At 69.7% G+C, this 54,781-nt stretch carries 59 protein-coding genes and 1 tRNA gene (2 of these 60 only partly in view); 33 read left to right on the top strand and 27 right to left on the bottom strand.

Annotation, left to right across the window (positions count from 1 at the left end; all coding sequences use genetic code 11):
• On the bottom strand, positions 1-296 hold the beginning of the coding sequence (locus NDI79_RS09570; protein WP_310928243.1) for a S26 family signal peptidase. The gene continues 418 nt to the left of window position 1, outside the view; 296 of the gene's 714 nt are visible here — the first part of the coding sequence; its start codon is at positions 294-296; its stop codon lies off the left edge, out of view.
• Between the two features lie 93 nt (positions 297-389).
• Between NDI79_RS09570 and NDI79_RS09575 the strand changes: the two genes are divergently transcribed.
• A complete protein-coding gene (locus tag NDI79_RS09575; RefSeq protein WP_310928244.1) occupies positions 390-833 on the top strand; it encodes a GNAT family N-acetyltransferase in 444 nt (147 codons plus the stop codon).
• 106 nt (positions 834-939) lie between these two features.
• Positions 940-1,893 (top strand): alpha/beta hydrolase, encoded by a 954-nt coding sequence (locus tag NDI79_RS09580; protein ID WP_310928245.1) that lies wholly within the window; start codon positions 940-942, stop codon positions 1,891-1,893.
• 12 nt (positions 1,894-1,905) lie between these two features.
• Here the strand turns inward: NDI79_RS09580 and NDI79_RS23575 are convergent, their stop codons facing one another.
• Both NDI79_RS23575 and NDI79_RS09590 read right to left on the bottom strand, forming a co-directional pair.
• Positions 1,906-2,271, bottom strand: coding sequence for a histidine kinase dimerization/phospho-acceptor domain-containing protein (locus NDI79_RS23575; protein WP_425499592.1), 366 nt, complete (start codon positions 2,269-2,271; stop codon positions 1,906-1,908).
• A gap of 99 nt (positions 2,272-2,370) precedes the next feature.
• Complete coding sequence (locus NDI79_RS09590) at positions 2,371-3,642, bottom strand: tRNA (N(6)-L-threonylcarbamoyladenosine(37)-C(2))-methylthiotransferase (protein ID WP_310928246.1); 1,272 nt, start codon at positions 3,640-3,642, stop codon at positions 2,371-2,373.
• 107 nt (positions 3,643-3,749) lie between these two features.
• Between NDI79_RS09590 and NDI79_RS09595 the strand changes: the two genes are divergently transcribed.
• Positions 3,750-4,982, top strand: coding sequence for an outer membrane protein assembly factor BamB family protein (locus NDI79_RS09595; RefSeq protein WP_310928247.1), 1,233 nt, complete (start codon positions 3,750-3,752; stop codon positions 4,980-4,982).
• Between the two features lie 31 nt (positions 4,983-5,013).
• On the opposite strand, the gene deoC is transcribed toward NDI79_RS09595, so the two are convergent.
• A complete protein-coding gene (gene deoC / locus NDI79_RS09600) occupies positions 5,014-5,652 on the bottom strand; it encodes a deoxyribose-phosphate aldolase (protein WP_310928248.1) in 639 nt (212 codons plus the stop codon).
• Between the two features lie 133 nt (positions 5,653-5,785).
• Between deoC and NDI79_RS09605 the strand changes: the two genes are divergently transcribed.
• A complete protein-coding gene (locus NDI79_RS09605; RefSeq protein WP_310928249.1) occupies positions 5,786-6,604 on the top strand; it encodes a DUF63 family protein in 819 nt (272 codons plus the stop codon).
• A 10-nt stretch (positions 6,605-6,614) separates the two neighbouring features.
• Here the strand turns inward: NDI79_RS09605 and NDI79_RS09610 are convergent, their stop codons facing one another.
• Positions 6,615-6,995 carry a hypothetical protein gene (locus NDI79_RS09610; RefSeq protein WP_310928250.1) on the bottom strand — a complete coding sequence of 127 codons (381 nt, stop codon included), beginning with the start codon at positions 6,993-6,995 and terminating at the stop codon, positions 6,615-6,617.
• Between the two features lie 161 nt (positions 6,996-7,156).
• Between NDI79_RS09610 and NDI79_RS09615 the strand changes: the two genes are divergently transcribed.
• Positions 7,157-7,669, top strand: a complete 513-nt coding sequence (locus NDI79_RS09615) for a hypothetical protein (RefSeq protein ID WP_310928251.1) — start codon at positions 7,157-7,159, stop codon at positions 7,667-7,669.
• Positions 7,670-7,710: 41 nt separating this feature from the next.
• Here the strand turns inward: NDI79_RS09615 and NDI79_RS09620 are convergent, their stop codons facing one another.
• On the bottom strand, positions 7,711-8,205 hold the full coding sequence (locus NDI79_RS09620; RefSeq protein ID WP_310928252.1) for a DUF2238 domain-containing protein: 495 nt from the start codon (positions 8,203-8,205) through the stop codon (positions 7,711-7,713).
• 311 nt (positions 8,206-8,516) lie between these two features.
• On the opposite strand from NDI79_RS09620, the gene NDI79_RS09625 reads away from it, so the two are divergent.
• Both NDI79_RS09625 and NDI79_RS09630 read left to right on the top strand, forming a co-directional pair.
• Entirely contained in the window at positions 8,517-9,245 is a 729-nt protein-coding gene (locus tag NDI79_RS09625) for a guanosine phosphorylase (RefSeq protein ID WP_310928253.1), read from the top strand.
• Positions 9,246-9,248: 3 nt separating this feature from the next.
• Positions 9,249-10,715 carry a universal stress protein gene (locus NDI79_RS09630; protein WP_310928254.1) on the top strand — a complete coding sequence of 489 codons (1,467 nt, stop codon included), beginning with the start codon at positions 9,249-9,251 and terminating at the stop codon, positions 10,713-10,715.
• A gap of 20 nt (positions 10,716-10,735) precedes the next feature.
• On the opposite strand, the gene NDI79_RS09635 is transcribed toward NDI79_RS09630, so the two are convergent.
• On the bottom strand, positions 10,736-12,007 hold the full coding sequence (locus tag NDI79_RS09635; protein WP_310928255.1) for an NAD-binding protein: 1,272 nt from the start codon (positions 12,005-12,007) through the stop codon (positions 10,736-10,738).
• 71 nt (positions 12,008-12,078) lie between these two features.
• The gene (locus tag NDI79_RS09640; RefSeq protein WP_310928256.1) at positions 12,079-12,498 is read right to left on the bottom strand and encodes a cupin domain-containing protein; all 420 of its coding nucleotides are present in this window, start codon (positions 12,496-12,498) and stop codon (positions 12,079-12,081) included.
• Between the two features lie 63 nt (positions 12,499-12,561).
• Here NDI79_RS09640 and NDI79_RS09645 point away from each other — a divergent pair, with 63 nt between their 5' ends.
• Genes NDI79_RS09645 through NDI79_RS09655 form a run of 3 tightly spaced genes read left to right on the top strand, consistent with a single transcriptional unit; the run spans position 12,562 to position 15,415 of the window.
• On the top strand, positions 12,562-13,857 hold the full coding sequence (locus NDI79_RS09645) for a potassium channel family protein (RefSeq protein WP_310928257.1): 1,296 nt from the start codon (positions 12,562-12,564) through the stop codon (positions 13,855-13,857).
• Positions 13,854-15,092: a cation:proton antiporter regulatory subunit gene (locus NDI79_RS09650; RefSeq protein ID WP_310928258.1), complete on the top strand. Its 1,239-nt coding sequence runs from the start codon at positions 13,854-13,856 to the stop codon at positions 15,090-15,092. The genes NDI79_RS09645 and NDI79_RS09650 overlap by 4 nt, the downstream gene beginning before the upstream one ends.
• Positions 15,093-15,145: 53 nt before the next feature.
• Positions 15,146-15,415: a ubiquitin-like small modifier protein 1 gene (locus NDI79_RS09655; RefSeq protein WP_310928259.1), complete on the top strand. Its 270-nt coding sequence runs from the start codon at positions 15,146-15,148 to the stop codon at positions 15,413-15,415.
• A 125-nt stretch (positions 15,416-15,540) separates the two neighbouring features.
• Here NDI79_RS09655 and NDI79_RS09660 read toward each other — a convergent pair whose 3' ends face one another.
• Positions 15,541-16,383, bottom strand: coding sequence for a ubiquinol-cytochrome c reductase iron-sulfur subunit (locus NDI79_RS09660; protein ID WP_310928260.1), 843 nt, complete (start codon positions 16,381-16,383; stop codon positions 15,541-15,543).
• 113 nt (positions 16,384-16,496) lie between these two features.
• Positions 16,497-16,691, bottom strand: a complete 195-nt coding sequence (locus NDI79_RS09665) for a hypothetical protein (RefSeq protein ID WP_310928261.1) — start codon at positions 16,689-16,691, stop codon at positions 16,497-16,499.
• Between the two features lie 163 nt (positions 16,692-16,854).
• Here NDI79_RS09665 and ppc point away from each other — a divergent pair, with 163 nt between their 5' ends.
• On the top strand, positions 16,855-19,548 hold the full coding sequence (ppc, locus tag NDI79_RS09670) for a phosphoenolpyruvate carboxylase (RefSeq protein ID WP_310928262.1): 2,694 nt from the start codon (positions 16,855-16,857) through the stop codon (positions 19,546-19,548).
• 373 nt (positions 19,549-19,921) lie between these two features.
• On the opposite strand, the gene NDI79_RS09675 is transcribed toward ppc, so the two are convergent.
• The gene (locus NDI79_RS09675) at positions 19,922-20,722 is read right to left on the bottom strand and encodes an aldo/keto reductase (protein WP_310928263.1); all 801 of its coding nucleotides are present in this window, start codon (positions 20,720-20,722) and stop codon (positions 19,922-19,924) included.
• Between the two features lie 121 nt (positions 20,723-20,843).
• Here NDI79_RS09675 and NDI79_RS09680 point away from each other — a divergent pair, with 121 nt between their 5' ends.
• Positions 20,844-22,187, top strand: coding sequence for a saccharopine dehydrogenase family protein (locus tag NDI79_RS09680; RefSeq protein ID WP_310928264.1), 1,344 nt, complete (start codon positions 20,844-20,846; stop codon positions 22,185-22,187).
• Between the two features lie 37 nt (positions 22,188-22,224).
• Here the strand turns inward: NDI79_RS09680 and NDI79_RS09685 are convergent, their stop codons facing one another.
• Positions 22,225-22,995, bottom strand: coding sequence for a PHP domain-containing protein (locus NDI79_RS09685; protein ID WP_310928265.1), 771 nt, complete (start codon positions 22,993-22,995; stop codon positions 22,225-22,227).
• 195 nt (positions 22,996-23,190) lie between these two features.
• Here NDI79_RS09685 and pyrG point away from each other — a divergent pair, with 195 nt between their 5' ends.
• The 5 genes from pyrG (at position 23,191) to NDI79_RS09710 (ending at position 28,831) form a co-directional block, all read left to right on the top strand.
• On the top strand, positions 23,191-24,852 hold the full coding sequence (gene pyrG, locus NDI79_RS09690; RefSeq protein WP_310928266.1) for a glutamine hydrolyzing CTP synthase: 1,662 nt from the start codon (positions 23,191-23,193) through the stop codon (positions 24,850-24,852).
• A complete protein-coding gene (guaA, locus tag NDI79_RS09695; RefSeq protein WP_310928267.1) occupies positions 24,852-25,769 on the top strand; it encodes a glutamine-hydrolyzing GMP synthase in 918 nt (305 codons plus the stop codon). The genes pyrG and guaA overlap by 1 nt, the downstream gene beginning before the upstream one ends.
• A complete protein-coding gene (locus NDI79_RS09700; RefSeq protein ID WP_310928268.1) occupies positions 25,766-26,089 on the top strand; it encodes a DUF7126 family protein in 324 nt (107 codons plus the stop codon). The genes guaA and NDI79_RS09700 overlap by 4 nt, the downstream gene beginning before the upstream one ends.
• 882 nt (positions 26,090-26,971) lie before the next feature.
• Positions 26,972-27,946 (top strand): beta-ribofuranosylaminobenzene 5'-phosphate synthase family protein, encoded by a 975-nt coding sequence (locus NDI79_RS09705; RefSeq protein WP_310928269.1) that lies wholly within the window; start codon positions 26,972-26,974, stop codon positions 27,944-27,946.
• Between the two features lie 48 nt (positions 27,947-27,994).
• Positions 27,995-28,831: an RAD55 family ATPase gene (locus NDI79_RS09710; RefSeq protein WP_310928270.1), complete on the top strand. Its 837-nt coding sequence runs from the start codon at positions 27,995-27,997 to the stop codon at positions 28,829-28,831.
• A 28-nt stretch (positions 28,832-28,859) separates the two neighbouring features.
• Here the strand turns inward: NDI79_RS09710 and NDI79_RS09715 are convergent, their stop codons facing one another.
• Complete coding sequence (locus NDI79_RS09715; protein WP_310928271.1) at positions 28,860-29,669, bottom strand: SDR family NAD(P)-dependent oxidoreductase; 810 nt, start codon at positions 29,667-29,669, stop codon at positions 28,860-28,862.
• 107 nt (positions 29,670-29,776) lie between these two features.
• Here NDI79_RS09715 and NDI79_RS09720 point away from each other — a divergent pair, with 107 nt between their 5' ends.
• Genes NDI79_RS09720 through NDI79_RS09730 form a run of 3 tightly spaced genes read left to right on the top strand, consistent with a single transcriptional unit; the run spans position 29,777 to position 31,605 of the window.
• A complete protein-coding gene (locus NDI79_RS09720) occupies positions 29,777-30,760 on the top strand; it encodes a CopG family transcriptional regulator (protein WP_310928272.1) in 984 nt (327 codons plus the stop codon).
• Between the two features lie 3 nt (positions 30,761-30,763).
• Positions 30,764-31,225 (top strand): DUF8135 domain-containing protein, encoded by a 462-nt coding sequence (locus NDI79_RS09725; protein ID WP_310928273.1) that lies wholly within the window; start codon positions 30,764-30,766, stop codon positions 31,223-31,225.
• A gap of 56 nt (positions 31,226-31,281) precedes the next feature.
• Positions 31,282-31,605, top strand: a complete 324-nt coding sequence (locus NDI79_RS09730) for a transcription factor S (protein WP_310928274.1) — start codon at positions 31,282-31,284, stop codon at positions 31,603-31,605.
• Between the two features lie 7 nt (positions 31,606-31,612).
• Here the strand turns inward: NDI79_RS09730 and NDI79_RS09735 are convergent, their stop codons facing one another.
• Positions 31,613-32,815, bottom strand: a complete 1,203-nt coding sequence (locus tag NDI79_RS09735; RefSeq protein ID WP_310928275.1) for a glycoside hydrolase 5 family protein — start codon at positions 32,813-32,815, stop codon at positions 31,613-31,615.
• Positions 32,816-33,126: 311 nt separating this feature from the next.
• Here NDI79_RS09735 and NDI79_RS09740 point away from each other — a divergent pair, with 311 nt between their 5' ends.
• Both NDI79_RS09740 and NDI79_RS09745 read left to right on the top strand, forming a co-directional pair.
• Positions 33,127-33,459 carry a hypothetical protein gene (locus NDI79_RS09740; RefSeq protein WP_310928276.1) on the top strand — a complete coding sequence of 111 codons (333 nt, stop codon included), beginning with the start codon at positions 33,127-33,129 and terminating at the stop codon, positions 33,457-33,459.
• Positions 33,460-33,534: 75 nt separating this feature from the next.
• Positions 33,535-33,936 carry a hypothetical protein gene (locus tag NDI79_RS09745; protein ID WP_310928277.1) on the top strand — a complete coding sequence of 134 codons (402 nt, stop codon included), beginning with the start codon at positions 33,535-33,537 and terminating at the stop codon, positions 33,934-33,936.
• On the opposite strand, the gene NDI79_RS09750 is transcribed toward NDI79_RS09745, so the two are convergent.
• Positions 33,915-34,535, bottom strand: coding sequence for an alpha/beta hydrolase (locus NDI79_RS09750; RefSeq protein WP_310928278.1), 621 nt, complete (start codon positions 34,533-34,535; stop codon positions 33,915-33,917). The genes NDI79_RS09745 and NDI79_RS09750 overlap by 22 nt on opposite strands.
• 52 nt (positions 34,536-34,587) lie before the next feature.
• On the opposite strand from NDI79_RS09750, the gene NDI79_RS09755 reads away from it, so the two are divergent.
• Together NDI79_RS09755 and NDI79_RS09760 are read left to right on the top strand one after the other, a co-directional pair.
• Positions 34,588-35,439 (top strand): PspA/IM30 family protein, encoded by an 852-nt coding sequence (locus NDI79_RS09755; RefSeq protein ID WP_310928279.1) that lies wholly within the window; start codon positions 34,588-34,590, stop codon positions 35,437-35,439.
• A 95-nt stretch (positions 35,440-35,534) separates the two neighbouring features.
• Positions 35,535-36,764: a DUF7972 family membrane protein gene (locus NDI79_RS09760; protein WP_484494542.1), complete on the top strand. Its 1,230-nt coding sequence runs from the start codon at positions 35,535-35,537 to the stop codon at positions 36,762-36,764.
• A 40-nt stretch (positions 36,765-36,804) separates the two neighbouring features.
• Here NDI79_RS09760 and NDI79_RS09765 read toward each other — a convergent pair whose 3' ends face one another.
• On the bottom strand, positions 36,805-37,845 hold the full coding sequence (locus NDI79_RS09765; protein ID WP_310928719.1) for a dipeptide epimerase: 1,041 nt from the start codon (positions 37,843-37,845) through the stop codon (positions 36,805-36,807).
• A gap of 4 nt (positions 37,846-37,849) precedes the next feature.
• Positions 37,850-38,896 carry an N-acetyltransferase DgcN family protein gene (locus tag NDI79_RS09770; RefSeq protein ID WP_310928280.1) on the bottom strand — a complete coding sequence of 349 codons (1,047 nt, stop codon included), beginning with the start codon at positions 38,894-38,896 and terminating at the stop codon, positions 37,850-37,852.
• A 293-nt stretch (positions 38,897-39,189) separates the two neighbouring features.
• On the opposite strand from NDI79_RS09770, the gene NDI79_RS09775 reads away from it, so the two are divergent.
• On the top strand, positions 39,190-39,423 hold the full coding sequence (locus tag NDI79_RS09775) for a hypothetical protein (protein ID WP_310928281.1): 234 nt from the start codon (positions 39,190-39,192) through the stop codon (positions 39,421-39,423).
• 4 nt (positions 39,424-39,427) lie between these two features.
• On the opposite strand, the gene NDI79_RS09780 is transcribed toward NDI79_RS09775, so the two are convergent.
• The 5 genes from NDI79_RS09780 to NDI79_RS09800 all read right to left on the bottom strand — a co-directional run bounded on the left by NDI79_RS09780 (position 39,428) and on the right by NDI79_RS09800 (position 43,014).
• Positions 39,428-40,324 carry a Vms1/Ankzf1 family peptidyl-tRNA hydrolase gene (locus tag NDI79_RS09780; protein WP_310928282.1) on the bottom strand — a complete coding sequence of 299 codons (897 nt, stop codon included), beginning with the start codon at positions 40,322-40,324 and terminating at the stop codon, positions 39,428-39,430.
• Between the two features lie 213 nt (positions 40,325-40,537).
• Complete coding sequence (locus NDI79_RS09785; RefSeq protein ID WP_310928283.1) at positions 40,538-41,134, bottom strand: putative glycolipid-binding domain-containing protein; 597 nt, start codon at positions 41,132-41,134, stop codon at positions 40,538-40,540.
• 80 nt (positions 41,135-41,214) lie between these two features.
• A complete protein-coding gene (locus tag NDI79_RS09790; protein WP_310928720.1) occupies positions 41,215-41,565 on the bottom strand; it encodes a DUF5802 family protein in 351 nt (116 codons plus the stop codon).
• A 110-nt stretch (positions 41,566-41,675) separates the two neighbouring features.
• Entirely contained in the window at positions 41,676-41,984 is a 309-nt protein-coding gene (locus NDI79_RS09795) for a DUF7977 family protein (protein WP_310928284.1), read from the bottom strand.
• On the bottom strand, positions 41,974-43,014 hold the full coding sequence (locus tag NDI79_RS09800) for a zinc-binding dehydrogenase (RefSeq protein WP_310928285.1): 1,041 nt from the start codon (positions 43,012-43,014) through the stop codon (positions 41,974-41,976). The genes NDI79_RS09795 and NDI79_RS09800 overlap by 11 nt, the downstream gene beginning before the upstream one ends.
• Positions 43,015-43,206: 192 nt before the next feature.
• On the opposite strand from NDI79_RS09800, the gene NDI79_RS09805 reads away from it, so the two are divergent.
• Together NDI79_RS09805 and NDI79_RS09810 are read left to right on the top strand one after the other, a co-directional pair.
• Positions 43,207-43,995 (top strand): helix-turn-helix transcriptional regulator, encoded by a 789-nt coding sequence (locus tag NDI79_RS09805; protein WP_310928286.1) that lies wholly within the window; start codon positions 43,207-43,209, stop codon positions 43,993-43,995.
• Between the two features lie 41 nt (positions 43,996-44,036).
• Entirely contained in the window at positions 44,037-44,699 is a 663-nt protein-coding gene (locus NDI79_RS09810; protein WP_310928287.1) for a MogA/MoaB family molybdenum cofactor biosynthesis protein, read from the top strand.
• A gap of 34 nt (positions 44,700-44,733) precedes the next feature.
• Here the strand turns inward: NDI79_RS09810 and NDI79_RS09815 are convergent, their stop codons facing one another.
• Entirely contained in the window at positions 44,734-46,845 is a 2,112-nt protein-coding gene (locus NDI79_RS09815) for a S9 family peptidase (RefSeq protein ID WP_310928288.1), read from the bottom strand.
• A gap of 145 nt (positions 46,846-46,990) precedes the next feature.
• On the opposite strand from NDI79_RS09815, the gene ilvD reads away from it, so the two are divergent.
• The 6 genes from ilvD to NDI79_RS09845 all read left to right on the top strand — a co-directional run bounded on the left by ilvD (position 46,991) and on the right by NDI79_RS09845 (position 52,912).
• Positions 46,991-48,739: a dihydroxy-acid dehydratase gene (gene ilvD / locus NDI79_RS09820; RefSeq protein WP_310928289.1), complete on the top strand. Its 1,749-nt coding sequence runs from the start codon at positions 46,991-46,993 to the stop codon at positions 48,737-48,739.
• 476 nt (positions 48,740-49,215) lie between these two features.
• On the top strand, positions 49,216-49,665 hold the full coding sequence (locus NDI79_RS09825) for a DUF4212 domain-containing protein (protein ID WP_310928290.1): 450 nt from the start codon (positions 49,216-49,218) through the stop codon (positions 49,663-49,665).
• Positions 49,662-51,365, top strand: coding sequence for a sodium:solute symporter family transporter (locus NDI79_RS09830; RefSeq protein WP_310928291.1), 1,704 nt, complete (start codon positions 49,662-49,664; stop codon positions 51,363-51,365). The genes NDI79_RS09825 and NDI79_RS09830 overlap by 4 nt, the downstream gene beginning before the upstream one ends.
• A gap of 6 nt (positions 51,366-51,371) precedes the next feature.
• Positions 51,372-51,845: a universal stress protein gene (locus NDI79_RS09835; RefSeq protein ID WP_310928292.1), complete on the top strand. Its 474-nt coding sequence runs from the start codon at positions 51,372-51,374 to the stop codon at positions 51,843-51,845.
• Complete coding sequence (locus NDI79_RS09840; protein WP_310928739.1) at positions 51,842-52,066, top strand: DUF8119 family protein; 225 nt, start codon at positions 51,842-51,844, stop codon at positions 52,064-52,066. The genes NDI79_RS09835 and NDI79_RS09840 overlap by 4 nt, the downstream gene beginning before the upstream one ends.
• A 189-nt stretch (positions 52,067-52,255) precedes the next feature.
• Positions 52,256-52,912, top strand: coding sequence for a dihydrofolate reductase family protein (locus NDI79_RS09845; RefSeq protein ID WP_310928293.1), 657 nt, complete (start codon positions 52,256-52,258; stop codon positions 52,910-52,912).
• A gap of 71 nt (positions 52,913-52,983) precedes the next feature.
• Here the strand turns inward: NDI79_RS09845 and NDI79_RS09850 are convergent.
• From NDI79_RS09850 to NDI79_RS09865, 4 genes are all read right to left on the bottom strand, one after another.
• Positions 52,984-53,054 (bottom strand) — tRNA-Pro (locus tag NDI79_RS09850).
• Between the two features lie 94 nt (positions 53,055-53,148).
• Positions 53,149-54,243: a succinylglutamate desuccinylase/aspartoacylase family protein gene (locus NDI79_RS09855; RefSeq protein ID WP_310928294.1), complete on the bottom strand. Its 1,095-nt coding sequence runs from the start codon at positions 54,241-54,243 to the stop codon at positions 53,149-53,151.
• Positions 54,244-54,316: 73 nt separating this feature from the next.
• Positions 54,317-54,523 carry a hypothetical protein gene (locus NDI79_RS09860; protein ID WP_310928295.1) on the bottom strand — a complete coding sequence of 69 codons (207 nt, stop codon included), beginning with the start codon at positions 54,521-54,523 and terminating at the stop codon, positions 54,317-54,319.
• A gap of 37 nt (positions 54,524-54,560) precedes the next feature.
• Positions 54,561-54,781, bottom strand: the 3' portion of a protein-coding gene (locus tag NDI79_RS09865) for an RNA-guided pseudouridylation complex pseudouridine synthase subunit Cbf5 (protein WP_310928296.1). The gene runs 652 nt beyond the window's last position; 221 of the gene's 873 nt are visible here — the last part of the coding sequence; its start codon lies off the right edge, out of view; its stop codon occupies positions 54,561-54,563.

Below are 54,781 nucleotides of genomic sequence, written 5' to 3' on the forward strand. Positions count from 1 at the left end.
ACGTCCGAGACGACGACCATGTCGCCGGTGTCGATGTGCGGTTCCATGCTGGGGCTCTCGACGGCGACCATCGGCGGCCAGATGCCCGTCAGCGCGAACAGGAGGACGCCGACGAGGACGACGGCGCCGAGCGTCTGGAGCACGTCGCGGACGTAGCGCGGGACGCGAGGGCGGGGGTGGGGTCGGGGGTCCGGACCCGACCCGGGACCGGAATCGGAACCGGTGCCGGAATCGGGGCCCGACCCGGAGCGAGGGCGGGGAGGGTCGCGGCGGGGGGGACCGGAGTCGTCGGCCATCGACCGAACGTGGGGAACGACGAGCAAAAGCGCGGCGGTTCCGCACCCCCTCGGATGCCAAGCGATTTCTCCCCGTTCGCCGTCCGTCCGCGCATGGACGACGACTACGAACTCGTTCGCGGGACGCCCGACCCCGAGACGTTCTGCGCCCTCCGGGAGGCGGCCGGCCTCTCGGCTCGCAGCCTCGAAGGCGCCCGACGGGGACTGCCGAACACGCTGTTCGGCGTCCGCGCGGAGCGTCGGGGTGAGGTGGTCGGCATGGCCCGCGTCGTCGGCGACGGCGGGACCGTCTACGAAATCGTCGACGTGGCCGTCGACCCCGCCCACCAGGGCCGCGGACTCGGCTCCGCGATGGTCGAGGAACTGGTCGGCTACCTGGACCGCGAAGCGCCGCCGCGGGCGTACGTGAGCCTCCTCGCGGACGTCGAGGGGTTCTACGAGCGATGGGGGTTCGAGCGGACCGCACCGGGGTCGCGGGGGATGTTCCGCCGCGTCGACGCCGATGGACGGTTCAGTGACGGCGGTTCGGAGTCGTGAACGCCTCGGTTCGCGCGCGTCCGAGCGCGGACGGGCGAGCGGCGCGGCCGCCGAAACCGCCGCACCGCGCCGCCGCGCTTTTCTGACAACGGGCCGAACGGTCACCGTGCAAGCAGACGAGATTCACCCGCAGGCGAGGGAGGCGATGGCGGCGCAGTCGGACCTCTCGCGGCTCAGACGCTTCGGTCCGAAACCGCTGCGGTTGTTGGAGCGAGCGGCCAACTGGTGGGAGAACCGGAACCCGCCGGCGGTGGGCGCCGTCGACGACCGGACGGTTCCCGGCCCGGCGGGCGAGATTCCGGTCCGCGTCTACCGCCCGCGCGGCGGCGGCCCGTCCCCGACGGTGGTGTTCTTCCACGGCGGCGGGTTCGTCCTCGGGAGTCTGGAGGGCCACGATATCCTCTGTCGTCGACTCGTTCGGGAGAGCGACTGTACCGTGGTGTCCGTCGACTACCGTCTCGCGCCCGAGCACCCGTTCCCCGCGGCCGTCGAAGACGCCTACGCGGCGACCGAGTGGGCGGCCGAAAATCCGGACTCCCTCGACGCCGACGGCGGACTGGCCGTCGCGGGCGACAGCGCCGGAGGGACGCTCGCGGCCGTCGTCTCGCTGATGGCCGCCGACAGAGGTGGTCCCGATATCGACTACCAGGCGCTGGTCTACCCCGCCGTGGGCACCGGCGAGCGACGCGAGTCCGTCGAGCGACACGCCGGAACCGTGCTGTCGGAGGCGGACCTGACGTGGTTCCGCGACTGCTACTACGAGAGCGACGTCGACGAGCGGAACCCGTACGCCGACCCGATGCACGCCCGCGACTGCTCGGGCGTCGCGCCGGCGACGGTGGTCACCGCCGGCTTCGACCCGCTACGCGACGGCGGGGCGGCCTACGCCGAGCGACTGGTGCGCGAGGGCGTCTCGGTCCGCTTCGAGAACTACGAGGACATGGTCCACGGGTTCGCCGCGATGTACGAGGTGAACCGCTCGCGCGAACTCGTCGCCGACGTGGCCGCCGACCTGCGCGGGGCGTTCGGGTCGGATACCGCCGTCGGCGACGACGCGTAGGTCCCGTCGCCGCTACGAGCGGCGTTCGACGCCGCCGATTTCGACCCGCGCGGCCCGGTCCCTCGCGTCGAAATGCCGCTCGTCACCTGTCTCCCGCGCCAGGACGAGGTGCCCCTGTACGATGTTCAGGGGGTTGCGCAGGTCGTGGCTGACGACGCTTGCGAAGTCCTCCAGTCGCTCGTTCGTCTCCCGGAGTTCGCGCACCGTCTCCTGCACGTTCGTGTAGTAGTGCCCGATGAGCGCGGTGAACGTCGCGATGGCCGAGACGGCGTTCGCGTGGACGACGACCAGGTCGACCGACGGCCGGAGGTTCACGGACGACAGGAGGGAGAAGAACCACTCGTTCAGCAGGAGTCCGACCGCGACTCCCGAGAGCACCCAGAGCGCGAAGGTGTCGTTGTACCGCGACCCCCGTCGGCGCCACGACGCCGCGACGAGTCCGGCGCCGACCAGCCGCCGGGTACGCTTCGGGAGCGACTACGGTTTCGGCGCCGCGCGAACCGGCTTCCCGAACGCGTACACCGTCTGGTGGCTCGTCACCTCGACGTCGAGGAAGTCGCCGGGTTCGATTCCGTGCTCCGTCGCGTTCTGCACGACGACCTGTCGGTAGGCCTCGTCGCGGCACTTCACCGAGTCGCCGGTGCCCTCCTCGACGACCATCACCTCGCGCGTCTCCCCGACCATCTCCTCGTACGCCTCGGCGACGACGTCCATCTTCAACTCGGACATCGCCTTCGAGCGCTCCTTCTTCACCGTCCCGCCGAGGCCCTTCATCTCGGCGGCGTCGGTGCCGGGGCGCTTCGAGAAGCGCGTGACGTTCACCTTCTCGGGGCGGACCTCCCTGAACAGGTCCATGCTGCGCTCGTGGTCGGCCTCCGTCTCGGTGGGGAAGCCGACGATGAAGTCCGTCGAGAGCGTCCAGTAGTCGAGCGTCTCGTCGAATGTTTCGACTATCTCGCGGAACTTCGCCACCCGGTGCTGGCGGCGCATCTCCTCCAACACGTCGTCGGAACCAGACTGCACGGGGAGGTGGATGAAGTTGTACAGCTTCTCCTGCTCACGGAACACCTCGGCTAGCTCCTCGTGGATGCCGTGAATCCCGCCGGGGTTGGCCATCCCGAGGCGGACGCGGAACTCCCCGTCTATCTCGGTGCAGATGCGGTCGAGCAGTTCGGGGAGCTTTCTGTCGCCCTCGTCCCAGCCGTAGACGCCGGTGTCCTGCCCGGTGATGCGGACCTCCTTCGCGCCCGCGTGGACGAGCGCGCGGGCCTTCTCGACGTTCTCCTCCACGGAGGGGGAGTCCACGCGCCCGGTGGCGAACTTCGTGATGCAGTACGAGCAGTTCGACATGCAGCCGCGAGCGATGGGCAGGATTCCGACGACGCCGTCGAGGACGGGTTCGACGCCCGGCCCCGGCGTCGGGCACTCGCCGTTCGTGACGGCCGAGGGAACGTCGTCCCAGTGGAGAATCTGGGCGTCCACCTCCTCGTCGCGGAACTCCTCGCCCTGCGCGAGCGCCATACAGCCCGTGATGATGAGGTCCGCCGTCTCCTCCTCCAACTCTTTGGCCCGTCGGAGCATGTTGCGCTCCGTCTTCTCGACGACCGTACAGGTGTTCATGATGGCGACGTCGGCTTCGTCGGGTCCCTCCACGCGGTAGTGGCCGGCATCGCGGAGCGCGCTCTCGATGGCTCGGCTCTCGCCGCGGTTGGAGGTGCAGCCGTACGTCTCGATGTGGTATCGGGCCATTCGGTCGTTCTGAGGTCTCTTCCGCGCGGCCAAAAGGCCGACGGTTGGGGTCGGTTCCGGGCGACCGACAGAAACGCTCATGGCACGTGAACGTCACACCGAGACGAATGCCCTCCATCACGACCAGACGGCGGTTCCTCGCTGCGGCCGGCGCGGCGGCGACGGCGTCGCTCGCGGGCTGTTTCGATTCGGTCGGAGAGATAGACGGCGACCTCGGTGACGGAGCGCCGGTTCCCGACGACGCGACGACCGACTGGCCCCTGCCGCACTTCGACGCCGGAGCGACGAGCTACAACCCGAACCCCGTCGGCCCCGCCGAGCGACCCGAGGTGCGGTGGTCCGTCGAGGGCGAGTGGCCCACGGGCCGCATCGCCGTCGTCGGCGACACCGCCTACGTCCCCACGGCCGACGCCCTCCTCGCACTCGACGCGGCCTCCGGCGAGGAGCGCTGGCGCGCAGGGCCGCGAGAGGATACGGACGAAAACTACGGCTCCCCCCGGTTCACCTCCCCCGCAGTAATCGACGGTACGGTCTACGTCGGCACGTCCGACCGCCGCGGCCTCCTCGCACTCGATACGGACACCGGCGAGGAGCGCTGGCGGTGGAACGCCGGCGGACCCGGCGCCGACGTGCGTGCGCCGCCGGTGCCGACGTCGGACCGGGAGGAGATAGCCGTCGGGAACGACGAGGGCCTCGTCGCCCTGTTGGACTCCGAAACGGGCGAGGAGCGCTGGCGAGTCGAGGTGTTCGGTGCGGTGTCGAAACTCGCGCACGCGTTCACGACGCTGGTCGTCGGAACGACCGGTGGCGAGGTGTACAGCCTCTACGACGGCCGCGGCTTCTGGCGGCGGAAAGTCGGCGGTTCGGTGGAGGCGCTGGCGGTCGACGGGGGCTCCGGGGCCTACGTCGGGACGTTCGGCGGCGGCGTCTACCGACTCGCCGGCGGCGCACACGCCGGCCAGACGCGGTGGCGCGCGAGGCGGGGGCCGACGGCCCACGACGCCCTCGCCCTCGCGGACGGAATCGTCGTCGGGACGGACCTCTCGGGGGCGAGCGGCCTCCACCACCGGACCGGAGAGGTTCGCTGGGAGATAGACGGAACGTTCGGGGCCCCGCCGGCCGCGTCCGGGTCGCTCGCGTACCTCGCGGGCGAGGGCGAAGTGGTCGCGGTGGCGCTCGACGGCGGGTACGGATTCGGAGACGCTCGAATCGACGCGACCCGGTGGCGCGTTCCCGTCGAGGGCGTTCCGACGCACGGCGTGAGCGTCGCGAACGGCGCGCTGTTCCTCGCGACGAGGGGTCGAGACGGGTCGTCGCCGCGGGTCTACGCGCTGGCGTAGCCGTCCCCGCGTTCCGCCGGCGTGGTGTCCGCTACTCCTCGGGGAATCCGGACACGATGTCCACACCCGACGACGCGCCGATGCGCTCCGCGCCGGCGTCGAACATCGCCGTCGCCTCCTCGTAGGAGCCGACGCCGCCGGACGCCTTCACGGGCAGGTACTCCGCCATCAGTTCGACGTCCGCGACGGTCGCGCCGCCCTCGGCGAACCCGGTGGAGGTCTTCACGAAGTCGGCGTCGGCTTCCACCGCGGCCTCGCAGGCGCGGCGCTTCTCCTCCTCCGACAGGAGCGCCGTCTCGATGATGACCTTCACCGGAACCGGCACGGCGGCGACCACCTCGGCGACGTCCTCCTCGACGGCGTCGTCGTCGCCGGCCTTCAGGCGGCCGATATTGATGACCATGTCCAGTTCGTCGGCGTCGTTCTCCCAGGCGTCGACGGCCTCCTCGCGCTTGGCGGCCGTCGAGTGCTGGCCGTGCGGGAAACCGACGACGGTGGCGACGGTCACGTCCGGGGCGTAGTCGGCCGCCTCGGCGACGTAGCACGGCGGGATGCAGGCGTTCATTCCGTACTCGGCCGCCTCGTCCAAGACGCTCTCCACGTCCGAGAGCGTCGTCTCCGGCCCGAGGACGGTGTGGTCGATGCGCGCGGCGAACTCCGTGCGGTCCATGCGGGAGAGAGACGGCGACCGCGCGTAAAAGCGACTCGAACGGGCGGACGCGCCGCCCCAGTTCGAGAAACGGACTCGAATCGGGCGAGGCGGCTTCCGTAAGGCTTTCACGGCCGCCAGACACCCACACCGCATGGCGATACTCCCCGAAGGGTTCTCGGTGCCGCCGCTTCCGTATCTCGCCGTCCTCCTCGTCGCCGTCGCCGCCGTCGCCGCCGCGGCGGTCCGCCGCCGCCCCGCGGTCACCCCGCGGCGCGTCCTCGCGTTCGTCCCGTGGATGGTGTTCGGGTCGGCCGCCCACGTCCTCTACGTCGTCGACGCCCTCCCGCCGCTTCTCAGACCGCTCGGCGGCACGGCGGCCGTCTACCTCGCCGTCGGCGCCCTCGGCGTCGGGACGTTCGTCCTCGCGGACGCGCGGGCCGGGGACGCCGCCGCCCTCGTCGTCGCGGGCCTCGGAAGCCTCCTCGCCGCCGTCGCCGTCGCCGACGCCCTGTTCGTCGGCGCGGTCAGGGGAACCGTCGCCCCCCTCGTCCCCGCCGCGGGCCTCGTCGCCGCCGCCGTCGTCGCCGCCGCCGCGTGGGCCGTCCTCGTCCGCGTCCGCCCGGCGGCGCGCGTCACTGCCGCGGTGGGCTTTCTCGCCGTCTTCGGCCACGCCCTCGACGGCGTCTCCACCGCCGTCGGCGTCGACTTGCTCGGCTTCGGCGAGCGAACGCCGCTCTCCCGACTCATCATCGAGTTCGCCGCGACGCTCCCCACCGAACCCTACCTCGGGACGGTGTGGCTGTTCGTCCTGGTCAAACTCGTCATCGCCTCCGGCATCGTCGTCCTGTTCGCCGACTACGTGCGCGAGGACCCCAGCGAGGGGTACGCCCTCCTCGGGTTCGTCGCCGCCGTCGGACTCGGCCCCGGCGTGCACAATCTGCTCCTGTTCACGGTGCTCGGCGGGGCGTGAGCCGTGTCGTCTACCGCGACGGTCCGAACGAGAACGGCGACTTCTCGACCGGCGCCCAGAGGCCGCGTCGCGTCGCGCGCCACCCGTAGACGCCCGCGGCGGCGACGCCGGTGACGACGACGCCGATATTTCGCAGTGTCGTCCCGTCGACTGCAACGGTGACGACGCCCACGGCCGCGAGAAGGACTCCCACGAAAACGTTGAACGCGAGGGTTCCGCCAACCGGGCGAACGCCGCTCCCGGCGACGACGAATACGAGAAACAGGTTGTACAGCCAGAGCATCGGCGTCAGACCGTCGCCGAAGAAGTTCCCGAGAGCGTGAAACAGATACCCGACGGCGAGTGCGACCGCGACGTTCCGAAGGGAGACCGACTCCACGGGAGGGACCATACCGACGGCTACGCGTTCGTCCATGATAACCTCTTGTCGCTAATTTGTCGTTACGGGCGGCGCTGACCTCTCGTCGACGCCCACCGACCCCGAGAGCGGGGCCGCCGTCGTCGGGCCCGAGCGCCAGTCCGCTTTTGACCCCCCACGTTCTATCTCGGCCGATGCCGACGCCACCGCCCGGCCCCGTCGTCGCCGGAGCCCTCGGGGAGACACTCACGTTCGTCGGGTTGAGCGCCGTCTCGGGCCTCGTCGCCGCCGCCGCCATGACCGTCCCGATGGCGACGCAGGAGGACGGCTACACCCCGGCGTACATCGCGGCGGCGACGCTCCGCCGGACTGCCCCGGGGGAGGTGTCGACCGTCGCCGCCCGCCTCGTCCACTACGGCGCGGGCGTCCTCTCCGGCGTCCTCTACGCCGCGGCGTACGCGGCGCTCTCGCCGCTGCTCCCCCGGACCGCGTCCGCGGGGTCGCTGGACGCCCTCCCGCACGCGCTGGCGACGGCGGCCGTCGTCGGCTTCGTCTACGTCTTCTTCGCGCACTTCGTCCTGCCACGGGCGGGAGGGGGCGTTCACGAGGAACGCTCGACGGCCGTTCGCGGCCAGTGGCTCCGGTCGTCGCTGGTGTTCGGCGCGACGATGGTCGTCGTGCTGCCGCTGGTGACGTGGGGGCTGTAGCCCCGATTCGGGTGGCTCGGGGACGCGAGAATCGTTCGGGGTCAGTCGTCGGTCGGCGCATTCGACCCGACCGGCCGCGACTCCGCCTTCCCCTCGGTCGGCGAACGGCGGCGCAGCGACGACCGGACGAGGACGAACGCGGCGGCGACGGCGGCCGACCCGGCGAAGTTGCAGACCACGTCGAGCGCCGTGTCCGCCGCGCCGCCGGCGATGAAGACGTACGTCGGCGTCGCGTACTCCAGAAGCTCCCACGCGCCCGAGCAGAGGGCGACGAGGAGGACGACGGCGGACGCGCGCCGTCCCGAGAGCAGGAGCCACCCCGTGATGGCCCCGCCCGCGAGAGTATGCGTAAGGATGTCCCACCACCACACGGACTCGTAAAGCGGGAGGAGACCGAGGGCGGCGACGAGCGCCGTCGAGAGGGCGAACACGCGGCGGTTCGCGGCGCTCTCGACCGCGAACCGCCATCCGGGCCCGGGTCCGGGTCCGGGTCCGCCGGAGGAGTCCGCTCGCTCGGTGAGTGTACTGAGTGACATGCGTAGGGGGAATGGTACCGCCGCGGCGGCCCGGGTCGGTACGCGGGACGGGCGGGGGGATGTGCCCGTCCGAGCGAAGGGGGGATGGGATGGAACGTCCCGGGCGAGACGGCCGTCGGCGGCCATCCTACGAGAGACCAGAGAGCGGCTTAGTTATCGGTCGAATATCGGGACTGTCGCCGCGGTTAAACTGTCATAACGAGCGGTTAGGCGGCGTCGAACGGGTGGGGAACTCGCTGCGCTCCTCGGCGGTCCGCCGGCGACTGCGGTCGGACCGCGTCGTTTTTCAGGGCGTCCCGAGACTCTCGCGTATGGCCAAACAGCCCCACCTGCTCGTCGAGGAGGGCGACGTCGAGGACGTCGCGCTCATCCCCGGCGACCCGGGCCGCGTCGACCGCATCGCGGCGCAGTGCGAGAACGTCGAGGAGGTCGCGCAGAACCGCGAGTACAAGGTCGTCAACGCGACGTACGAGGGGACGCCCCTCACTATCTGCTCGACCGGTATCGGCTGTCCCTCCGCGGCCATCGCCGTCGAGGAACTCGCGCGCGTCGGCGTCGAGACGTTCGTCCGCGTCGGCACCATCGGCGCGCTTCAGGAGCACGTCGAGATAGGCGACATGATCGTCGCCACGGGCGCCGCGAAGGAGGAGGGCACCTCCAAGCGCTACGAGTCGGAGGTCATCCCCGCGGTGCCGGACTACGACGTACTGACGTCGCTCGTGGACTCCGCCGAGGCGAACGGCGAGGAAGTGCACGTCGGTCCCATCGTCTCCGACGACGCCTTCTACAACGAGTCCGACGACTACGTCGAGGCGTGGAACGAAGCGGGCCTCCTCGCCGTCGAGATGGAGGCGGCCACCGTGTTCTCGCTCGCCCGCCGCAAGGGCCTCCGCGCGGGCGCCATCTGCACCGTCGACGGCAACCTCGTGAAGGGCACCCAGAAGGGCGCCGACTCCGAGGAGGAACTCCCCGAGAAGGCGAAGGATAACGTCGAACGGGCCATCGCGCTCACGTTGGACGCGGTCACGTCCCTCGCGTAGGGGATGTCTCGACTCCGCCGGTACGCGGCGCACCTCACGGCGCGTCTCGGTACGCTCGGCGCGCGCGCTCGGCGGATAGAGCGGCGGGAGCTCTCGGAGTTCCGCCGGTGGCTGGAGAACACCAGCAACCTGCTGCATCTCTCCATCCTGCTGTTCGTCCCGCTTCTCATCGGGTTCGTCACGTTCCTCACCGGTCGGCTCCAGACGCTGTCGTACCTGCTGTTCCCGCCGCTGGCGTCGGGGACCTACACGCTGTTCTCGGACCCCGAGGGGCGCTACTCCAGTCCGACGAAGTTCGTCGGGAGCCTCAGCGTCGGCGCGGTGTGCGGGCTCGCGGCGCTGTGGTTCACCGTGACGGTGTACGGGCAGGCGCAACCGGCCGTCCCGCACGCCGAGAGCGCCGCGTTGGCGGTGTTTCTCACCGGCGTCGTGACGTGGGTCGCGGACCTCGAAGCGCCGTCGGCGTTCTCGACGGCGCTCCTCGCCTTGGTCTCCAGTCCCGGCACGCCCCTCTCGCAGACGGCGGGCGCCGTCGCGTACGTCGTCAACATCTTCCTCGCGTCGGTCATCATCGCGGGCGCGTTCGTCGTCTGGCGCGAGCGACTGTACGAACGGCGCGCCCGCTACCTCTACGAGACGGTCCGCGGCGACGACCACGTGCTCGTCCCGATGCGCGGCGAGCACGCAGCCCGGACCGCCCTGTTCGGCGCGCGCCTCGCCGCCGCGCACGACGCCGGGAAGGTGGTGCTCCTCGGCCTCGTCGAGGAGTCCGACCGGCGACTCGTCGAGGTGGAGGGAAACGACATCGCGACGAGCGAGGGGACTAACGAGGAACTCACCGACGAGGCCGACGAGACGGTCGCGGAACTGGAGTCGTGCGCCGCCGACATCCGCACCCGCGTCGGCGTCCCCTGCGAGGTGGTCGTCGCCGCGGGCGACTCGGTGCCCACGACGCTGGACGCCGCCCGGAACGCCAACTGCGACCTCGTGGTGACGCCGTACGAGGAGGACCGCGGCCTGCTCTCCGAGTACGTGCGCGGCATCTTCCGCGGTCCGACCGACGCCGTGGCGTTCCGCTCGGTCGGCGAGACGCGCCGCTGGCGGCGCGTGCTCGTCCTCGTCTCCCGCCCCGGCGACACCGCCCACGCGATGATAGACTTCGCGACCCGGCTCGCCGGACGGAACGGCGTCGTCAGCGTCACCACCTGCATCTCCAGCGAGGTGGAGCGCCGGCGGGCGGAGTCGCGGCTGGCGAACTTCGCGGAGACGGCCGACGGCCCCATCGAGACGCGCGTCTCGCGGGCCGACGTGCAGTCGTTCATCGCCGCGAACGCCGGGTCGTACGACCTGTTGGTCCTCGGGTCCAGTCGGGACCGCTCGGCCGCCTCGCGGTTCGTCGCGCCGCCGACGTTCGAACGCCTCCACGAGGTGGAGTGCGACGTGGCCGTCTTCGACCGCGGCGACCCCTGAAGGCCCCTTCCCGGCGCGGCTCAGTTCCCCTCCGAGCGCTCGCCGCGCCCGTCGCCTCCTTCTCCCGCTCTCTCGCTCTCCCCGGCCGCCTCCTCGTCGAGCGCCTCCTGCACCGCCTCGCCCGCCTGCGAGGGGTCCCCGCTCATCAGCCGCTGCTCCAGTTCCTCGACGCCCTCGCCGCCGAGCGCCGACTCCGCGAGGAAGTGCGCGCCCAGCGTCGCCGGGCTGATGACGGTGTCCGCACCCGCGCGCTTCAGTTTGTTCACGTTCTCGCGCTGGCTTGCGGCGGCGACGATGGTCACGTCGGGATTCAGTTGCCGCGCCGTCAGGATGCCGAGGGCGTCCTCGGCGTCGTTGTTCGTGGCGACGACGACGGCGCGCGCGGACTCGACGCGCCCGCGGTGCTGGGAGTCCTCGTCGCTCGGGTCTGCGGTGAGGACGGTGTAGCCCCGTTCGGTGAGCCGACGGGTGCGCTCCTCGTCCTCGGTGAGGATGAGGACGTCCGCCTTCGCGGTGAGTTCTTCGAGTATCGGTTCCGTCAGGTCCCCGTAACCGAGCACGAGGACGTGGTTTTCGAGGAGGTCGAGTTGTTCTTCTGTCATGCGTCCGAGTGCTTTGGAGAGTCGCGCTTCGATGAGCGGCGTGAAGACGACGCCGAGGACGGCGGCGAACGAGGAGACGGTGACGAGTATCAGCGACAGCGTGAACAGTTTTCCGACGGCCGTCGGGGAGGTGACGTCGCCGTATCCGACGGTGCTTCCGGTCACGAGCGAGAAGTAGAAGGCGTCTAACAGCGTTTCGACGGTCGGAAAGTGCTGGTCTCGGAGCGCGAACGTGCCCACGGTTCCGTACGCCTGTGCGCCGGCGATGGCGGCCAACGCCGCCATCTGCGTCGTCGTCAGTTCCACCTCGCGGTCGTACGCGTCGAAGTTCAGGCCGACGACGGCGAACGCCACCGCCGAGAGGCCGATGAGCGGGAGCGACAACTGCGTCGACTGGAGCGCCCCCTGCGCGGCGGTGATAGGGAACAGCAGCATCGTCGCGTACCACGCCGCGCGCAGGCGGCGCCGCAGACCGAACGCGGCGACGAGGAGGACGAATCCGGTGAGCGTGCCCGTGAACGCCGCCACCTGCTGGACGTAGCCGGGGAACGTGACGCCGAACAGCACGAAGTCGGCCACGTCGGGGCTGACGCCGATGTTGGCGATGCCGGTGGCGACGGAGAGGACGCCGACGAGAAGCGTCAGCACCATCGACGCGCGGGCGCCCACCCAGTCCCGTTCGATCCTCATATCTCCCCGATGGCGACTTCGCTACTTAACGGACGCGACCGACCGGCCGCCCCGTCACGCGGTTCGGGCGCTCAGAGGTCGCGCACGTCGGCGGCCATCTCCCCGTCCTCCGCGTCGCCGGTGTTCTCGGTCCCGGCGGGTTCGAAGAGGAGGACGTTCGCGCCCGCCGAGACGGGACGGTGTTCGACGCCGCGCGGGACGACGGCGAGTTCGCCCGCCGCCAGCGTCACGTCCGCCTCGTCGCGGAGTTCGAGCGTCACCGACCCCTCGACGACGAGGAACAGTTCGTCCGCGTCGGGGTGGCTGTGCCAGACGAAGGCGTCCTCCATCTTCGCCAGTTTCACCGCCTGCCCGTTCAGTTCCGCGGCGAGACGCGGCGACCACGTCTCCCCGAAGGAGTCGAAGGCGTCCGCGAGGTTCACCGGGCGAACCGCCGAATCGGTCGAATCGGTCGAATCGGTCGAATCGGTCGAATCGGTCGAATCCGTCATCGCCGACGCTTGCGGCCCGACGGCGATAAGTGTAAATCGTTCCCGCCGAGAAGAACGTTCAGCATGGCATCCCTCCCCGTCGAACTGCTCTACGGTCTGTACCTCGGCGCCCTCGCCGGATTCGTCCCCGCGCTGGTGTCGTGGGCGCTCGGGTTCGCCTTCCGGTACTTCACGGGCATCACGATACCCGGACTGGCCGTCGCCGGCCTCGGCGTCGCCATCGCCGGACTGAGCGGCGGCATCCTCGCCCTCGCGGACCCCGAGGTCACGCTCTCGCAGAACCAAGTTCGGCTGTCCGTCGCGCTCATCATCGTCCTGATGGTGACGTTCTACGCGCACGGCCTCGGCGACAGGATGGGTGCGAACCTCCCGCGGAAGCTCTCGCTGCGCGAACTCACCGCCCGGACGCTCTCCTCGGACGTGGTCGAACTCGTCGGCGGGCGCGGACAGGTGCGCGTCAGCGTCGTCGGCGAGGTGGCCGACGTCGAGGGCTACCACCCCCTCTCCGCGTCGGTCCGCGAGGAGATTCGGGGCGGCGAGTGGACGTTCCCGGCGGACGTGCCGCTGATCGAACTGGAGACGCGCGTCGAGGACCGCCTCCGGACCGAGTTCGACCTCGCGGAGGTGGAGGTGACGCTGGACGAACGCGCGCGGGCGTCCGTCGCCGCCGCGCCCGGGATGAGCGGACTCTCGAAGCGCCTCGCTCCCGGCGAACGCGCCGTCTCCACCACCGCGCTGGTGCCGACGGGCACCGCCCGTGGCGACGAGGTGACGGTGCTCGCGGGCGGGGAGTCGTTCCCCGCGACGGTCCTCGGCGTCGTCGACGCCGGGGAGAAGAAGTCCGAGGACGCGTCGCCGCCCGCGGCGACGGACGGCGGGACGGACCTGCGGTCCGACGGGGGTGAGCGAATCCGCGATTCGCGAATCTCGTCGGAGCTCCGCTCCGACGGGGGGGTCGACGTCGTTCCCACGGAGACGGTGCCCACGGCCGCCGGCGGCGAGGCGCGCGTGACGCTCGCGGTTCGGCGCCAGCACGCCTCGAAGGTGCTCTCGACGGACGACGCGGCGCTGCTCGTCCGGTCGCGCGGCGTCCGCAGCGAGTTCGAGTTGGTGACGCTGCTCCGGCGGGCGGGCAAGCGGTTCCGGCGGCTCTCGGTCCGCGAGGGCGGCGTCCTCGACGGCGTGACGCTCGGAGAGGCGACCGTCCGCGACCGGTACGACGTCGTCGTCCTCGGCGTCCGTCACGAGGGGAAGTGGACCATCGCGCCGCGCGGCGCGCAGCGAGTGGACGCCGGCGACGACCTGGTTGTCGTCGGCGCCTACCCCGACCTCGCGGCGTTCGCCGAGGTGGTGGCGTGACCCTTCCGCTCCAACTCGACGCCCTGGTCCGGTCCGCCGCCGTCCTGTTCGACGACGTGGCGCTCATCGCCAGCCTCACCGTGGGGGCTGCGGCCGTCGCCGCGGCGGCGGCGCTGGTCTACCGGTGGTACACCAGAGAGCCGATTCCGGGGTGGCTGGCCTCGCTCTTCGGCGGGACGCCCGCCGCCGTGTACATCAGCGGCATCGGCCTCCTCGACACGATAACGGACCCGACGCGGGCCGCCGACGTGTTCGAGCCCTCGACGATGCTCCTGAACTCGACGGTGCTCGTCGCCGCCGTCGCCGTCTCGCCCGTCGGCCGGGCCGTCGGGGACCGCGTCGCCACCGACGTGTTCGCCTTCGCCGGCACGAGCGCCGTCGACGCCGAGGTGGGTCGCATCGTCCGCACGGTGGGGCGCGTCGCGGCGGTCGAACTCCCCGAGGAGCCGGACGATATCGGCGACATCGACGGCTACGACCCCGTCCCCCGCGCCCGCAAGGAGGCGATGGCGGGCAAGCGACTCCTGTTCCCGCGGCGCCTCACCGACGCGGAACTCACGGACCGCCTCGTCACGCGCATCAAGGAGGACTACGGCATCGGCCACGTGGACGTGGAGTTGGACGAGGCGGGCGACGTGTCGTTCCTCGCCCTCGGTCGGCGGGTCGCCGGGTTGGGGCCGACGATGCCTCCCGGCGTCGCCGCCGTCGCCGTCCGCGCGGACCCGGGCGCGGGTGCCTCGGCGGGCGACGCCGTGCAACTGTGGCGGACGGACGGGGAGGGCGACCCCGAACGCGTCGTCGGCGCGGAACTCCGGGCGACGGCGGACGACGTGGCCACCGTCATCCTCGACGAGTCGGACGCCGAGCGACTGGACCGTGAGGAGGAGTACCGCATCCTCACGCTCCCCTCGGACCCCGGCGCGGAGCACGAGTTCACCTCGCTGCTCAGGAGCGCCGACGAGACGATGGAGCGGGTGACCGTCGAACCGGGCAGCGACCTCGTCGGCGCGACGCTCGGCAACCTGGACGCCACCGTCGTCGCCGTCCGCGCCGGGTCGGAGGCGGTCGACGCCATCCCGGCGCGGGCGCGCGAACTCGCCGCCGGCGACGAACTGTTCATCGTCGCCCGGCCCGAGACGGTCCGCCGCATCTCGCGGTTCGCCGCCGCGCCGGAGGCCGACGACGCCGAGGAGACGCCGGCGTCGACCGCTCCCGACTCCGCGGACGACGACTGAACCGGCCGTCGACTGTCGCAATACTCATGGCGCGCGGGCGGGGATACCGAGGTATGACGACCGTACGGTGGCGCCTGTTCGCGGACCTCGCGGAAGTCGCCGGCGACCGGAAGACGACGGTGACCGTCGACGACGGCGCGACGGTCGAAGACGCCCTCGACGCCCTCTTGGACGGCCGCGACGGCCTCCGCGTCCGCGTCTTCGACGACGGCACCCTCGCCGAGCACGTCAACCTCCTGCGCAACGGCGAGTCGGCGTCGCTCTCCGATGCGGTCGCCGAGGACGACGAACTCGCGCTGTTCCCGCCGGTCAGCGGCGGCTGAGACGCCCCGCTGGGCGTTCGTGTAGCGGCGTTGAAGGAAACGGACCCCCGAGGGAGAAACGAGAGAACGAGACGACGGCGCGGGCCGCGTCCGTATCCGCATTCGCGGCGTCGCTCCGCGCTCCGTTATTCGCTGGGGCGCGGACGGGCGACGAACAGCGTCTCGACGAGGCTGAAGGGGTTGTACACCGACTGGTGGCACTGGCAGTAGACCCGGTTCTCCGCGCCGAACGTGGCGGAGCTGGCGGTCTGCTTGTATCCGGGCACGCAGCAGAAGTGCGTGCACTTGTTGAGCCACGCGACGAAGCCCTCCTGCGTCGACGCCTGCACCCACGGGTCGTCCTGCGCCATCTCCTGAATCCGCTCCGAGCGAATCACCTGGATGGGAATGACGTTCTCGGCGTCTTCGGACCGCCAGCGGCCGGTCGCCGGCTTGCCGAGACCGGGGTCGCCGATGTCGTTCGACCAGGTCTGGTAGTCCGAGAAGTCGTCGACGTGGAGGCGGTCGCCCTCGGAGTAGGCCTCCGACTGCCAGGAGTAGCCGGGGGCGCCCCCGGAGATGAAGTAGTTGTCCGACTCGTACTCGGGGTCGAGACCGCCGTAGGACTCGACGCCGCAGTACTGGAACCACTCGGAGGAGTACGTCACGCCGGAGCCGTTGTAGTTCTCCGTCTCGGCGATCTGAACTTGGACGCCGTTCTCCTCGATGGTCTTGACCTCGGGCCAGACGCCCTTGAGGTATCCCTCGCTGTCGATTTCGATGGGAATCTGCGGCATGCCGCGCGGCGCGGGCCCGTCGGTGTTCTCGATGGCCATCGCCTGGGTTGTCCCGCCGCCGCTCCCACTCGACATCGTTGCTGAGTTGACGGCGGCCGCGGTGGTCGCGCCGACGCCGGCGAGTGTCGCGCCCCCGACGACACCCTTGACGAACCGGCGGCGACCCGAGTCGTCCGGGTACTTGTCGCTCATACAGAAACCTTCGGCCCGCCGGTGAAAAGCATGACGAAACCCCGGTTGACTTCCTCCTGAGTGGTCCGCGCGTCAAACGGCCGACCCGCGGGCGACTCCACCGGAGCGGAGATTCAGTCGCCGCCGTCAGCGCGCCGCGTCAGCGCCCAGAGGACGAGACACAGTCCTTCGACTCTCGCGGCCGCGTACACCCATCGGCGGGGTGTCGCGTCCCCGCGCGTCGCGAGGCGCATCCAGAAGTCCACTACCTGCTTCGGCCGAAGCAGTTCGACGACGCCCAACGCCAAGGCGAGCGTTCGGATCACCATACGGTATCGGAGGGGCCGACCGGGCAAAGGTATTTCCGTGGCCGGAGGTGCCGACTCCCCCACTCGGCAGACGACGAGCGCGCTCACGACGATTGACTCGGACGCGGGCAAAATTTTCTATCGACTCGGGGTCTTTTACTCGGGGACAGGCATAGCCAGAGGCATGGAGTTACATGCCAGAGACGTCAGACAGGACGTCCGGGAACTCGGGGCACTTCTCGGCGACGTCTTGGAAGAACAGTCGTCGACGGAGTCGTTCCGGACGGTCGAGGAGATGCGGACGGCCGCCATCGACTACCGGAAGGGCGACACGGAGTCGCGCGAGCGGCTGAACCGGGTCATCGACAACCTCGACCCTCACGGCGAGAGCGTCGTCGCCCGCGCGTTCACCACCTACTTCGAGCTCATCAACCTCGCGGAGGAGCGCGAACGCGTCCGCACTATCCGGGAGGCGTCCCAAGAGGGCGACCTCGAGGACGGCCTCGTCGCCACCGTGGAGTCGTTCGCGGACGGCGACGCGGACCCCGAGACGGTCCAGCGCGTTCTCGACGACGTGCTCATCGAACCGACGTTCACCGCCCACCCGACGGAGGCGCGTCGGAAGACGGTGAAGGCGAAGCTCCGCTCCATCGCCGCGCGCATCGAAGACATGGACGAACGCCGCCTCACCGACCGCGAGCGGCAACAGCTCTGGCGGAAGGTCGACGCCGAGGTGACGAGCCTCTGGCAGACCTCGCAGGTCCGCGGCCGCCGACCCGAGCCGCAGGACGAGGCGCGCAACGTCCAGTGGTACCTCGAAAACATCCTGTTCGACGTCGTCGGGCAAGTGTACGCCGAGTTCGAGGACGTGCTGGCCGACGAGTACCCCGAAGTCGACGTACCGAAGCTGTTCGAGTTCCGCTCGTGGGCCGGGTCGGACCGCGACGGCAACCCCTTCGTCACGCCGGAGGTGACAGAAGACACGCTCGAACGCCAGCGCTCGGTCGTGCTCGGGAAGTACAGCGACGCCCTCAAGCGCCTCTCGGGCGTGCTCAGCCAGGACGGCACCCGCGTCGACGCCGGCGCGGAGTTCGAGCGCTCGCTCGTCGCCGACCGGGAGCGACTCCCCGTCGTCGCCGAGGAGACGGAGGAGCGCTACCCCAACGAGCCGTACCGCCAGAAGCTGAAGCTGATGCGCGAGCGCATCCGCCGCATCGAGGACGTCCGCCCCGACGGCTACGCGAACCACCACGAACTGCTGGAGGACCTCCGGGTCATCGACCAGAGCCTCCGGAACAACGGCGCGGAAGTCGTCGCCGACGAGTACCTGAGCCCGCTGATGCGGCAGGTCGACACGTTCGGCTTCACGCTGGCGAGCCTGGACCTGCGCGACCACCAGGAGAACCACACCGAGGCGGTCCACGAGGCGCTCTCCCAGCAGGGTATCGACTACTACGGCCGCGACGAGGCGGGCCGCACCGAGGTGCTGACCGAGGCCATCCTGCAGGAGGAACCGCTGCTCGACCTAGAGGACACCGAGGACCTCTCGGACACCGCCGCGCGCGTGCTGACCCGCTTCGAGAAACTCGGGGAGTGGCAGAAGGAGTACGGCGTCGGCGCCATCGACACCTACGCCATCTCGATGACCGAAGAGCCGAGCCACGTGCTCGAAGTGCTCTTCCTGGCCGACCAGGCGGGCGTCGTCTCCCTGCCGGACCACTGCGGCATCGACGTGGTACCCCTCCTCGAAACCGAGTCCGCGCTGAACGGCGCGCGGCGCATCATGGGGACGCTGTTCGAGAACGAGGCGTACGAGAAGGTGCTGGCCGCCCGCAACGGCGTCCAGGAGATAATGCTCGGCTACTCCGACTCGAACAAGGAGAACGGCTACCTCGCCGCCAACTGGGACCTGTACAAGAACCAGCGCCGCCTCGCGTCCATCTGCGACGACTTCGACGTGAAGATGCGCCTGTTCCACGGCCGCGGCGGCTCCATCTCCCGCGGCGGCGGCCCGATGAACGAGGCGATGCTGGCGCTGCCGAACGAGACGGTGACCGGTCAGATCAAGTTCACCGAGCAGGGCGAGGCCATCGCCGAGAAGTACGCCAACCCGCGCATCGCCGAACGCAACCTCGAACAGATGCTGAACGCGCAGGTCCGCTCGCGACACGAGGCCATCAGGGAACCCGAAGACCACGTCCCCGACGAGTGGGCCGACGCGATGGACACGATGGCGACGGCGGCGCGGGCCGAGTACAGGGACCTGTTGGAGTCCGAGGGATTCGTCTCCTACTTCGGGCAGGCGACGCCCATCGGGGTCATCGAGGACCTCAACCTCGGCTCCCGCCCCGCCTCGCGGTCCGGCGAGCGCACCGTCGAGGACCTCCGGGCCATCCCGTGGGTGTTCTCGTGGACGCAGTCGCGCTGTATCATCACCGGCTGGTACGCCCTCGGAACCGGGATTCAGGCCTACCTCGACGACGGCGGCGACGTGGAGACGCTCCGCGAGATGTACGAGGAGTGGCCGTTCTTCCGGACGACGCTCGACAACTCCTCGCTCGCCCTCGCGCGGACGGACTTCGACATCGCCGAGCACTACGCGGACCTCGCGGACGCGGAACTCCGCGAGCGCTTCTTCCCGCGCCTGCAGGACGAGTACGAGACGGCCCGCAGCATCGTCCTCGACGTGAGCGGCCGGGAGTCGCTCCTGAAGCGGCAGTGGCTGGACGAGAGCCTCCGCCGCCGCAACCCGTACGTCGACCCGCTCAACCTGCTGCAGACGCACCTGCTCTCGCAGACGCACCGAACCGAAGACGAGGAGCGGACGCTGCGGCTGACGGTGAAAGGCGTCGCCGCGGGGATGAAGAACACGGGCTGAGCGGCGAAGAGAGAAGAGACGCGTCGCTCGGGGCCGCGGCCGTCTGGTCTCCGCCGACGGCTACGGGGCTCTGATGTCGTACTGCGAACCGCACTCGGGACACGTGTTCCGCGTGGCTCGGTACTCCGATTTCAGTCGCCGGCGCACGCCCCCCGCGCGGACGCCTGTCGGATGCGTTGCCTCCACCTGTTGTCCGCAGTGCGGACACGCCACTACCGACATCTCCATACTGTGAAATCGACGACGTATATTTGTAAATCTTACTACCCTATCCGGACTTGTTAGGCCGTGAGAAGGTCGTTGTCGGCGAATGTGATTGTCGGTCAGAACGCGGTCGAAGGACCGCTTAAACGGGGGGGGAGTCGACTGCGCCTCAGCCGTGGTTCCACGGCGCCTCGTCGAAGTCGACGATGCGCGTGCGCTCTTCGATGCCGTCTATCTTTTCGACGTCTTCCTCCTCGAGTTCGAGGTCGAGGGCGCCGAAGTTCTCCTCGATGTGGTCGGAGGAGGCCGCCTTCGGGATGGCCGTGACGTTCTCCTTGGCCATCAGCCACGCCAGCGACACCTGCGCGGGCGTCGCGTCGTGCTTCTCCGCGACGTCCTGTATCTCCTCCACGTCGGCGACCTGTCCGCGCGCGATGGGGCAGTACGCGACGAGTTGGTGGTCGTGCTCGACGGCGAGTTCGTGCAGTTCTTCTTGGGGAAGCATCGGATGCATCTCGACCTGGTGGGCGTAGAGGGGGGCGTCGAGTGTCTCGATGGCCTCCTCTATCTGGTCGGGGCGGAAGTTGCTGAGGCCGACGCGGTCGACGAGGCCGTCGTCGACGAGTTCGTCGAGAGCGGGCAGCGTCTCCTCGGAGTCGTACGTGTTGAGCGGCCAGTGGACGTACAGCAGGTCGATGCTGTCGGCGTCGAGTTTCTCCGCGCTCTCTTTCGTCGTCGAAATCACGTCGTCGTGCGCGAGGTTGTCCGTGTCGAGTTTCGTCGCCACGAACACCTCGGACTCGTCGATGCCGGCGGCGTCGAGGCCCTCGGCGACGTACTCCTCGTTGTCGTAGCCCTGCGCGGTGTCGACGTGCTCGTAGCCCGTCTCCATCGCCTCCTCGACGGCGCGCGCGCACTCCTCTCGCTCGTCCATCTGGTAGGTGCCGAACCCGAGACTGGGGATGTCCATGCTCGGAGCCTCGCGCGCCGCCGTGTCAACGGCACCGGTCGCGGCAGCCGACTCGGGGTTCTCGCCGCCTCGAAGCGGCGGAGCCGGTACGAATAACCCTCCGACGACCCAACGGCGAACTATGCCCGACGACTCCCGGTTTCTCGTCTACGGCGCGTACGGCTACACCGGTCGCCTCGTCGCAGAGGAAGCGCTCGAGCGCGGACACGACGTGGTCCTCGCCGGACGCGACGAGATCAAGACCCGCGACCTCGCGGACGAACTCGACCTCCCCTACCGCACGTTCGAGGTGTCGCTGGCGGCGAACCAACTCGACGGTATCGACCTGGTGCTCAACTGCGCCGGCCCGTTCGACCGGACGGCCGACCCGCTGGTCGAGGCCTGTCTGGAGACGGAGACGCACTACCTCGACATCACGGGCGAACTCCCCGTCTTCGAGCGAGTCAAGCGCCGGAGCGACGAGGCCGAAGCGGCCGGCGTGACGCTGCTTCCGGGCGTCGGCTTCGACGTGGTCCCCACCGACTGCCTCGCGGCGCACCTGAAGGCCCGCCTGCCCGACGCGACGCATCTCTCCCTCGCCATCGAGTCCGACAGCACCGTCTCGCCGGGGACGTTGAAGACGGCGCTCGGCGGCATGACCGGCGGCGGCGCGGTGCGACAGGACGGCGAACTGCGCTGGGTGCCGGTCGCGCACAAGACCCGCGCCGTCGACTTCGGCGACGGCCTCCACCGCGCGGTCACCATCCCGTGGGGCGACGTGTCGACGGCGCACTTCACGACGGGCATCCCGAACGTCGAGGTGTACCTCTCCCTGCCGGCGGGCGCGCGGCGCGCCCTCGCGGCGACGAACTACCTCGGCGGAGCGCTCGACTCGACGGTCGGACAGTCCCTCCTGAACCGCCTCGTCGACCGCTACGTCGAGGGGCCGGACGAGGAGCAGCGAACGACGGGCGAGGCGCGCGTCTGGGGGGAGGTCCGCTCCTCGCGGGACCGCCTCGTCTCCCGCCTGCGGACGCCCGAGACGTACGAACTGACCGTGCAGGCGGCGCTGGCGTGCGTGGAGAAGACGCTCGGCGGCGAGGCGCCGACGGGCTACCAGACGCCCGCCGCGGCGTTCGGCCCGGACCTCGTCCTCGAACTCCCCGGCGTCGAGCGCATCGACCTCAAAGACGGGGAAGTCGTCGCGCGCGAGACCGGTCCGGACCGCGAGACGCCCGCGGCGACGGCCGACTCGGGACCGGGCGCGGATGGAACGGACGGCGCCGACGCCGCGGACGACCCGGACCTCGGCGCGGAGGCGGGCGCCGCGGACGGCGAGGACCACCCCGTCGAGGCGTCGGCGGCCGACCCCGGCGACGGCGAGGACGACGACGCGCCCAGTCCGCGCGCCGTCTCCGACGACACCTCGCCGGCGATTCGCCGCCGCGGGGACGCCTCGGGGACGACCGACGGCGAGGACGAGTAGCGGTACCTCACCTCACTTCGCCTTACCTCATCTCTCCTCACCGCTCCGGTCGCACCGGTTCGAGGCCGCGTTCGTCGGCGCACGCGCGGAGTTCGTCCGCGAGGGGGCCGACGCTCCCGGCGTCGTGGGCGTCCGACCCGAGCGTGAAGTCGACGCCGCGCGAATCGAGCACCTCGAAGAACTCGGGCGTCGGGTGGAACTCCCCGTAGTCGCGGCGGACCCGTCCGGCGTTCACCTCGGGCACCGTCCGGGAGTCGGCGAAGGCGTCGGCGACGCGTTCGTACTGTTCTCGGGTCGCGTAACCCCGGAGCGCGGGGTTCCGTTCTATCAGGTCCGGGTGAGCGGCTATCTCGAACAGCTCCGATTCGACGAGCGAGACGAGTTTCTCGAAGTACGCTTCGACCAAGTCGCGGCGGCGCGACTCGGGGAGGGCGGCGAAGTGGTCGACGGCGTGGACATTCGCGCCGTCGAGGGCGTGGACGCTCCCGATGGCGTAGTCGAAGTCCGCGTCGGCGAGGAACGAGCGTATCTCGGTCTCGTGACCGGGTTCGTAGTCCACCTCGGCGGCGTCGAACACGTCGAGGTCGAAATCGCCCCGGAGCGAGTCGATGGCTTCGCGGCGGCGGTCGTACGTCGCGTCGAAGTTGAACCCGTACTCGCGGCGGAACCGGACGGCCCACTCGGCGGGTAACACCATGCAGTGGTCGGCGAACCCGACGCCGTCGAGTCCGGCCGCCTCCGCGGCGGCGAGCATCGACCGGAGGTAGTCGCCGTCGGAGTACGTCGAGTGCGTGTGGTAGTCGTACACGGTCGTCGGTCGCTACGGCGCCCCGCGGGTAGTAGCTTCCGTCGCTCGATTCGGCGGCGGCGCCTCCGCACCCGCAGTGTAACGTCCGAAACGGGGAGTTCCGAATCACCTCCCGCGAGCGCCGAAACGTGGTGAATCTTGGCAATGTATCGGTCGCTCCGAAACGGTTTTGAAGTGCGCTGGCACACAGTCGGTATGCCGAAGGAACCCGAAACCGGGTACGACCCGTCGCTGGGTCGGAAGTTCATTTTCGTGACGGGAGGCGTGATGTCGGGGCTGGGCAAGGGCATCACCGCCGCGAGCACGGGGCGCCTGCTCTCGAACGCCGGGTTCGACGTGACCGCGGTGAAGATAGACCCCTACCTGAACGTCGACGCCGGGACGATGAACCCGTACCAGCACGGGGAGGTGTATGTACTGAAAGACGGCGGCGAGGTGGACCTCGACTTGGGGAACTACGAGCGCTTCCTCGGCGTCGACATGACGTCGGACCACAACGTGACGACGGGGAAGACATACCAGCACGTCATCCAGAAGGAACGCGCCGGCGACTACCTCGGGAAGACCGTCCAGATAATCCCGCACGTCACCGACGACATCAAGCGACGCGTCCGCGAGGCCGCGGAGGGGTCCGACGTCTGCATCATCGAGGTGGGGGGTACCGTCGGCGACATCGAGGGGATGCCGTTCCTCGAATCGCTCCGCCAGTTCGCCCACGAGGAGGACGACGGCGACATTCTCTTCACGCACGTCACCCTCGTCCCCTACTCGAAGAACGGCGAGCAGAAGACGAAGCCGACGCAGCACTCCGTGAAGGAACTGCGGAGCATCGGCCTGCAACCCGACATCCTCGTCGGTCGCAGTCCGGACAAACTCGACCCGGAGACGAAAGAGAAGATAGCCCTGTTCTGCGACGTGCCCACGGAGGCGGTGTTCTCGAACCCCGACGTGGAGGACATCTACCACGTCCCGCTGATGGTCGAAGAGGAGGGCCTCGACGAGTACGTGATGGAGCGTCTGAACTTGGAGGAAGAGGCGCTCCCGCCGGCCGAACGCTCCCAGCGGTGGCGCGAACTCGTCACGCGCGACCGCCAGCAGGAGATAGACGTCGCCCTCGTCGGCAAGTACGACCTCGAAGACGCGTACATGTCGGTCAACGAGGCGTTGAAGCACGCGGGCATCGAGACGCGGACGGACGTGAACGTGCTCTGGGTCGACTCCGACGAGATGCTCGACAGACACACGGACCGGCTGAAGGAGGCCGACGGCGTCGTCGTCCCCGGCGGATTCGGGACGCGCGGCACCGCGGGCAAGATAGAGGCCATCCGCTACTGCCGCGAGAACGACGTTCCCTTCCTCGGCCTCTGTCTCGGCTTCCAGATGGCCGTCGTCGAACACGCGCGTCACGTTCTCGGCCACGAAGACGCCCACTCCGCCGAACTCGACCCCGACAGCTCCTACCCGGTCATCGACCTCCTGCCCGAGCAGTACGAGACCGAGGAGATGGGCGGGACGATGCGCCTCGGCGCCCACGAGACGGACATCTCGGAGGGCTCTCTCGCCGCCCACGTCTACGGCGGCACCGTCTGCACCGAGCGACACCGCCACCGCTACGAGGTGGCGCCCGAGTACATCGACGAACTGGAGGACGGCGCGCTGACGTTCTCCGGGCGGGCGAACAACCGGATGGAGATCGTCGAGCGAACCGACCACCCGTACTTCCTCGGCACGCAGTTCCACCCCGAGTTCCGCTCGCGCCCCGACCGCGCGAGTCCGCCGTTCGTCGGGTTCGTGGAGGCCGTCCTCGGCGAACTGGACGCCCGTGAACTGGTCGCCGACCGGGAGGTGCAGGCGTAATGGTCGACGCCGAATCGTTCATCGACGAGGCCACCGAGGAGATTTCGGAGAAGGTGGGCGACGCCCACGCCATCATCGCCCTCTCGGGCGGCGTGGACTCCTCCGTCGCCGCCGCTCTCGCCTACCGCGCCATCGGCGACCAACTCACGCCCGTCTACGTCGACACCGGTCTGATGCGGAAGGGCGAGACCGAGGGCATCCGCGAGACGTTCGACTACATGGACTCTCTCAGAGTGGTCGAGGCCCAGGAGCGCTTCCTCGACGCCCTCGCGGGCGTGACCGACCCCGAGGAGAAGCGGAAGGTCATCGGCGAGCAGTTCATCCGCGAGTTCGAACGCGAGGCGAGAGACACCGACGCCGACTACCTCGTGCAGGGGACCATCTACCCCGACCGCATCGAGTCGGAGGGCAACATCAAGTCCCACCACAACGTCGGCGGCCTGCCGGACGTGGTGGACTTCGAGGGCATCGTCGAACCCGTGCGCGACCTGTACAAAGACGAGGTGCGCGAGGTGGCCCGCGCCCTCGACTTGGAGGAGGTCGTCTCCGAGCGGATGCCGTTCCCCGGCCCCGGCCTCGCCGTCCGCGTCGTCGGCGAGGTGACGGCGGAGAAAGTCGAGGTGGCCCGCGAGGCGTGCCACGTCGTCGAGGAGGAACTGGAGGAGTACGACCCGTGGCAGGCGTTCGCCGCCGTCGTCGGGAAGGGAACCGGCGTGAAGGGCGACAACCGCGTCCACGGCTGGATCGTCGCCGTGCGCTCCGTGGAGTCGCGCGACGGCATGACCGCGCGGGCGCAGGAACTGTCGTGGGAGACGCTCCAGCGCATCCAGTCGCGCATCACGGGACAGAACGACAACGTCGCGCGCGTCGTCTACGACGTAACACACAAGCCGCCGGCCACCATCGAGTACGAATGACCGTGCTTCTAACAGGCCCAGACGAAAACGGACTCGGCGATGCGCTCTCCGACCTCGGCGTCGACGTGGTTCGCGTCGACGGCATCGCGACGCGCGACACCATCGCCGACGCGGGGGTCGACACCGCGGACACCCTCGTCCTCACGGACATGGACGACGCCTCGGTCATCCCCGTGGCGCGCGAGGCGAACCCCGACATCCGCGTGGTCACCTACTCGCGCGACTCCCTCCCGGAGTACGCGCGCGGACAGGCCGACCTCGCCGTCGACCCGGACCTCCTCGCGGCCGACGTGGTCGCGGAGGAACTCGTCGGCGCGTAGAAAGCGAACGGCGGGCGACTCGGAGTCGCCGCCCGACTCGACCAGAATCGGTTCGAGGCGGTCTCGGCCGCGTCGGCCGACCGCGCCGCCTCCCGTCCCGTTTCTATCGGACCCTCGTTCCCGTCAGCGGCGTCCTCGTACGTTTCGACGAACGACTCAGTTCCGGTGCGGAGCCTCTTCGTCTGTCGCACACTCGCGGCTCAGGACTCGACCGCCCTAACTTCGGGCCGGCGAGGGCAGGCGGGGCCGGAAAGGGAAAATCGGGGGACGAGACGACGTGCGCACGACGGGCGTCAGACGACCCGCCGGATTAAACCACAGTTAATCGTATCTTTGGCGCAATATGCGGTTGAATCCGGGTTCAGGGTCGCCCCGGTTGAAGTAGTTCCCGTCCCAAGCGAGAAACGCGGTGACCGAGGAGCGTCCCGACGCGACGCACCGCCGGCCTGTCCCGCGCGGCGGTGCGACATCCGTCACACCCGCTCCCGACCGCGCTTCACCGCGGCCGGACGGCGACACGCGACCCCGCGGCCCACAGTGAGTCGCGAGGGTCGACGCGCGGCTAACTCGAACGCGCGCTCCCGTCCGTCTCGGCTCCGAGCGCGACTGCGCTCCGTCCCCGCGGAGCGACGAACCCCGTGCGCCGGACCGCGACCCGACCCCGTCGGGGCGGTCCGACGGCACTACAGGCAGACCGAGGCACCCACCCTCACCCGCTAACCCCCACCCCGCTCACTCCGGCTTCGGCCCTCGATTCGCGGCCGCTCGGGTTCGCCAGACCCGCGACGGACGAGCGATCCAGATAGCTTCATCCCGGCACCGACGCCGGTTCCGCTTGCCACCGCCGAAACCGACATACTCGGCGGTCCGGTAGTTCGCCCGATGAGTCGCGTCCGCGTCTCGACCGGCGCCCGCCTGCACTTCGGCTTTCTCAACCTGAGTCTCGCTCACGAGCGACTGTACGGCGGACTCGGCGTCGGACTCGACGAACCCCGGACCGTCGTCGCCGCCGAACCGGCGGACGGCGTCGACTGCGCGGACCCGGACGCCCGCCGCTACGCCGAACGCGCCGCCGAACTCCTCGACGTTCCCGGCGCCGCCGTCTCGGTGGAGTCATCGCTCCCCCGACACGTCGGCCTCGGCAGCGGCACGCAACTCGCGCTGGCCGTCCACGCGGCCGTCGCCCGCGCCCACGACCGCGACCCGCCGGTCCGGTCGGCCGCCCCCCGCCTCGGCCGCGGCGGCCGGTCGGGCATCGGCGTGGGAACGTTCGAACGGGGCGGCGTCCTCGTCGACGCCGGCCACCCCACGGCGCGCTTCACCACCGACCGGCCCGCCGACGGCGAGTGGTCCGTCCCGGCCGTCGCCGTCCGCCACGACGTGCCCGACGAGTGGCGCTTTCTCCTCGTGATTCCCGACGCCGACCCCGGCCGGAGCGGCGAGGAGGAGGACGAGGGGATGCGCGCCGCGGTCGAACGCGCCGACCCCGACGCGGCCGACCGCATCTCGGGCGTGCTCTCGCGGCGCTTCCTCCCCGCCGTCGCCGACGGGAGCGCCGCGCGCTTCGGCGCGGCCGTCGCCGAAATCGGCCGCCTCAACGGCGCGTGGTACGCCGACGAACAGGGCGGCGTCTACCGCCCGCCGGTCGGCGGACTCGTCGCGGCGCTGGAAGAGGACCCCGCCTGCTACGGCGCCGGGCAGTCGTCGTGGGGGCCGGCCGTCTACGCCGTCACCGACGCCGCGCACGCCGACGAGGCGCGCGAGGCCGGGGCGGCGGCGCTCGATTCGGCGGGCGTCGACGGCGACGTGCGGGTCGTTCGCGGCCGAAACGACGGCGCCGACGTCGCGGAGCGCTGAGCCGCGCCGGCGAAACGGTTAACGGACCTGACTGTGTTCCTATCGGATATGGACAGCATCCCGTTCGGCGTCTCCCGCTTCGACCGCATCGTCGGCGGCGGCGCACCGCCCGGTTCGGTCGTCCTCCTCGTCGGCGAACCCGGCGCCGGCGCCCGCGAGTTCATGTTCACCAGCGCGACGATGAACGCCGTTCACGACGTCGACGGCGACCTCTTCGAACTCTACTACGGCGACCTACACGGCGGGTCGACGCCGCCGCCGGAGGTCCATTACCTCTCTTTCACCGCCGACGAGGCGAACCTTCGACGGGAGATGTCGTACGTGTTCGAGGAGTCCCTCGTCGACGCCGCGACGGAGGGCATCCGGTTTCACGACTTCTCCGCGGAGTACTTCCGGCCGAGTCCCATCCCCCGCGAGTGGTACGCCGGGGAGGCGACGACGCTGCAGGACCTCGGAGAGCGACACAACCGGGTCCCCGTGCTCACCGCTCTCGGCAACTACCTGAGCGACCACGCCGCCGGCAACCTCGTCGTCATTGACTCGCTGACGGACCTCGTCGCGGCCATCTCCGACGAGATGTCGTTCCACGACATCTCGATGGTAATGCGGGGAATCAGCAAGGCGGCGCACCGTTGGGGCGGTCTCATCCTCGCCCTCGTCGGACGAGACACGCTCGAACGCACCGACCTCGGACACCTGATGGACGCCGTCGACGGGACGCTCCAGTTCCAGTGGGACACCGGGGGCTCGAAGCGCGCGCGGACGCTCGTCGTCCAGGAGTTCCGCGGGGTGCTCTCGCGCCTCGAATCAGAGGACATCGTCCGGTTCGAGACGCAGATTCACGACGCCGGCTTCGACGTGAGCGACGTGCGGAAGATTCGGTGAGAACGCCCGTCCCGCCGCGACGACCCGCTCAGACCTCCGGCGGTTCGAAGGTGTGCGGCGGGCCGGTCGGCGCGATGGTCTGCCCGGTGACGAAGGAGGCGGCGTCGCTGGCGAGGAATCGAATCGCGTCGGCTATCTCGTCCGGTCGGCCGACCTCCCGGTCGGCGCCCTCGCGTTCTGGCACCTCTTCGAGGCCGAGTTGCTCGCGGACCGGCGGCGTCGCGACGAACCCGGGTTCGACCGCGTTCACGCGCACGTCGTCGCCGGCCCACTCGGCGGCGAGCGTCCGCGTGAGGGCGCTGACGCCCGCCTTCGCGGCGCTGTACGGTCCCATGCCGGCGACGCCGTAGCGACCGGCCATGCTGGCGGTGTTGACCACCGCGCCGCCGTCCTCGCGGAGGGCGTCGGAGAAGGCCGTCGTGACGTTGTAGACGCCGGTGAGGTTCACGTCGACGACGCCGTCCCAGCCGTCGCTCTCGACCTCGTGTAGCGGACCCCCCGACCCCGCTCCGCCCGCGTTGTTCACCAGGAGGTCGACGCCGCCGAACTCCTCGACGGTGGCCTCCGCGAGGGCCGCGACCGAGTCGCGGTCGGTCACGTCGCACTCGACGGCGAGGGCCGACCCCGGGACGTCCGCGCCGTTCAGTTCCTCGGCCACCGACTCGACGTCGTCGCGCGTGCGCGAACAGACGACCACGTCCGCGCCGTCCGCGACGAACGTCTCGGCGACGGCGCGCCCGATTCCGCTGGACGCCCCCGTGACGACGGCCGTCTCGCCGGCGACGCTCGATAGTTCCCGAATCGACTCCCGCGTCCGGATTCCGCTTTCGTCTGCCATCCTCCCCGCTATGTGAGTCCCGCCGAAAAGCCGAGTGGCCACACATACCAAATTAAAAACAAATATATCGGTAACGTTTAAGTCAGAACGGCGTAATGTTCGGACCAATGGGAGGGGAACGAGCGGAGACGAAACCGGCGGGGGAGGAACTGGAACGGTGGGTCGACCGGAAAGCGGCGGAACTGGACGTCGACCGCGCCGAGGTGGTCGAACGCGCCCTCGCGGCGTACCGCGTACTCGACGCGGGCGGAGACGCACTGCGGCGCGACGCCGCCGACGGCGCGGCGTCGGACGGCCTCGAAACCGAACTCGCCGACCTCGGGGCCAGAGTGTCGGACCTCGAAGCCGAACTCGACGAGAAGGTGACGGACCTCCGAGAGCGGGTCATCCAGGTCAAACGCGAGGCGGACCGGCGCGCGTCGGCGGGCGACGACCGGCCCGACGCCGAAGCGGCGGCGTCCCCGGGAGCGCACGAGGCCGTCTCGGACCTCGGGGAGTCGCTGTCGACGCTGGAGTCGCGCGTCGAGGCCGGGTTCGAGAACTACGAGGAGGTGCTGGAGTACCTCGTCGGCGCCGCCGAGGAGAGCGACGAGAAACTCGACGCGGTGGCAACCGCCGTCGTCGACCTGCGGCGGCGGGTCGCAGAACGGGAACGCGCCGACGCCGAGCGGTCGGCGGCGGCCGAACTCAAGCGGGCGGCGAACCGCGAGGGCGTCGTCCGCGCCGACTGCGAGGCGTGCGGCGAGTCCGTCGCTCTCGCCCTCTTGGAGGCGCCGTACTGCCCGCACTGCGGGGAGACGTTCGACGGCGTCCGCGCGCGGAGCGGTCTGCTCCCGTTCGGGTCGGCGACCCTCACGACGGGTCGCCGGCCGGCGCTGGAAGGGGCGACGGAGACGGCCGACGACCCGACCGAGGCGCCGTTCGCCGACGCGGACGGAAACGCGGTGAACAGCGGGGAAGCGGACGCCGGGACGGCATCGGAAACGGCGGAGGAGTCGGCGGAATCGGCCGACCGGACCGAGTCGACGGCGCCGGCCGAGTCGGACGCGCCGCGCGAGGTGGCCGAACCGGCCGAGGCGGGCGGGAACTGACCGATGGGAGACGACACCGACGACCCCCTGTCGGACCTCGCCGGCCGCGTCGGACGGCGGCGCGCGGAGCGAGCGGAGTCGGACGACGGAGAGTCGCCCGACGCGTCGCCGTTCGAGTCGATGGCCGTCGAGTCGGTGGACCCCGAGACGCTCTGGGCGGAGTTGGCCGACGCCGATGCTGACGCCGACGCCGCACCCGCCGGCGGCGCCGGTCGCGCCGAAGCGGTCGAGGGCGCGTCGGGGGAGGCCGACCACGTCGTTCCCAAGCGGTCGTTCTGCCAGTCCTGCCCGCACTTCGCGTCCCCGCCGGCGTTCGCCTGCACCCGCGCGGGCACGGAGATAGTCGAAGTCGTCGACGCCGACCGGTTCCGGGTGCGGAACTGCCCCGTGGCCCGCGGGGCGGAGGCGGACTCGGACTCGGGGGCGGGGTCGGACCGGGATTCGGACCCGCAGAACCGCCGGTAGCGTGCCGCCCGCGAGGAGGCGTGCGACATTAGTGTCCGAAGCGGCTACGCGGACGCATGCAGTTCTGCGAGGAGTGCGGTTCGATGATGCACAACCGGGACGGCGAGATGGTCTGTTCGAGTTGCGGCGCCACGCAGGAACAGGACACCGACCGCGCCGCGGAGTTCGTCTCCACCGAGGCGCAGGACGACTCTGACGTCATCGAGACCGAGGAGGGCGCGGACTTCGAGGGGAAACCCACCGCCACGGACGTGACCTGCGAGGAGTGCGGGCACGGCGAGGCGTGGTACACGATAAAACAGACCGGGGCGGCCGACGAACCGCCGACGCGCTTCTTCAAGTGCAAGAACTGCGGGCGGCGGTGGCGCGGCTATAACTGAGTTCCCCCTACTCCGACCCGACGCGCCCCGTCCAGTCCGGCCGAATCTCCGGCGCCTCCCAGTCGCCGGACCCGGCGAGCGCACGCGCCCCCTCCAGCGAGTAGACGCCGCCGTCCTCGGTGAACACGCCGTTGATGCGGCCCATCGACCGCACCTTGAGGTTGTACGCCGGGTTCAACATTAGCTGCCAGAAGAAGTCGCCGTCGATGTCGCTGTCGCGGACGATATCGGCCAGCGAGTCGTAGTTCGGCAGCATCTTGTCCGGCGGCCCGACGCGCGTTCGCTGCCACTCGGTCAGCCAGACGGGCTTTCCTACCTCCGCGGCGAAGTCCGAGGCCTCCCCGAGTTTCTGCCGCATCTGGTCGGCCGTCGGCGGCAGGTTGTGGTGGAACTGCAGCACGTCGATAGCGTCGGCGTACTGGCGGTTGAGTTCGAGGCTCTTACAGCCGACGGTGAGCGGCACCGTCGGGTGCGCCTCGCGCGCGACGCGGAGCATCTCCCGCACGAACGCGACGCGGTGGTCGAGTTCGCCGGGTTCGTTCATGACTTCGATTGCGAGGAGGCCCTCGTGGTCGCCGTACCGCTCCGCGAACCAGCGGACGAACGCCGCCGTCTCCGCCCAGCGCCCGCGGTTTCGGAGCACCGCGCCGCCCGGCGACCGAATCGGGACGTTCCGGGCGACGTTCGCCGGCGTCGGGTCGGTGCCGATGCTCTCGAACAGCATCGGGAGCACGGCGATACCGCGGTCGGCGGCCGCGGCGAGGAAGTGGTCGAACCGGTCGCGGAACGCCGCCGGGTCCTCCTGCCAGACGGTGTAGCTTGCGAACACGCGGAGGGAGTTCAGCCCGAGGTTGCTCGCGAACGTCAGGTCGCGCTCGATTTCCGCCGGCGCGTAGCGGTCCCACATCTGGTAGTGGTTGAACACCCGGTAGGGCAGGTACACCGCCCCCCGGACGTTCGAGAGACCGTCCCCCGTCAGCGACGGCGACGGCTGTTCGGTCATCGTCGACGCCGGCGTCTCCGTCTCCATCTCGGTTTCGCGGGCCGTCGCCGTCCCCCCGGACGGCGCCGCGTCCGACGACGCTTCCGTCGCGGCGGCGACGATAGCGTCGCTCCCCGTCGATCCGACGCATCCCCCGAGTGTCGCGATTCCCCCGGCGCCCAGGGCCGCGAGGACCCCTCGGCGCGATACCCCCTCTGTGTCGTCCATCGACTGACGAACCGCACCGCGATTGTAAGGTGGCGCACGCTAGCCACATTGTGGAATCCCGAACGGTCGGCTAACTGTATAGTCACCGCTCGCCGGCCGTGCTCTCGACACCTCCGCCCCGCCGTTCGTGCCGTCACCGATACGCCCCGAATACAAGTAGTTTTTCTTACTAATTTTGACAGTACGTTCTCGAAATAGTGCCTGTAGAGCGATAGGCGACCGCCGGGGCCGACGGTACAAGAGGATACCGAAATTCGGCGGAGAGACGCGGCAACAAGGCATTTCACCCGTCCGTCCGAGCGTCGAACAGCATGCCCGAATACACCCTGCACGTGCCGTCGATTCGCGGCGCGACCACCGAGGCGCCCAACATGCCCTACGAGGAGAGCGACTTCCCGATGGACGACCTCGCCGACATCGACGACTACTACCTCCTCTCCACGTCCGGCATTCCGCCGGAGGGCTTCGAGGACCTCGAACTCCCCGTCTGCCACGTCGACCAGCGACTCAGCCTCCCCCTCCTGAAGCGCGCCCTCGACGAGATAGAGACCATCGACGACATCGACCCCGAGACGAAGACGGAGACTATCGACATGATCCACGACCTCGGGGAGTGCTTCCCGAACGACGGCCTCGGCGAGTAGTTCGGCGCGCGATTCCCCGCCGTCCGACGTTCTCGCGACCGACACGCTCTTGTCAGCTATGTACTAGTTCGAGCTATGGCCCTCCGCGAACGGTTCCGGACCCGACTGCGGCCGTGGCACGGCGTGATGGCCGTCGTGTTCCTCGCCGCGACCGCGTGGTCCCTTCGGAGACCGCCGACGCCGACGAACGTTCTGATGGCCGTCGTCGGCGGTCTGACCGGTCTCCTGGTGTTTCAGTTCACCGTCGGCAACGTCTGGGCGTACGCCGTGGAGTACCGCAACACGGGCGGTCGCTGGACCGACCTCCCGTTCGTCGCGCCGTTCGCCGTCGCGGCCGCCGGCGCCGGGGGGACGTACCTGTGGACGTCGAGCGTCGCTGCGGCCGGGTGGGCGGCGTTCTGGACGTTCGCCGTCGCCGCGGCCGTCGTCGCCCTCGTCGCTTGGCTCTCGGTCGGCTACCGCGAGGCGTCGGGCTGAACCCACGGGACGAGGAAGTCGGCGACTCGGTCGGCGACCTTCCCCGACTGGCCGACGAAGAAGTGGTCCGCGTCGAGTTCGACGACCGACTGCTCGAACTCGCGGGCGCGGTCGGCCACCGACGCCGCGTCGGCGACGTCGTCGCGCGTCCCGTACACCACCTGCACCGGGACGGGTATCTCCTCGAAGGCGGCCGTCACGTCGGACCCGTCCGGGAGTCCGCTCGCCGGCGCGAGCGCGGAGACGGCCTCGACGTCGGCGCCGTCGGCCGCGGTCGACAGCGCGACGGCCCCGCCGAAACTGAACCCGAACAGGCCGACGCGGTCGTACCGCTCGGCCGCCCACTCGACGGCGCGGGCGGCGTCCGCGCGTTCGCCGCGCCCCTCGTCCCACGGGCCGTAGTCGAACCGCAGGCAGTCGACCCCTCGCTCGACGAGTTCGCCCGCGACGGCGACGAGGCGTTCGTCCCCCCGGTGGCCGCCCTGCTGGGGGTGCGGCGGGCACGCGACGACGGCGGCGGTCGAGTCGGCGTCCGAGTCGGCCGTCTCCAGCGTTCCGCGCACCTCGCGGCCGCCGGGGACGAGAATCGTCTCGCTCACGCGACCCCTTGGCCGCGTGAGGTTTTAAGGCCAGCGTGACTAATTTAGGCCCATGGGAATCCTCTCACGCACCTCCTACGTCATCCGCTCGAAGATAAACGCCGTCCTCAATCGGTCGGAGGACCCGCGGGAGACGCTGGATTACTCCTACGAGAAGATGCGCGACGAACTCCAGCAGGTCAAACAGGGCATCGCGGACCTGACGACCCAGAAGAAGCGACTGGAGATACAGAAGCGTCGCCTCGAGGAGAACGTCGAGAAACACAACGAACAGGCCCGCGAGGCGGTCCGGCAGGACCGCGACGACCTGGCGACGCGCGCCCTGGAGAAGAAGCAGGCGAAGATGAACCAGATAGAGGAGTTGGAGACGCAGATAGCCAACCTCCAGGAGACGCAGGACAACCTCGTCGACAAGAAGAACGAACTCCAGAACCGCATCGAGGAGTTCCGCACGAAGAAGGAGACGATGAAGGCCCGCTACGAGGCGGCGGAGGCCTCCACGCGCGTCTCCGAGGCGATGTCCGGCGTCGGCGACGAGATGGGCGACGTCTCCCGCGCCCTCGAACGCGCCGAGGACCAGACCGACGATATGGAGGCGCGGTCGGCGGCGATGGACGAACTCGCCGATACCGGGGCGTTCGACGACGCGATGTCCGACAAGGACTCCATCGACCGCGAACTGGAGTCCGGTCGGTCGAACGCCGAGGTGAACACCGAACTGGAGACGCTGAAGGCCGAGATGGGCAAGTCGTCGGCGGACGCCGGGAGCGACGCGGCGGACGCGGACGCGGAGGCCGAGGCGACGAGCGACGCGGACGCCGACGCGGAACTCGAGGAGATGGACGTCTCCGACGAGGACGTCGAGGCGGAACTGGAGGAACTGAAGAACGAGGACGACTCCTGAGACCATTCGCCGTCGGCCCCCGCTTCTCCCGAGTTTCCGCGCGCTCGAACGACCGCGAGGCCTTTACGTCGTCTCCCGGAAGGGACGTGTGAGCGATGCCCGACGACGAGGCGGCGGCGGAAGCCGGCGACGGCGAGCGCAGCGGTTCCGCGGGCGGGCGGTCACCCGCGGCGGCCGGCGACTCCGGGGCGACGGACGCCCGACCCGACGGCGGGGACCCTCAGTCCGGGGACGGAGGCGAGGAGCGCGAAGACGAACACGGAGAGGAAGAGGAAGGTTCCCACTCAGACGAGGACAGCCGCGACGAGGGACCGAGCGACACGATGCGCGAACGCGCGGGCGAGAACCGCGTCAAACTCTGGTTGCTCCTCGACGCCAACCGGTGGTTCATCGCCATCCTGCCGCTATCGGTGGTGTTCGTCGCCGTCGTCGTCTTCGGCGTCCTCGACCCCGCGCCGTTGGTGTCGGCCGTCGAGTCGGGCGACCCCATCGAGACGCTGTTTCAGGCGTTCGTCACCGCGACCATCACCGGCGTGACGCTCGTCGTCTCCATCAACTCCCTCGTGCTCTCGCAGGAACTCGGTCCCCTCGGCGACCAACGGGACCGAATGGAGGGGGCGATGGCGTTCCGCGCGGACGTCGAGGACGACTTGGAGGTGCCCGCCGCGCCGCCGGAACCGTCGGCGTTCCTCCGCGCCCTCGTGGAGGCGGCCCAGAACCGCGCGGAGGACCTGCGCGAGGCGGCCGGCGAGAACGGGGAGACCGAAGAGGGGGTCTCGGCGTACGTCGACGGCCTCGTCGCGCACGCCCGAACCGTCTCCGAGGAACTCGAAGACGAGCAGTTCGGGACGTTCGACGTGCTGTTCGCCGCCTTGGACTTCAACTACTCGTGGAAGATATACGAGGCGCGGCGGCTCAAACACGAGTTCTACGATAGCCTGAGCGAAGACGCGCGCGAAGCCCTCGACGACGTGGTGAACACGCTCACCTACTTCGGCCCCGCCCGGGAGCACTTCAAGACGCTGTACTTCCAGTGGGAACTCATCAATCTCTCCCGGGCGATGCTGTACGCGGCCGTCCCCTCGCTGACCGTCGCCACGTCGGCCATCCTCTTCTTGGACAACCCCGACAGCATCGTCGGGATGACGTTCGGCGTCCACAACCTCACCTACGTCGTCGCCTTCGCCGCGGCGGTGTCGCTGCTGCCGTTCGCCGTCCTGCTGTCCATCATGCTCCGCATCGCCACCGTCGCCAAGCGGACGCTCTCCATCGGGCCGTTCATCCTGCGCTCGGCGAGTCGGAGCGAGGACTTGGACTGGGAGTAGCGGTGCGGCGCGGAGCGGGGGGCCGACCGGGGCAAGCGGTTCAGTCCGCCCGGCGCGCCCCGGTCCCGCTCCGATTCAGCTCTCGGAGCCGAATCTCGCCGTCTTCGACGGGAACGCCCTCGTAGTCGTCCTCACCCAAGAGGAGGGCGCCGTCGAGGTCCGCGTAGTCGAGGAGGGGCGCGAGGTGACAGGCGGCGGCGATGGCGGCGTTCGACTCGATCATACAGCCGAGCATCACCTCCAGTCCGTGCGCGCGGGCGGCGTGTATCATCCGCGTCGCCTCCGCGAGGCCGCCGCACTTCATCAGTTTCAGGTTCACGATGTCGACGCGGTCGGCCACGCGCGGCACGTCCGAGAGCGTGAGACAGGACTCGTCGGCGGCTATCGGGAGCGCCGAGCGCTCGTAGACGAACTTCAGCCCCTCGGGGTCCGACGCCGGAACCGGTTGTTCGACGAACTCGACGCCGTACTCGGCGAGCGTCTCCGACATCCGGACGGCCTCGCGGGGCGTCCACGCCTCGTTGGCGTCGACGCGAATCGTCGCCTCCGGCGCCGCCTCTCGCACGGCCTCTACTATCTCCTCGTCGCGGTCGGTGCCGAGTTTCACTTTCAGCACCGGATAGCCCGCCTCGACGGCGTCCTCGGTCTTCTCGCGCATCGCCTCCGTCTCGTCGAGGCCGACGGTGAACGAGGTGGGCGGCGCCTCGTCGGGGTCGAGCCCCCACTGGCGGTAGAGCGGCACGCCCAGTCGCTTCGAGGCGAGGTCGTGGAGGGCTATCTCGACGCCCGCGCGGGCGGCGGGGTTGTCGGCGACGCGTTCGCGCATCTTCCGCTCGATGCGGGCGACGCCGTGCGGGTCGCCGACGGACTCGACCGCCTCCAGGAGGTCCGGGAGGACGGCCTCGACGGTGTCGGCCGTCTCGCCGTAGTGCGCCGAGGGCGCCGCGGCGCCGACGCCGGTCATCCCGCCGTCGTCGGTGATGCGCACGACGACGTTCTCCGCCTCCGTCTGCGTGCTCCGCGAGATGGTGAACTCGTCGGCGAGCGGGTAGGACACCCGCTCGAACTCCGTCGTCAGCAGCACGCTACTCCTCCAACACCGCGTCCAGCACCTCGTCGGCGTCGAAGCGGACGATGTCCGCGGCGGGCGCGCCGAGTTCCCCGGCGTAGTCGTCGACGGCCTCGCGGGCCGCCCCGTCGTCGTCCAGATGCGAGGTGTTCAACGCGCCGGCGACGACGCTCCCCTCGTGGACGGGCGCCGACAGCGACTCGTAGAGGTCGACGTACTCCGATACCGAAGGAAGCTCGAACGACTCGTAGCCGTGGATGGCCTCGCGGCCCGCCTCGTGGCACAGCACCATCGCGTCGGGCATCGCGCCGTGGAGGATGCCGCAGGTGACCGCGGAGTAGGCGGGGTGGACGATGCTGCCCTGCCCCTCGACGAACAGCACGTCGTAGTCGTCGCCGACCTCCAGAATCATCTCTTCGACGGCGCCGGCGGTGAAGTCCGAGACGACGCGGTCGACGGGGTTGCCCCACCCCGATATCATGATCCCCGTCTGGCCCGTCGGGATGAATCCCGCGTCGACGCCGCGTTCGCGCGCCGCTTCGAGGAGTTCCAAGGAGACGGTCATCTTCCCCACCGAGCAGTCGGTGCCGACGGTGAGGACGACGTCGGCGTCCACCTCGCCCGCGCGGCCCTGCGACACCGAGAGGTCGTCGTGCGGTCTCCGCACGTCGTTTATGTCGACCCCGTGTTCGGCGGCGAGGTCGGCGAACTCCTCGTCGTCGTTCAGGAAGTAGTGGAGGCCGGAGATGAGGTCGCAACCGCGTTCGATGGCGGTCCGCACGTCGTCGCGCCAGGACTCGTCGAACCCGCCGCCGATGGGGGCGATGCCGACGAGGAGGGCGTCCGCCTCGGGGGCGTCGTCCATCGAGGCGACGATGGGCACGTCGGGCAGGTCCGCGCGGTGGTCCCGCGCGGAGGTGCCGGGGTTGTCTCGGTCGAGGACGGCGACGACGTCGTAGTCGGCGTACTTGAGGACGCCCGTCGCCGTCTTCGCCCGGTCGGGGAACTTCTCGTGCGCGAGGACGACGACCCGGCGGGAGTCGCCGTCTGCTCCTGTAGTCATATCCCGAGACGATGACGACGAGGGGCTTAATTTCGGGTGGTTCGGCGGGCCGCAGGAGCGACAAATAGGCGCGGCCGCGCCCGTCCGTCTCCCGGCCCCATCGCATAAGCACGCGGCGCCCCGAGAACGTTACTGAAATGCCGATATCCGTCACATCGAGCGTCCTGGCAGCGGTGTTGAGTTTCCTCGTCGTCGCCGTAGCCACCTACGTCACGACGAGCGTCCTGAGCGATGGATCGAGCGTGGCGTACTAGCTCGTCACCGCCGCCATCACGTCCGTCGTCTGGTCCGGAGTGACGTACCTGATATCCGGCTTCGTGAGCGTCGACGGCTACGTGTTGGCGCTCGGACCCGCCCTCGCCGTCGTCGCGTACGTCCTCACGGTCGACCTGCTCTACGAGAAGGGCATCGTGCAGGCCGCCGCCATCTCGCTCGGCACGTGGACCGTCTCGTTCGCCATCCTCTACGCCGCCGCCTACCTCGGCTACAGTTCGTTCCGAGCGCTCGGCGTGCCTCCGGGACTCTGAGACCTCATAATCGGTACAGCCGCGTCGTCCAGAACTCCCGAACCGCCTCCCGAAGCGCCTCTTCCGGTTCGCCCGAGGCATCTACCGTCGCCACCCGGTCGGCCATCGGTCGGAAGTCGCCGAGCACCGTCCGCTCGCCGAGGACGACGAGTCCGTCGGCGGCGTCCTCGTGCGCCGCCAGCGCCTCCTTCGCCCTGTCGAGGTGGTTGTCCACCTGTTCGTCGCGCCGGCGCTCGAAGCGCGCCTGCGAGAACCCGCCCTTCGAGTGGGCGTTCATCACGTCCGACTCCACCTCGTCGACGAGCGTCAGGGAGTCGCCGTCGTAGACGCCGAGGGCGAACAGGTCCGAGCGAACGAGGGCGACGCGGACGGGTTCGGTCGGAGAGAACCACGAGCGCTCCAGTCGGAACCCCTCGCCCCACTCTGCGAACGGGTCCGGCGGCGTCGGGGCGTCGAGGGCGACGGAGACGACGCCGGCGTCGTCGGTGAGACAGACGCACGGCGCGGCCCGGCGGACGAGGGCGGCCCTGTCGCCGAACGCCTCGGCCGCGTCGTCTGGCACGTCCTCGCGGACGACGGCGGAGAACGCCCCCTCGGGGCCGGTGGCGACCGATTCGAGTCGGGAGAGCACCTCCGTCAGGCGCTCCCCGCGGAGGTCCTCGGTCCCGCGGAAGTCGAGTTCCGCCTCCTCGTCGCCGCCGAGTCTCTCGACTCTGTCCTCCAACTCCGTGACACGGTCTTCGAGGCGGTTGACCTCCTTCTCGGCCCGTTGGCGCTCGCTGGCCGCCTCCGAGCGGCGCTCCTCCTCGGCCTCGGCGCGGCGTTCGAGGTGTCGCTTCTCCTCCTCTAACTCCTCGATGCGCGCCTTCAGTTCAGCCCGCCCCAGCAACTCGTCCAGCATCTCGGTACGAACGCGCGGACGCGGCGCACTTGAACGTGCTCCTCTTCGAAGTCGTCTTTCGGAGGTGTGATCCGAGCGTCACTCCGATCACTGCCGCGAACATCTCGAAAGCCCCGAGTCCAGCGACTCGCCCCTTTCAGTCCCGCCCGCGCGGACCGTTCGGTAGTCGTCGCGGGTGCGGGAAATCGGCGTCTATCGAGAGGGAGGCGGTCGCTATTCGAGGGGCGGACTCCTGACGCGGCGGAATAGGCCGGGGTAGTCGCGGACGACGCCCGCGGCGTCGACGCTCACCGTTGCGGTGAATCCGCTCGCGAGACTCTCGTAGCGGTACCGGCCTCCGTCCCCCGTCTCGTCGGCGAGGCGGGTGTACCGCTGTTCCGCGCGCGACACGTCGAGGGTCCGAGGGTCGAGGTAGGCGACGGCTATCGTCTCCGACTCGCCGGGGGCCAAGCCGAGGCGTCGCACCGGAAGCGTGTTCGTCAGGGGCGTCACCGCGATGTCCACGTCGACGCAGCCGTCGAGTTCGGGGACCGGGTCGCGGTCGACGGTCCAGGATCCGCCGTCGACGGCGAGCGAGAGCGATGCGGACGCCGCGGCGTCATCTCGGCCGCCGACGTCGAACCGGTCGACGCGAACCGCCTCGGTCCGGAACTCCTCGTCCGTCCGGACTCGGTACCTGACCCGCGCGGCGTCGCCATCTGAACCGACCGTGACGACGAGTCCGTCGGCGCGGAGCGACGGCGTGAACGCGACAGCGCAGTCCTCGAATCCGACCGCGTCGGTCGGCTCCCAGCAGTAGTGCGAGTACACGGGGAACGCTCCACGGAGTCGGTATTAAAACGCGTGAGCCGCGCTCGGACCGCCGGGCGCGCCGCCTCGACCACTCGACTTCAGGTCATCGCGGCGTCGTCGTCGAAGTCGTACCCCGCGTAGCGGAGCAGTTCGTTCGCTCGCTCCGGTTTCGCTAGGAGCACGTCCCGGTCGTCCGGGAGGTTCGACCCCGCGAAGTCTCGGGGGATGGCCAGCGTGCCGGAGGGGACCCCCTCGTCGCCGACGACGGGGAAGTGCCCGGTGTCGAGTTTCATCACGAGGGGCACGTCGAGGCGGACGAGGTCGGCCTCGGCGTACAGTCGCTCGTTGACGTGCGTGTGGTCGGTTCTGTGTATCGCGGGGACGTCGCCGTCGTACGGTTCGACGTAGAGGCGACCCAGGTAGTAGCCGCTTGAAAACTGTTCGAACATTCTGTGCATGTGAATCACACACAGGATATGACATAAGCTTTGTCGCAAAGCTACATACCGTCGCGCAAACAGAGCGGTCGCCGCGCCCGAAACGCGGGCCGGAGTCGCCGTCAGTCCTCCCGGTCGCCGCGCGTCGCGCCGGTCATCGACCAAACGGCCGTGAGGCCGAGCACCCCGGCCGGCACGAGGGGAAGGATGAGCAGGGCGACGGTGTAGGGGATGCCCACGGCCGCGAACACCGACGGGTCGAGGTAGATGATACCCGGCACGACCAGCGTGCAGAGCACCAAGACGGCGACGAGTCCCCAGCCTCTCGTACCGAACCCGACGGCCTCGGGTTCCTCGCGACTCGCGTCGGTGCCGGGCGCGCCGCCGGGTCGGTGGACGTATCCGCCCGCGTCGTCGTCCTCAGAGCTCACTGTCTGGGATTACCACCACCTTGCCAAAGCCCTCACGGTTCTCTATCATCTCGTGGGCGCGCGCCGCCTCGCTCATCGGAAGTGTTTCGCGGATTCGCGGCTCGAAGGTGCCGTCCCAGACGTGCCGGAGTGCCTCGTCGGCCTGTCCGGGCGTCGCCATCGTCGACCCGATGACCGAGAGCTGATTCCAGAAGATGCGGTTGAGACCGGCGTCGGGGTTCGGACCCGTCGTCGCCCCGCAGGTGACGACTCGGCCGCCCTTCCGGAGACTCTTCAGGGAGTCTTGGTAGGTGTCGGCGCCGACGTGGTCGACGACCATGTCGACGCCGCGCCGACCGGTCTTCTCGCCGACGACGTCGGCGAAGTCGTCCTCGTCGTAGTTGATGACGTGGTCCGCGCCGCACTCGCGGGCGTACTCCAGTTTCTCGTCCGTCGACGCCGTCGCGAACACCTCGGCGCCCGCGTGGTCGGCTATCTGGACGGCCGCGTGGCCGACGCCGCCGGACGCGCCGAGAACGAGGACGGACTCCCCCGAGCGGAGTTCGCCGCGGTCGCGGAGCATCCGCCACGCGGTCTGAAACACCAGCGACGCCGACCCCGCCACCTCCCAGTCGACGCCCTCCGGGACGGGCACGAGGTTCGCGGCGGGGACGGCCGCGTACTCCGAATGGACGCCGCGGACGTGTTCGCCGATGATGTGGAAGTCGTAGGAGAGCGTCGGGTCGCCTTTCCGGGAGAACTCGGTGTTATCGCCGGCGACGCCCGCGATGAGCGCCACCCGGTCGCCGGAGTCGAAGCGCGTGACGCCCGGTCCGACTTCCTCGACGACGCCCGCCATATCGCTGCCCGGCACGTGCGGCATCTCCAGGTCGATGCCGGGCATTCCGCGCCGCGTCCAGATGTCGAGGTGGTTCAACGCCGCCGCCTTCACGTCGACTACGACTTCGCCGCGTCCCGCTTCCGGGTCCGGGAAGTCGCCGTACTCGATGACGTCTCGGTCGCCGTGTTCCGCGAATTGGACAGCCTGCATGGTCACGCCATCGCACGGCACCGGCAAAAGCCCCCGTTTCGGCGAACACCCTATCCCCGAACAGACGGCCGTCGAATCCGGTCGGTGCCGGTCGGCGCTCGACTCCCCCGCCGGATTCCGGAACGAACAGCGGAGAGCGGGTTCGGTTGCGGAGTCACAATATTCATCACGGTCCTGTCCGACGTTCGCACGATGACTGGCCTCGGACGGTCGCTCGAAGCCGTGGTGACGAACCGCGAGCCGATTCTTCGCGCCCTCGTCCGAGGGCCGCTGAACAAACCCGAACTGACGGAGGCGGTGGACAGTTCCCGCTCCACCGTCGACCGAGCGATACGCGAACTCGTGGACGCGGGTCTGGTGGGACGCGCCGACGGGCGGTACGAGGCGACGCTGGCCGGTCGGTCCGCGCTCGACGCCGTCGAGGCGTTCCACGACCGGATGCGCGGGGTCGAGTCCGCGGCGGGCGTGCTCTCGCACCTCGGGCCGGACGCCCCCATCGACCCGGACTTCCTCGTCGGCGCCGACGTGTACGTGGCGACGCCGGAGATGCCCGACGGCGTCGTCCAGCGCCTGTTCGACAGCGTGGAGGCGGCGACGCACCTCCGCGGTATCGCTCCCGTCGCCCTCTCCGGGCATCTGAACGGGTTCTACGAGGCCGCGCGGGCGAACGACGCCCGCGTCGAGATGCTCATCGACGCCGGCGTCCTCGACAGCCTCGTCGCCACGGCCAGCACCCGAGAGACGCTCCTCGCGCAACTCCGCGACGACCGGGTGACCATCCTGCGCGGCGAGATTCCCTTCCCCTTCGGTCTGTGGCTCACCGAGTCGGAGGCCGGCGTCATGATATACAGCGACACGGGCGTCCGCGGCGTCATCGTCAACGACACCGACGACGCGTGCGCGTGGGCCGAGACGTGGTTCGAGAGGCTCTCTGCGGAGGCCCGGACCCTCACCGCTTCCGGCGTCGCGGCCGACGACTGAGGGCGCGAGAACTTTGTTCCGCGGGGGCGAACCGCCGAGTCGTGAGCGAACACGGACACGACGGAATCGGGAGCGCCGGCGACTCGCACAACCACCGAGAGCACCACGACGGCCAGCGAACGGACGAGGGCGGCGGAAGCGAAGGGGAAGGCGGAGACGGGGACGGCGAGGGGCACGACCACGAACACGACCACGAACACGAACACGACCACCACCACGACCACGACGTGTCGGACCTCGGCGTCGGCATCGTCACCGTCTCCACCTCCCGGTCCATCGAGGACGACCCCGCGGGCGACGCCATCCGCGACGCGTTCGAGGACGGCGGCCACCAGGTGACCGTCCGCGAACTCATCGACGACTCCTTCGACGGCGTCCAGTCGACGGTGAACCGCCTCGTCGACCGCGACGACGTCGACATCGTCGTCACGACGGGCGGGACGGGCGTCACGCCCGACGACGTGACCGTCGAGGCCGTCGCGGACCTGATGCACAAGACGCTGCCCGGGTTCGGCGAACTGTTCCGACGGCTCTCCTACGACGAGATAGGGACGCGCGTCGTCGGCACCCGCACGACGGCCGGCATCGCGGACCACACCCCGGTGTTCTGCCTCCCCGGCAGCGAGAACGCCGCCCGCCTCGGCGCCGAAGAGATTCTCGTCCCCGAGGCGCCGCATCTGGCGGGGTTGGCGACGCGGGAGTGAGGGCCGAACCGGCGGCAACCCGGTAACTCTTCGTCTACTCGCCGGACGCGTTCGCCGGGTCGTGCGCCTCGAACCACTCGGTCAGCGTCTCCAGTCGGTGTTTCGCCCGTTCCGGCGCGCCGATAGCGTGGTGTTCGCCGGGGTAGACGACCAGTTTCGACTCCACGCCCGCCCGCGAGACGCTGACGTACAACTGCTCGGCCTGCGCGGCCGGACAGCGCCGGTCGTCCTCGCCCGCGGTTATCAGAAGCGGCGTCGCAATCTCGTCCACATCACTGATAGTCGAGATATCGCGGTAGCGCTCCGGGTTCTCCCACGGGTACCCGAGGTCGTTCACGTACCACTGGTGCATGTCGGCCGTCCCGAAGTTCGAGTAGAAGTCGTAGATGCCGTGTTCGGGCGCCGCCGCGGCGAACGCGTCGCTCCGCGTCACGACGTGAAGCGTGTTAATGCCGCCCTGCGAGAACCCGCTGACGAACAGGCGGTCGGGGTCGGCCCACCCGCGGTCGACGAGTTCCTCGACGCCCGAGACGATGTCGTCCGCCTCGCGCGGCCCCCACTCCCCGCGGATGGACTCGGCGAACTCCCGCCCGTAGGAGGTGCTGCCGCGGTAGTTGACGGCGCAGACGACGTACCCCCGACCGGTCCAGTAGGCGTAGTCGCGGTCGAACCGCGGCGCGTCGAACCAGAGCGGTCCCCCGTGGACGTGCGCGATAGTCGCCCGCGGTTCCGGGTCGTTCGCGTCGAAGTCGGCCGGGAGGTAGACGACGGCTTCGATTTCGACCCCGTCGCCGTCCTCGAATCGAACGCGTTCGCACGAGGGCAGGGCGGCGTCGGCGAGGACCGATTCGTTCAGCGCCGTGAGTCCGACGAGTTCGGCGTCGTCGTCGGCGCTCGCATCACCCGCCGTCCCGTCCCCCTCACCGGCGTCCGCCCGAACGCCGTCCGTCGACGCCGCGAACAGGTCCTCGCCGTCGCTCGGATGGCTGAGGAGCGCCGCCGTCCGCCCGCCCGCGGCGTCGAAGTCGAGGAGGTCCCTGTCCTTACCCTGCGCGCCGAAGATTCGAACCGGGTCGTCGGCGTCGAGGGCGACGAGTCGGGCGCGGCCCCCGTCTCCGGCGCGGGCGAGGAGCGACCCCTCGTCGGTCCAGACGGGGCCACCGAGCGCCGTCCGGTCCAGCGAGTGCGAGACGGAGCGGACGGTGACCGCGCCGGAGTCGTCGGCCGCGCCGTCGACGACGTACACCTCCGTCGGCGCGCAGGCGTTCGTCGCGTCGTTCGCCGCGAACGCGAGTCGGTCGCCGTCCGGACTCCAGCGCGGACTCCCGGCCGACAGTCCGCCGTCTGTGAGCCGTTCGAGCCCCGTTCCGTCGGGCGAAATCGCGTACGCATCCTGCGCGTACGTCTCGTCGGGGCTCTCGCCGAAGCAGGAGACGAACGCGATTCGCTCTCCGGGCCCCCACGCGGGTTGCGGCCCGGCGAACGCCGCCCGCGCGCCGCGTGCGTAGGCATCGTCGAGTCGCCTCGCCTCGCGCGTCTCCCGGTCGACGACGAACAGGTACGTCCGCACGTCGTCCTGCCAGCCCTTCCCGTCGACTCTGTGCTGCGTCCGCGTCACCTCGATAGGCCCGTCGTCCCGGACGCGTTCGAGGTACTCGCGCTGTTCGTCGGTCGGGTCGCGCGCGGCGACGACCAACCGGTCGCCGTCCGGTCCCCAGTCGAACGCCTCGACGCCCTCTTCGAAGTCCGTCACCTGCCGCGCGTCGCCGCCGCGGGCGAGGTCGAACGACCACACCTGCGACTTCGGGTCCTCGTCCGCCTCGTCCGCGCCCCTCGCGTCCTCCTCCTTCGCGTCCTCTCCCCCCTCGGGCCGGACGGCGAGCGAGACGTCCTCGTCGCGGGCGGCGAGGAAGGCGAGTCGGTCGCCGTCGGGGCCCCACGCGGGGCTTCCGGCGTCGGCGACGCGCGTGAGTCGGTGCGGGTCGCGCGACCCGTCGGTCGGCACGACGAACAGCGACGTCCGCTCCTCGTCGGCGTCGACGTCGGACTCGGTGAGCAGAAACGCCGCGCGGGAGCCGTCGGGCGAGACGGTCACGGCCGACGGCGAGCGGAGTTCGAACAGCGCGTCGAGGTCCAGCGGTTCCATGCGTAGTCGCCGCCCACCGCCGCCTTCGTTCTTGCGCCGGGGGGCGTCCGCCGCCCGCGGTCGCAGCGGTCTCGATTCGACGGCCGAACCCGCGATTTCTGTCCCGGTGCGGTAGTTTAAGGCGTCCCGAGAGTTGAACTCAGATATGAGCAGTCAGAAACCCCGCGAGGAGGACGACGACGAGCGCTTCTCCAGCGGGAAGGACGAGCGCCTCCGCAGCACGGAGGTCACGGAGGGCCCCGACAAGGCCCCGCACCGCGCGATGTTCCGAGCGATGGGGTTCGACGACGAGGACCTCGGGTCGCCGATGGTCGGTATCGCCAACCCCGCGGCGGACATCACGCCGTGTAACGCCCACCTCGACGACGTGGCCGACGCCGCCGTCGAGGGCGTCGACGCGGCGGGCGGGATGCCCATCGAGTTCGGCACCATCACCATCTCCGACGCCATCTCGATGGGCACCGAGGGGATGAAGGCGTCGCTCATCTCGAGGGAGGTCATCGCCGACTCCGTCGAACTCGTCTCGTTCGGCGAGCGCATGGACGCCCTCGTCACCGTCGCCGGGTGCGACAAGAACCTCCCCGGGATGATGATGGCCGCCATCCGCACCGACCTCCCGTCGGTGTTCCTCTACGGGGGTTCCATCATGCCCGGCGAGCACCAGGGCCGCGAGGTGACCGTCCAGAGCGTCTTCGAGGGCGTCGGCACCTACGCCGAGGGCGACATGAGCGCCGACGAACTCGACGAACTGGAGCGCAACGCCTGCCCCGGCGCCGGCTCTTGCGGCGGGATGTTCACCGCGAACACGATGGCGTCCATCTCCGAAGCGCTCGGACTCGCGCCGCTCGGGTCGGCCTCCGCGCCCGCCGAGTCCGAGGAGCGCTACGACGTGGCCCGCCGCGCCGGCGAGGCCGTCCTCGAAGCCGTCGAGAACGACCGCCGACCCTCCGAAATCCTCTCGAAGGAGTCCTTCGAGAACGCCATCGCCCTGCAGGTGGCCGTCGGCGGGTCGACGAACGCCGTGCTCCACCTCCTCGCACTCGCGGCGGAGGCCGGCATCGATCTCTCCATCGAGGAGTTCGACGAGATATCGCGCCGGACGCCGAAGATAGCCAACCTCCAACCCGGCGGCACGCGCGTCATGAAGGACCTCCACGACGAGGGCGGCGTCCCCGTCGTGATTCGTCGCCTCCTCGACGCCGGCCTGTTCCACGGCGACGCGATGACCGTCACCGGCCGGACCATCGAAGAGGAACTGGAGCACCTCGACCTGCCGAGCGACGACGAGGTGGGCGGCGACTTCATCTACACCGTCGACGACCCCTACCAGGAGGAGGGCGCCATCAAGATTCTCACGGGCAACCTCGCGCCCGACGGCGCCGTCCTGAAGGTGACCGGCGACGACAAGTTCCACCACTCCGGTCCCGTCCGCGTCTTCGAGAACGAGGAGGAGACGATGCGGTACGTGCAGGAGGGGAACATCGAGTCGGGCGACGTCATCTGCATCCGGAACGAGGGGCCGAAGGGCGGCCCCGGCATGCGCGAGATGCTCGGCGTCACCGCCGCCGTCGTCGGGCAGGGCCACGAGGACGACGTAGCCCTCCTGACCGACGGGCGGTTCTCCGGCGCGACGCGCGGGCCGATGGTCGGTCACGTCGCCCCCGAGGCGGCCGACGGCGGCCCCATCGCTCTCCTCGAAGACGGCGACACGGTGACCGTCGACATCCCGAACCGCGACCTTTCCGTCGACCTCTCCGAGGAGGAACTCGAAGCCCGGAGGGAGGAGTGGGAACCGCGCGAACCCCAGTACACGACGGGCGTGCTGGCGAAGTACGGCAGCGATTTCGGCTCCGCCGCGAACGGCGCAGTGACGAATCCGGGCGCGAAGCGGTAACGTATCTACTTTTTGGTCCGGCGTTTCGAGCGAACGCGGGCGAGGAGGAGACGGGACGGCGCGGTGACGGGGTCCGTGCAAAATGATAGCACTAGACATGCTCTCAGCCCTCTTTTTGGACCGACCAAAACAGGGCGAATAAAAGGTCGGAAGGCACCCCTGGCGGTCGATTCGAAGGGGGTAACATAGTCTCTGTGGAACTGCTAATTATTCCCTATGATGAACAATTGTTATAGTACAGGAGCGGGTGTGGGGAATCGTGTCCGGTTGACGACAGCCGACGGGTGAACTCCCGGCCGTCCCGGCGATTGACGCCGCCTTCGCCCCACACCGCCGCGCCTCGCCGTCCCTCCGGGACGCAGCGAGGAGAGCGGACGCGAGGGACGTCTTCACGCGGTACCGGGACGAGCGTCGAGTCGGGGACGGCTAACGGGCTTCCACGCCGAAACGAACCGCCGGACGCGCCAGTTACAACTATGTCAGACGACAGCACACGCGAACCCGCCGACGAACCGACGGTGGAACCGGACGGCGGCGTCGCCGCCTCCGGAAGTCGGAGCCACCGAGACGTCGACTACCTCGACAGGGAGGTGAACCTCCTCCGCCCGAGCACGCCGTTCATGCGCGACCACCTGCGCATCATCTGGACCGGGTTCGCCGCCTGGGCGCTCGTCGTCTTCGGGCCGGTGACCCTGACCGCCGTCGCGCCGGGCGTGATGACGACGACGATGCCCGTCGTCGGCTTCCCGCTCCACTACTTCCTCGTCGCCATCGGGGCGCCGGTGGGAGCGCTCACTCTCGCGTTCTGGTACGCCCGCAAGCGCGACGCCCTCGACGAGGAGTACGGAATCAACCACGGGACGACCGCCGACGGACCCGACGGCGCTCCCGAGGGCACGGCCACCGACGGGGGGCGGGCCGAATGACGGGCCTCCTCGTTCCGCTCCAGAGCGGCCTGCTTCCGGAGGGGCTGAACGTCTCGTTCAAACTCGTCCCGGCCATCATGGTCACGGCCATGCTCCTGCTGTTCTTGGCCATCGGGTACGTGTTCAAGGTGGCCGACACCGAGGGAATGTGGGTCGGCGGCCGCTCCATCGGTAACGTGGAGAACGGGATGGCCATCGGCGCCAACTGGATGTCCGCGGCGTCGTATCTCGGGATGGCGGCGCTCATCGCCCTCTCGGGGTTCTACGGGCTGGCGTTCATCGTCGGCTGGTCGGCCGGCTACTTCATCCTCCTCATCTTCATGGCGGCGCAGATGCGGCGGTTCGGCAAGTACACCGCGCCGGACTTCGTCGGCGACCGCTTCAACTCCGACGGCGCCCGCGCCATCGCGGCGGTGACGACGTTCCTCATCGGGTTCGTCTACGCCATCGGGCAGGCCCGCGGCATGGGCCTCGTCGGCGTCTACATCTTCGGTGACATCGGCATCCCCGGACTGAGCGGCTACCAGTCGATGGTCGTCGCCATGATGGCCATCACCGTCGGCTATCTGACGCTGTCGGGGATGCTCGGCGCGACGAAGAACATGGCCGTCCAGTACGTCATCCTCATCGTCGCCTTCCTCGCCGGCCTCTACGTCGTCGGGTTCACGCAGGGCTACTCAACGGTGCTCCCGCAGATAGAGTACGGCGCGCTGATATCCCAACTCGGGACCGAGTTCAGCGAGCCGTTCGTCAACGAGAGCTACTACCTCTGGATCGCCACGGCGTTCTCTCTGGTCGTCGGTACCTGCGGGTTGCCGCACGTGCTCGTCCGGTTCTACACCGTCGAGAGCGAGCGGACCGCCCGCTGGTCGACGGTGTGGGGGCTCGGGTTCATCCTGCTTCTGTACCTGAGCGCGCCGGCGTTCGCCGCGTTCGGCACCGACCTCTACGCGCAGAACATCGGACCCGTCTACGGCGACCCCGGCATGACGAGCGCCGCGGGCGACGTCATCGTCGTGTTGGCGGCGCAACTGGCGAACCTTCCGACGTGGTTCGTCGGCCTCGTCGCCGCCGGCGGCATCGCCGCCGCCATCGCCACGACGGCCGGCCTGTTCATCGCCGGTTCCTCGGCCATCGCGCACGACATCTACGTCAACATCGTCAACGAGGACGCGACGCAACGCCAGCAGGTGCTCGTCGGCCGCCTCAGCATCGTCGCCTTGGGCGTGTTCACCACGCTGGCGGCGCTCGACCCCGCGGCGCCCATCGCCGCTCTCGTCTCCTACGCGTTCTCGCTGGCCGGCGCCGTGCTGTTCCCGATGTTCTTCCTCGGCCTCTGGTGGGAGAACACGAACCGGCAGGGCGCGCTGGCCGGGATGACCACCGGCCTCCTCATCTGGTTCACCCCCATCGTGAACGAGGTGCTGCCGAGCTACGGGCTGTTCGCCGGCGCGGCCGGCGCCGACGGCGTCATCTTCCCCGCCCTCGCGCAGTGGCTGCCGGCCATCGGGTCGGCGCTCGTCGCCGTGCCCGTCGTGTTCGCCGTCACCATCGGCGTCTCGCTCGTCACCGACGAACCGCCGCTGGAGACCAAGCGGATGGTCAGACAGTGTCACAGCCCCGAACCCATGGGACAGCAACAGACCGCCGAGGACGTGGTGGGCAACGACGGGAGCGGGGGGACTCCCGCGGACGACTGAGTGACAATGTACGAACACATACTCGTGCCGACGGACGGGAGCGACACCTCACGACAGGCGGTCGACCAGGCCGTCGATATCGCCGAGAAGTACGACGCGACGGTGCACGCCCTCTACGTCATCGACGTGGACGCGACGAGTTACTCGCTCGGGACGGAACAGGTCGACCGCATTCGGAGTGGCCACCTCGACGAGATGCCCGAGGTGACGGACGCGGCGAAGGAAGCCACCGGCTACGTCGCCGATGCGGCCCGCGAACGCGGCGTCTCCGTCGAGGAGCACGTCTCCGCGGGCGAACCGGCCCGCGCCATCCGGAAGTTCGTCGAGGAGCACCCGATAGACCTCGTCGTGATGGGGTCGCACGGGCGTTCGGGCCTCTCGCGCGTCGTCCTCGGCAGCGTCGCCGAGAAGGTGCTCCGTCGGACGCGACTGCCGGTGCTCGTCGTCGACAGCGAGGAAGCGGAGGGGACCGAGGCGTGAACTCCTCGTCGGGTCCCGTCGACACCCTGCGAGAGCACGGGTCGGGGATGCTCGCGGACCTCACCTTCGCCATCGCGTGGGTGGTGGCCGTCTCCCTGTTCTTCGACTTCGTGCGGGGACCGCAGTGGGCCTACTACCTGTTCATGGTCGCCGGCGTGGCGGCGTATTTCGGGTTCTTCTGGTCGCTGGACGTGGCGCGGGAGCAGCGAGAGAAGGGCTGACTGTCCCCCGCCGCTCGATGTCCCGTCCTCCGGTGCTGCCTACCGAATACCTCCGAACGGGTCGACGCCGCTCGGAGCCTCCAATCCGAACGTCCGGAAACCCTATGTGCTGGGAGATCCGGGGATTGGTGCGCCGCGCCGCCCGGTCCGGATACTATCTTTATCTCTCGCCCCGCCGTCTAGAGGCGTATGGGAAATAGCCAAGATAGTGACATGAACGGGACGCTCGTCGTGGGGGCGTTCCTCGCGCTCGACGGCGTGATGCAGGCGCCGGGAGGTCCCGACGAGGACCGCGACGGCGGGTTCGAACACGGCGGATGGACGGTCAACTACTGGGACGAGCGGATGGGCGAAGTCATGGACGAGCAGTTCGCCGGAGTCGACGCGCTGTTGCTCGGTCGGCGGACGTACGAAATCTTCGCCGCGCATTGGCCGCGCGTGGACGCCGACGGCGACCCCGTGGCGGCGAAGCTGAACAACATGCCGAAGTACGTCGCCTCCCGGACCCTCGACGCGGTGGAGTGGAACAACTCGACGCTCCTCACGGGGGACGTCGCGGAGGCCGTGGAGAACCTCAAGGAGGAACGCGGAGACGTGATTCTGGTGCAGGGGAGTCACGACCTCATCCAGACGTTACTCGCCCACGACCTCGTCGACGAGTTCTGGCTCTGGGTCTTCCCCCTCGTCTTGGGGGACGGAAAGCGGTTGTTCGGCGAGGGGACGGTCCCAGCCGCCCTCGAACTGACCGATTCCGAAACGTCGAGTACGGGCGTCCAGATGCTCCGATTCGAGCGGGCGGGCGAAATTGACTACGGCTCCTTCGCCCTCGACGACGCGGCGGAGTGACGGGACTGTCGTACCGCGACTGAGGTCGAAGTAAGGGCTTCGCTCGTCGCGTAGCGCCTCGAAAACGGATATGGGACCGCTGAGAGTCGAACTCAGGTCCTACCGACCCCATCGGCAGAGGATACCACTACCCCACGGTCCCAGGGTGTATCCGAGAGAATGCGCGTGTGACCGTTAAGTGCTTCGCTTCGAGTCGACGCCGGTACGGAATGGCACGCCGGCGGGCCGGTCGGCGGTCACTCCGACTCGGCGTTCGCGTCCCGCGGAACGACCGCGTCGCCGTCGTCGCGGACGGCCATGCTCAGCACGGGGTCGCCCTCGTAAGCGACCAATCCCTCCCGCCGGGCGACGACGTAGCCGTCGTGGCCCGTCTCGACCGTGTCTACTCTCTCTCCTTGCGGCGTCACCACGTCGGCGACGGTATCGCCCGACTCGACGGCGTCGCCGGGTTCGACGCGGTGGCGGACGAGGCCGGCCGTCTCCGTTCGGGGGTGGACGGCGCGTCGGACCGGGTAGTCCACGGGTGCGTCGGGGACGCCGACGCCGGGGTCGCCCACGTCTTCGGGGACGTCCGCCGAATCGAGCATCCCGAGTTCGACCAGGACGCCGTAGACGCCCGCGACGCCCGCCGCGCGCACTTCCTCCTCGACGACGCTGTGGCCGCCGAGTTCGACGGTGACGGCGGGGATGCCGGCGGCGTTCAGCGCCGCCCCCGCGGTGGAGCGCTGGAGCGCCTGTTCGACGTACTCGGCGGCGGGGTACTCCGTGAGGGTCGGAAAGCCGTAGGCGTCCGCGAGGCGGTCCAGTTCGGCCGACAGTTCCTCGGCCTCCGATTCGCTCCGGCGTTCGCCGTACAGCACCCGGTCCCGGATGAGAAACGGCATCGACCCGATCTGAGCCGTGTGCAGGTCGAGGAGGGCGTCGGCCGACGCCGCGAACGCCTCGTACAGTCGCTCGTCGATTCGCTCCTGGACGCCCGGCGGGCGCGAGGAGGGCGAGTCGGGGTCCGGGAAGTAGCGGTTCGGGTCGTCGTCGCCGTAGTAGGACTGCCGGGCGTTGCGGCGGAGGCCCGCGGGGTTGACCACGGGCACGCAGGCGACCGTTCCCGAGAGGTTCGCCGCGAGGTCCGCGCGCATCGCGTCCTGCGCGACGGCGACGCCGGTGGCCTCGTCGCCGTGGACGCCGCCGGTGAGCCACAGCGTCGGGCCCGCGGACTCGCCCTCGGCGACCACGAGGGGGAGGCGCTCCGTCCCGCCGGTCGGGAGGTCCGTCGCCTCGAACCAGCCGCTGACGACCGCGCCGGGTTCGGATTCGACGCTTCCAACGTGCATACTTCGGTGTCAGGGGGCGAGATGAAAAGTCGTCGGATGCAGCCGCCGTCGCTCGGTCCCGGTGCGCTCCTCATCAGAGCGGCGCGGACGGCGTCGGAAGCGCGCCTGCGACGGTGGCGAGCGCGACGGTCCCCCAGAACGTGGCGACGAACGACGGCGTCACCGCGAGGCCGACGACGTCAAGCGCGGCGACCGCGACGATGCCGAAAAATCCGAACACCGGGACCGCCCACGCGGCGTAGACGCGCCGGTCGTCGACGTCGGAATCGGGAGCGCTCACGACCGCCCGTTGCGCGCTGCGGGTGAAAAAGCCCCGCTCAGACCAGCACGCGTTCCAGCGAGACTACCTCCCCCGAGTCGGACTCGGGGTCACCGACGAGGCGGCCGAGACAGACCGCCGCGTCGTCGGGCGTCACGCAGGCGACGAGCGACCCGCGGTCGGCGTCGTCAGCGTCGAACACGCCCGGCGCGTACACCGGCGCCCCCTCGGCCACCTGTTCGGCCGCGGAGTAGGCGATGGTGACGTGCGGCAGGTGCG

The sequence above is a fragment of the Halogeometricum sp. S3BR5-2 genome, assembly GCF_031624635.1.
Taxonomy (GTDB): Archaea; Halobacteriota; Halobacteria; order Halobacteriales; family Haloferacaceae; genus Halogeometricum; species Halogeometricum luteum.

Coding starts and splice junctions, on each gene's coding strand:
- NDI79_RS09575 (WP_310928244.1), top strand. CDS start 390: ATGGACGACGACTACGAACTCGTTCGCGGGACGCCCGACCCCGAGACG.
- NDI79_RS09590 (WP_310928246.1), bottom strand. CDS start 3,642: ATGGCCCGATACCACATCGAGACGTACGGCTGCACCTCCAACCGCGGC.
- NDI79_RS09595 (WP_310928247.1), top strand. CDS start 3,750: ATGCCCTCCATCACGACCAGACGGCGGTTCCTCGCTGCGGCCGGCGCG.
- deoC (WP_310928248.1), bottom strand. CDS start 5,652: ATGGACCGCACGGAGTTCGCCGCGCGCATCGACCACACCGTCCTCGGG.
- NDI79_RS09605 (WP_310928249.1), top strand. CDS start 5,786: ATGGCGATACTCCCCGAAGGGTTCTCGGTGCCGCCGCTTCCGTATCTC.
- NDI79_RS09610 (WP_310928250.1), bottom strand. CDS start 6,995: ATGGTCCCTCCCGTGGAGTCGGTCTCCCTTCGGAACGTCGCGGTCGCA.
- NDI79_RS09615 (WP_310928251.1), top strand. CDS start 7,157: ATGCCGACGCCACCGCCCGGCCCCGTCGTCGCCGGAGCCCTCGGGGAG.
- NDI79_RS09620 (WP_310928252.1), bottom strand. CDS start 8,205: ATGTCACTCAGTACACTCACCGAGCGAGCGGACTCCTCCGGCGGACCC.
- NDI79_RS09625 (WP_310928253.1), top strand. CDS start 8,517: ATGGCCAAACAGCCCCACCTGCTCGTCGAGGAGGGCGACGTCGAGGAC.
- NDI79_RS09630 (WP_310928254.1), top strand. CDS start 9,249: ATGTCTCGACTCCGCCGGTACGCGGCGCACCTCACGGCGCGTCTCGGT.
- NDI79_RS09635 (WP_310928255.1), bottom strand. CDS start 12,007: ATGAGGATCGAACGGGACTGGGTGGGCGCCCGCGCGTCGATGGTGCTG.
- NDI79_RS09640 (WP_310928256.1), bottom strand. CDS start 12,498: ATGACGGATTCGACCGATTCGACCGATTCGACCGATTCGACCGATTCG.
- NDI79_RS09645 (WP_310928257.1), top strand. CDS start 12,562: ATGGCATCCCTCCCCGTCGAACTGCTCTACGGTCTGTACCTCGGCGCC.
- NDI79_RS09655 (WP_310928259.1), top strand. CDS start 15,146: ATGACGACCGTACGGTGGCGCCTGTTCGCGGACCTCGCGGAAGTCGCC.
- NDI79_RS09660 (WP_310928260.1), bottom strand. CDS start 16,383: ATGAGCGACAAGTACCCGGACGACTCGGGTCGCCGCCGGTTCGTCAAG.
- NDI79_RS09665 (WP_310928261.1), bottom strand. CDS start 16,691: ATGGTGATCCGAACGCTCGCCTTGGCGTTGGGCGTCGTCGAACTGCTT.
- ppc (WP_310928262.1), top strand. CDS start 16,855: ATGGAGTTACATGCCAGAGACGTCAGACAGGACGTCCGGGAACTCGGG.
- NDI79_RS09675 (WP_310928263.1), bottom strand. CDS start 20,722: ATGGACATCCCCAGTCTCGGGTTCGGCACCTACCAGATGGACGAGCGA.
- NDI79_RS09680 (WP_310928264.1), top strand. CDS start 20,844: ATGCCCGACGACTCCCGGTTTCTCGTCTACGGCGCGTACGGCTACACC.
- pyrG (WP_310928266.1), top strand. CDS start 23,191: ATGCCGAAGGAACCCGAAACCGGGTACGACCCGTCGCTGGGTCGGAAG.
- guaA (WP_310928267.1), top strand. CDS start 24,852: ATGGTCGACGCCGAATCGTTCATCGACGAGGCCACCGAGGAGATTTCG.
- NDI79_RS09700 (WP_310928268.1), top strand. CDS start 25,766: ATGACCGTGCTTCTAACAGGCCCAGACGAAAACGGACTCGGCGATGCG.
- NDI79_RS09705 (WP_310928269.1), top strand. CDS start 26,972: ATGAGTCGCGTCCGCGTCTCGACCGGCGCCCGCCTGCACTTCGGCTTT.
- NDI79_RS09710 (WP_310928270.1), top strand. CDS start 27,995: ATGGACAGCATCCCGTTCGGCGTCTCCCGCTTCGACCGCATCGTCGGC.
- NDI79_RS09715 (WP_310928271.1), bottom strand. CDS start 29,669: ATGGCAGACGAAAGCGGAATCCGGACGCGGGAGTCGATTCGGGAACTA.
- NDI79_RS09720 (WP_310928272.1), top strand. CDS start 29,777: ATGGGAGGGGAACGAGCGGAGACGAAACCGGCGGGGGAGGAACTGGAA.
- NDI79_RS09725 (WP_310928273.1), top strand. CDS start 30,764: ATGGGAGACGACACCGACGACCCCCTGTCGGACCTCGCCGGCCGCGTC.
- NDI79_RS09730 (WP_310928274.1), top strand. CDS start 31,282: ATGCAGTTCTGCGAGGAGTGCGGTTCGATGATGCACAACCGGGACGGC.
- NDI79_RS09735 (WP_310928275.1), bottom strand. CDS start 32,815: ATGGACGACACAGAGGGGGTATCGCGCCGAGGGGTCCTCGCGGCCCTG.
- NDI79_RS09740 (WP_310928276.1), top strand. CDS start 33,127: ATGCCCGAATACACCCTGCACGTGCCGTCGATTCGCGGCGCGACCACC.
- NDI79_RS09745 (WP_310928277.1), top strand. CDS start 33,535: ATGGCCCTCCGCGAACGGTTCCGGACCCGACTGCGGCCGTGGCACGGC.
- NDI79_RS09755 (WP_310928279.1), top strand. CDS start 34,588: ATGGGAATCCTCTCACGCACCTCCTACGTCATCCGCTCGAAGATAAAC.
- NDI79_RS09760 (WP_484494542.1), top strand. CDS start 35,535: ATGCCCGACGACGAGGCGGCGGCGGAAGCCGGCGACGGCGAGCGCAGC.
- NDI79_RS09770 (WP_310928280.1), bottom strand. CDS start 38,896: ATGACTACAGGAGCAGACGGCGACTCCCGCCGGGTCGTCGTCCTCGCG.
- NDI79_RS09780 (WP_310928282.1), bottom strand. CDS start 40,324: ATGCTGGACGAGTTGCTGGGGCGGGCTGAACTGAAGGCGCGCATCGAG.
- NDI79_RS09790 (WP_310928720.1), bottom strand. CDS start 41,565: ATGTTCGAACAGTTTTCAAGCGGCTACTACCTGGGTCGCCTCTACGTC.
- NDI79_RS09800 (WP_310928285.1), bottom strand. CDS start 43,014: ATGCAGGCTGTCCAATTCGCGGAACACGGCGACCGAGACGTCATCGAG.
- NDI79_RS09805 (WP_310928286.1), top strand. CDS start 43,207: ATGACTGGCCTCGGACGGTCGCTCGAAGCCGTGGTGACGAACCGCGAG.
- NDI79_RS09815 (WP_310928288.1), bottom strand. CDS start 46,845: ATGGAACCGCTGGACCTCGACGCGCTGTTCGAACTCCGCTCGCCGTCG.
- ilvD (WP_310928289.1), top strand. CDS start 46,991: ATGAGCAGTCAGAAACCCCGCGAGGAGGACGACGACGAGCGCTTCTCC.
- NDI79_RS09825 (WP_310928290.1), top strand. CDS start 49,216: ATGTCAGACGACAGCACACGCGAACCCGCCGACGAACCGACGGTGGAA.
- NDI79_RS09830 (WP_310928291.1), top strand. CDS start 49,662: ATGACGGGCCTCCTCGTTCCGCTCCAGAGCGGCCTGCTTCCGGAGGGG.
- NDI79_RS09835 (WP_310928292.1), top strand. CDS start 51,372: ATGTACGAACACATACTCGTGCCGACGGACGGGAGCGACACCTCACGA.
- NDI79_RS09845 (WP_310928293.1), top strand. CDS start 52,256: ATGGGAAATAGCCAAGATAGTGACATGAACGGGACGCTCGTCGTGGGG.
- NDI79_RS09855 (WP_310928294.1), bottom strand. CDS start 54,243: ATGCACGTTGGAAGCGTCGAATCCGAACCCGGCGCGGTCGTCAGCGGC.